This window comes from Mesorhizobium sp. M1A.F.Ca.ET.072.01.1.1, assembly GCF_004023325.1.
GTDB lineage: Bacteria > Pseudomonadota > Alphaproteobacteria > Rhizobiales > Rhizobiaceae > Mesorhizobium.
In genome coordinates, this window is the sequence record NZ_RZSF01000017.1 from 1 (window position 1) to 44,188 (window position 44,188).

General features: G+C 64.0%; 38 protein-coding genes. 11 read left to right on the forward strand and 27 right to left on the reverse strand.

Going from position 1 to position 44,188, the window contains the following annotated elements; genetic code table 11:
• The 5 genes from EOA32_RS04565 to EOA32_RS04585 all read right to left on the reverse strand — a co-directional run.
• The coding region (locus EOA32_RS04565; protein ID WP_145971273.1) for an ABC transporter ATP-binding protein at window positions 1-306 on the reverse strand (306 nt) is incomplete at its 3' end.
• A 33-nt stretch (window positions 307-339) separates the two neighbouring features.
• On the reverse strand, window positions 340-2,004 hold the full coding sequence (locus EOA32_RS04570; RefSeq protein WP_128370992.1) for an alpha-glucosidase: 1,665 nt from the start codon (window positions 2,002-2,004) through the stop codon (window positions 340-342).
• A gap of 4 nt (window positions 2,005-2,008) precedes the next feature.
• Window positions 2,009-3,163, reverse strand: a complete 1,155-nt coding sequence (locus EOA32_RS04575) for a carbohydrate ABC transporter permease (protein ID WP_095776966.1) — start codon at window positions 3,161-3,163, stop codon at window positions 2,009-2,011.
• Between the two features lies 1 nt (window position 3,164).
• Window positions 3,165-4,178 (reverse strand): sugar ABC transporter permease, encoded by a 1,014-nt coding sequence (locus EOA32_RS04580; RefSeq protein ID WP_128370993.1) that lies wholly within the window; start codon window positions 4,176-4,178, stop codon window positions 3,165-3,167.
• A gap of 173 nt (window positions 4,179-4,351) precedes the next feature.
• The gene (locus tag EOA32_RS04585; RefSeq protein WP_128370994.1) at window positions 4,352-5,707 is read right to left on the reverse strand and encodes an ABC transporter substrate-binding protein; all 1,356 of its coding nucleotides are present in this window, start codon (window positions 5,705-5,707) and stop codon (window positions 4,352-4,354) included.
• 358 nt (window positions 5,708-6,065) lie between these two features.
• Here EOA32_RS04585 and EOA32_RS04590 point away from each other — a divergent pair, with 358 nt between their 5' ends.
• Complete coding sequence (locus tag EOA32_RS04590) at window positions 6,066-7,088, forward strand: substrate-binding domain-containing protein (RefSeq protein ID WP_067324096.1); 1,023 nt, start codon at window positions 6,066-6,068, stop codon at window positions 7,086-7,088.
• 41 nt (window positions 7,089-7,129) lie between these two features.
• On the opposite strand, the gene EOA32_RS04595 is transcribed toward EOA32_RS04590, so the two are convergent.
• The 14 genes from EOA32_RS04595 to puuE all read right to left on the reverse strand — a co-directional run bounded on the left by EOA32_RS04595 (window position 7,130) and on the right by puuE (window position 22,331).
• Window positions 7,130-7,669, reverse strand: a complete 540-nt coding sequence (locus EOA32_RS04595; protein WP_128370995.1) for a GNAT family protein — start codon at window positions 7,667-7,669, stop codon at window positions 7,130-7,132.
• 127 nt (window positions 7,670-7,796) lie between these two features.
• On the reverse strand, window positions 7,797-9,236 hold the full coding sequence (locus tag EOA32_RS04600; protein ID WP_128370996.1) for a S8 family serine peptidase: 1,440 nt from the start codon (window positions 9,234-9,236) through the stop codon (window positions 7,797-7,799).
• Window positions 9,226-9,894, reverse strand: coding sequence for an anti-sigma factor (locus EOA32_RS04605; RefSeq protein WP_095828223.1), 669 nt, complete (start codon window positions 9,892-9,894; stop codon window positions 9,226-9,228). Before EOA32_RS04605 ends, EOA32_RS04600 begins: the two co-directional genes overlap by 11 nt.
• Window positions 9,891-10,457, reverse strand: a complete 567-nt coding sequence (locus EOA32_RS04610; RefSeq protein WP_128370997.1) for a sigma-70 family RNA polymerase sigma factor — start codon at window positions 10,455-10,457, stop codon at window positions 9,891-9,893. Before EOA32_RS04610 ends, EOA32_RS04605 begins: the two co-directional genes overlap by 4 nt.
• Window positions 10,458-10,727: 270 nt before the next feature.
• Complete coding sequence (locus EOA32_RS04615) at window positions 10,728-11,567, reverse strand: alkaline phosphatase family protein (RefSeq protein WP_128370998.1); 840 nt, start codon at window positions 11,565-11,567, stop codon at window positions 10,728-10,730.
• 91 nt (window positions 11,568-11,658) lie between these two features.
• Complete coding sequence (locus EOA32_RS04620) at window positions 11,659-13,314, reverse strand: ABC transporter ATP-binding protein (RefSeq protein ID WP_128370999.1); 1,656 nt, start codon at window positions 13,312-13,314, stop codon at window positions 11,659-11,661.
• Entirely contained in the window at window positions 13,314-14,141 is an 828-nt protein-coding gene (locus tag EOA32_RS04625; protein ID WP_066995982.1) for an ABC transporter permease, read from the reverse strand. The genes EOA32_RS04620 and EOA32_RS04625 overlap by 1 nt, the downstream gene beginning before the upstream one ends.
• Before the next feature lie 11 nt (window positions 14,142-14,152).
• Window positions 14,153-15,112 (reverse strand): ABC transporter permease, encoded by a 960-nt coding sequence (locus tag EOA32_RS04630; protein WP_067324105.1) that lies wholly within the window; start codon window positions 15,110-15,112, stop codon window positions 14,153-14,155.
• Between the two features lie 17 nt (window positions 15,113-15,129).
• Window positions 15,130-16,716, reverse strand: a complete 1,587-nt coding sequence (locus EOA32_RS04635) for an ABC transporter substrate-binding protein (protein ID WP_095776969.1) — start codon at window positions 16,714-16,716, stop codon at window positions 15,130-15,132.
• A gap of 149 nt (window positions 16,717-16,865) precedes the next feature.
• On the reverse strand, window positions 16,866-18,851 hold the full coding sequence (locus tag EOA32_RS04640; RefSeq protein WP_128371000.1) for a CocE/NonD family hydrolase: 1,986 nt from the start codon (window positions 18,849-18,851) through the stop codon (window positions 16,866-16,868).
• A gap of 83 nt (window positions 18,852-18,934) precedes the next feature.
• A complete protein-coding gene (locus EOA32_RS04645; protein WP_066995970.1) occupies window positions 18,935-19,528 on the reverse strand; it encodes a nucleoside deaminase in 594 nt (197 codons plus the stop codon).
• Window positions 19,529-19,547: 19 nt separating this feature from the next.
• Window positions 19,548-20,039, reverse strand: a complete 492-nt coding sequence (locus EOA32_RS04650) for an ureidoglycolate lyase (RefSeq protein WP_128371001.1) — start codon at window positions 20,037-20,039, stop codon at window positions 19,548-19,550.
• Window positions 20,036-20,896, reverse strand: coding sequence for a bifunctional allantoicase/(S)-ureidoglycine aminohydrolase (locus EOA32_RS04655; protein WP_128371002.1), 861 nt, complete (start codon window positions 20,894-20,896; stop codon window positions 20,036-20,038). The genes EOA32_RS04650 and EOA32_RS04655 overlap by 4 nt, the downstream gene beginning before the upstream one ends.
• Before the next feature lie 10 nt (window positions 20,897-20,906).
• Window positions 20,907-22,331, reverse strand: a complete 1,425-nt coding sequence (puuE, locus tag EOA32_RS04660; protein ID WP_128371003.1) for an allantoinase PuuE — start codon at window positions 22,329-22,331, stop codon at window positions 20,907-20,909.
• A 176-nt stretch (window positions 22,332-22,507) separates the two neighbouring features.
• Between puuE and uraH the strand changes: the two genes are divergently transcribed.
• From uraH to xdhC, 4 genes are all read left to right on the forward strand, one after another.
• Window positions 22,508-22,882: a hydroxyisourate hydrolase gene (uraH, locus tag EOA32_RS04665; protein WP_066995957.1), complete on the forward strand. Its 375-nt coding sequence runs from the start codon at window positions 22,508-22,510 to the stop codon at window positions 22,880-22,882.
• A 3-nt stretch (window positions 22,883-22,885) separates the two neighbouring features.
• Window positions 22,886-24,364 (forward strand): xanthine dehydrogenase small subunit, encoded by a 1,479-nt coding sequence (xdhA, locus tag EOA32_RS04670; RefSeq protein WP_128371004.1) that lies wholly within the window; start codon window positions 22,886-22,888, stop codon window positions 24,362-24,364.
• On the forward strand, window positions 24,364-26,727 hold the full coding sequence (gene xdhB / locus EOA32_RS04675; RefSeq protein ID WP_128371005.1) for a xanthine dehydrogenase molybdopterin binding subunit: 2,364 nt from the start codon (window positions 24,364-24,366) through the stop codon (window positions 26,725-26,727). Before xdhA ends, xdhB begins: the two co-directional genes overlap by 1 nt.
• Window positions 26,728-26,789: 62 nt before the next feature.
• Window positions 26,790-27,785, forward strand: coding sequence for a xanthine dehydrogenase accessory protein XdhC (xdhC, locus tag EOA32_RS04680; protein WP_128371006.1), 996 nt, complete (start codon window positions 26,790-26,792; stop codon window positions 27,783-27,785).
• A 32-nt stretch (window positions 27,786-27,817) separates the two neighbouring features.
• Here xdhC and dps read toward each other — a convergent pair whose 3' ends face one another.
• Window positions 27,818-28,306 (reverse strand): DNA starvation/stationary phase protection protein Dps, encoded by a 489-nt coding sequence (gene dps / locus EOA32_RS04685; RefSeq protein ID WP_066995949.1) that lies wholly within the window; start codon window positions 28,304-28,306, stop codon window positions 27,818-27,820.
• A 248-nt stretch (window positions 28,307-28,554) separates the two neighbouring features.
• Between dps and EOA32_RS04690 the strand changes: the two genes are divergently transcribed.
• Window positions 28,555-29,391, forward strand: coding sequence for a PhzF family phenazine biosynthesis protein (locus EOA32_RS04690; protein ID WP_128371007.1), 837 nt, complete (start codon window positions 28,555-28,557; stop codon window positions 29,389-29,391).
• 36 nt (window positions 29,392-29,427) lie between these two features.
• On the opposite strand, the gene EOA32_RS04695 is transcribed toward EOA32_RS04690, so the two are convergent.
• Window positions 29,428-30,348, reverse strand: coding sequence for a LysR family transcriptional regulator (locus EOA32_RS04695; RefSeq protein WP_066995946.1), 921 nt, complete (start codon window positions 30,346-30,348; stop codon window positions 29,428-29,430).
• Window positions 30,349-30,499: 151 nt separating this feature from the next.
• Between EOA32_RS04695 and EOA32_RS04700 the strand changes: the two genes are divergently transcribed.
• The 4 genes from EOA32_RS04700 (at window position 30,500) to EOA32_RS04715 (ending at window position 34,877) form a co-directional block, all read left to right on the forward strand.
• A complete protein-coding gene (locus EOA32_RS04700; protein WP_066995941.1) occupies window positions 30,500-31,726 on the forward strand; it encodes a urate hydroxylase PuuD in 1,227 nt (408 codons plus the stop codon).
• 2 nt (window positions 31,727-31,728) lie between these two features.
• Window positions 31,729-33,042 carry a guanine deaminase gene (gene guaD, locus EOA32_RS04705; protein WP_128371008.1) on the forward strand — a complete coding sequence of 438 codons (1,314 nt, stop codon included), beginning with the start codon at window positions 31,729-31,731 and terminating at the stop codon, window positions 33,040-33,042.
• Window positions 33,043-33,117: 75 nt separating this feature from the next.
• On the forward strand, window positions 33,118-33,621 hold the full coding sequence (locus EOA32_RS04710; RefSeq protein ID WP_066995935.1) for a heme-degrading domain-containing protein: 504 nt from the start codon (window positions 33,118-33,120) through the stop codon (window positions 33,619-33,621).
• The gene (locus tag EOA32_RS04715; RefSeq protein WP_128371009.1) at window positions 33,618-34,877 is read left to right on the forward strand and encodes a glycerate kinase; all 1,260 of its coding nucleotides are present in this window, start codon (window positions 33,618-33,620) and stop codon (window positions 34,875-34,877) included. The genes EOA32_RS04710 and EOA32_RS04715 overlap by 4 nt, the downstream gene beginning before the upstream one ends.
• A gap of 291 nt (window positions 34,878-35,168) precedes the next feature.
• On the opposite strand, the gene EOA32_RS04720 is transcribed toward EOA32_RS04715, so the two are convergent.
• The 6 genes from EOA32_RS04720 to EOA32_RS04745 form a co-directional block, all read right to left on the reverse strand.
• Window positions 35,169-36,635, reverse strand: a complete 1,467-nt coding sequence (locus EOA32_RS04720) for a UdgX family uracil-DNA binding protein (RefSeq protein ID WP_095782234.1) — start codon at window positions 36,633-36,635, stop codon at window positions 35,169-35,171.
• A 2-nt stretch (window positions 36,636-36,637) separates the two neighbouring features.
• Window positions 36,638-37,873: a putative DNA modification/repair radical SAM protein gene (locus EOA32_RS04725; RefSeq protein ID WP_128371010.1), complete on the reverse strand. Its 1,236-nt coding sequence runs from the start codon at window positions 37,871-37,873 to the stop codon at window positions 36,638-36,640.
• A gap of 89 nt (window positions 37,874-37,962) precedes the next feature.
• The gene (locus tag EOA32_RS04730) at window positions 37,963-39,369 is read right to left on the reverse strand and encodes a glutamine synthetase family protein (protein WP_128371013.1); all 1,407 of its coding nucleotides are present in this window, start codon (window positions 39,367-39,369) and stop codon (window positions 37,963-37,965) included.
• Between the two features lie 11 nt (window positions 39,370-39,380).
• Entirely contained in the window at window positions 39,381-40,757 is a 1,377-nt protein-coding gene (locus tag EOA32_RS04735; protein WP_128371011.1) for an aspartate aminotransferase family protein, read from the reverse strand.
• Window positions 40,758-40,919: 162 nt separating this feature from the next.
• Window positions 40,920-41,894: a WD40 repeat domain-containing protein gene (locus tag EOA32_RS04740; protein WP_095776983.1), complete on the reverse strand. Its 975-nt coding sequence runs from the start codon at window positions 41,892-41,894 to the stop codon at window positions 40,920-40,922.
• Window positions 41,895-42,128: 234 nt separating this feature from the next.
• Complete coding sequence (locus EOA32_RS04745) at window positions 42,129-43,190, reverse strand: GTP-binding protein (protein ID WP_128371012.1); 1,062 nt, start codon at window positions 43,188-43,190, stop codon at window positions 42,129-42,131.
• 358 nt (window positions 43,191-43,548) lie between these two features.
• Here EOA32_RS04745 and EOA32_RS04750 point away from each other — a divergent pair, with 358 nt between their 5' ends.
• Window positions 43,549-44,019: a MarR family transcriptional regulator gene (locus EOA32_RS04750; protein ID WP_067003705.1), complete on the forward strand. Its 471-nt coding sequence runs from the start codon at window positions 43,549-43,551 to the stop codon at window positions 44,017-44,019.
• The last annotated feature ends 169 nt before the right edge of the window (window positions 44,020-44,188 follow it).

The window sequence follows — 44,188 nt, forward strand, 5'->3', positions numbered from 1 at the left end:
GATCTTCATCGAGAAGGCCATGTTGTCGTAGACGGTCATATGCGGATAGAGCGCATAGGACTGGAACACCATGGCGATGCCCCGCTTCGAAGGCGGCACGTCGTTCACAACTTCGCCGTCGATCTGGAGCACGCCGGAGGTGATTTCCTCGAGACCGGCAATCGACCTCAGCAAGGTCGACTTGCCGCAGCCCGACGGCCCGACGAACACGATGAACTCGCCCGATTTGATGTCGAGGTCGATGCCGTGGAGAATGTTGAGGTTGCCGTATGATTTCTTCACCTGGTTCAGCGTGACATCGGCCATGGTTTCCTCTCCCAGTGATTGTCTGTTCTCAACTCAGTCGATCCGCCCGAACCAGGCGCCATAGCCGCCAAGGCGGATGGGCCCGGTGCCACCTTGTCCCGAAAAGCCGTGTCCCGGCAAGGTCTGCAGCGAGCCCTTGCCGAGATCGACTTCGGCCGGCTTGCTGCCGAGGTTGAAGACGCAGGCGATGCGCTCGTTGCCTTCGCGGCGCGTGAAGGCGACGGTGTCGCCATCGCTTTCGATGAAGTCGATGGCGCCCTTGCCCAGCGCCGGATGCTGACGCCGGAAGGCGAGAAAGCGCCGGTAGTGCTCGAGCAGCGAGCCCGGATCGCCCTGCTGCACATTCACGGCTTGCGCCAGATGCTTGCCCGGCACCGGCAGCCATGGCTTGGCGGTCGAGAAGCCGCCATTCTTGGCCGCTGCATCCCACACCATCGGCGTGCGGCAGCCGTCGCGGCCCTTGAATTCCGGCCAGAAACGGATGCCGTAGGGGTCTTGCAGGTCCTCGAAATTGAGTTCCGCCTCGCCGAGGCCGAGCTCTTCGCCCTGATAGATGCAGACCGAGCCGCGCAGCGACATCAACAGCGCCGAGATCACCTTGAGATAGGCGCTCGGATCGGCTTCGTTGGCGGCCCAGCGCGAGGCCACGCGCATCACGTCATGATTGGAGAACGCCCAGCAGGACCAGCCGTCTCTGGCGACCCGGCCGAAGGCCTCCAGCACCGCCCGCACCTTGGCGGCGCTGATCTTTTCCGGTGCCAGGAAGTCGAAGGAATAGCACATGTGAACGCGCTTGCCGTCGGCGGTGTAGGCGGCCACCACTTCCAGCCCGCGCTGCGAATCCCCGACCTCGCCGACGGCGGCCTGCGCCGGATATTCGTCGAGCAGCGCGCGGAAGCGCTCAAGGAAACCGAGATTCTCCGGCCGGCTCTTGTCGTAGATATGGTCCTGGTAATTGTAGGGGTTCACGGCCGGCGCCGTCTGGTCGTTGCGCTCTTCCGGCGGCAGCGGCGGGTTGTCCTCCAGCCCCAGGCTGTGGAAGTAGAAATTGATGGTGTCGAGGCGAAAGCCGTCGACGCCGCGCTCCAGCCAGAAGCGGGTGATGTTGAGCAGCGCGTCCTGGACCTCGGCGTTGTGGAAGTTGAGATCGGGCTGCTCGGCCAGGAAATTATGCATGTAATATTGCTGGCGGCTTGTATCCCATTGCCAGGCCGAGCCGCCGAAGATCGACAGCCAGTTGTTGGGCGGCGTGCCGTCGGGCTTGGCGTCCGCCCACACATACCAGTCGGCTTTCGGATTGGTCCGGCTGGAGCGGCTTTCCTTGAACCAGGGGTGGATGTCGGCGGTGTGCGACAGCACCTCGTCGATCATCACCTTGAGGCCTAGACGATGGGCTTCCGCCACCAGCGCGTCGAAGTCGGCCAGCGTGCCGAACATCGGATCGACGTCGCAATAGTCCGACACGTCGTAGCCGAAATCCTTCATCGGCGATTTGAAGAAGGGCGAGATCCAGATGGCGTCGACGCCGAGCGAGGCGATGTAGGGCAGCCGCCGGACAATGCCTTGCAGGTCGCCGATGCCGTCGCCGTTCGAGTCCTGATAAGAGCGCGGATAGATCTGGTAGATCACCGCGCCCCGCCACCAGTCGCGGTCGACGGCGGGGTCCGGTCTCGAACTCGTCTTCAAAGCCGATTGCATTGTCTCAACCTCCTTTCACCGAGCCGGCAAGCAGCCCGCGGACGAAATAGCGCTGCAGGGAGAAGAACACGACCAGCGGCACGATGATGGTGATGAAGGCCGATGTCGTGAGGATTTCCCAATTGCCGCCTCTCGAGCCGAGCAGCGCGTTGAGTTGCGCCGTCAGCACGATCTGGTCGGGCGCCGTGCCGAGGAAAACCATCGCCACCAACAGATCGTTCCACACCCACAGGAATTGAAAGATGGCGAAGGAGGCAAGCACCGGGAAGGACAGCGGCAGCACGATCTTGACGAAGATCTCGAAATCGCTGGCGCCGTCGATCCGTGCCGATTCCATGATCTCGCGCGGCAGGCCGGCGATATAGCTTCTGAGCAGGTAGATGGCGAAGGGCAGGCCGAAGCCGGTATGCGCCAGCCAGATGCCGAGATAGGTTTTCGACGGCACGCCGAAGAAGGTCCCGACGCCGTTGTAGAGCTTGAGCAGCGGGATCAGCGACATCTGCAGCGGCACCACGAGCAGGCCGATGATCACCGCAATCAGCAGCGCCCGTCCGGGAAAGCGCATCCAGGCCAACGCATAGGCGGCGAAGGCGGCGATCAGGATCGGGATCACGGTCGCCGGAATGGTCACGGTCAGCGAGTTCATGAAGGAGCGGCCGATACCTTGCGACAGAAGCACGTTCTCGTAGTTTTCCGTGGTGAATTTCGGCGGCGCCGAGGAGGCATAATAGACACGCTGGCCGCGATCGCCTTCGAAGGCCTTCGGCGAGGACAGCACGAACGTGCCGTCGGCGTTGACCTGCAGCGACACCCCGTCGCCGAGATCGGCAGCCGTGCCGGCCTTGTATTGTGTCGGCGCCGCCGCCTTGGTGCCGAAGGCGCTGATCGCGCGCCTGGCGCCGTCGCCGAAGATGTTGCCTTCGATGACGTATTTGCCGTCCTTCTGGGTTTGTGCGGACGCAGCCGGCAGACGCCCAGCCTCGGTCTGGCTGGAGCTTGAGAAGGAGTTCCACCAGCCCGACGCGATGATCTGGTCCTTGTCGCGCAGCGACGACACGAGGATGCCGAGTGTCGGGATGGTCCAGATGACGACGAAGACCAGCACGGCGAGATGAACGCCGAATCGGCCGACGAAGGACTTTCCGCGGGTCGCAGCCATCTCAGTGTCCTCCCGTCTCTTTGTTGGCCTGGCGAATGTTCCAGACCATGATCGGGATGACCGCGATCATGATGATGATGGCGATCGTGGCGCCACGGCCGAAATCGCCGCCGCCGCGGAACATCCAGTCGAACATCAGATTGGCGAGCACCTGGCTGTTCCATTGGCCGTTGGTCATGGTCAGCACGATGTCGAACACTTTCAGCACCAGGATGGTGATGGTGGTCCAGACAACTGCGATCGTCCCCCAGATCTGCGGCACCATGATCTTCCAGAAGATCTGGAACGGGTTGGCGCCGTCGATGACGGCCGCCTCCAGCGTCTCTTCCGGAATGCCGCGCAAGGCCGACGACAGGATCACCATGGCGAACCCTGTCTGGATCCAGATCAGGATCACCATCAGGAAGAAATTGTTCCAGAACGGCAGCGATATCCAGACCTGCGGCTGGCCGCCGAAATACTGGATGATGGCGTTGAGCAGGCCGATCTGCACCTGGCCCTCGCCGCGATACTCGTAAATGAATTTCCAGATCACGCTGGCGCCGACGAAAGAAATCGCCAGCGGCAGGAAGATAAGGCTCTTGGCGATCGTCCCCCACCAGATCTTGTCGGTGAGCACGGCGATGATCAGGCCGAGGAAGGTGCAGGCCGCCGGCACCACCGCCAGCCATAAGATGTTGTTGAAGATCGAGTTGCGGAAATCCTGGTCGCTGAACGCCCATTGGTAGTTGGCGAGGCCGACGAAGTGCTCGCCGCCGCGGTCGAGAAAAGAGAGCCGCAGCGTCTCGATCACCGGATAGATCAGATAGATGGTCAGGATGATCATCGCCGGCGCGACGAACAGCCATGGCCGCACCAGCCCTTGCCGGCGCAGATTGTCGACGGCGGCGCTGCCGGAGACGCCGCGCGACGGAAAGATCAGATCGAGCAGCTTGTTGGCGCCCCAGAAATACGCGACACAGCCGCCGACGCCGATGATGATGACGAATATGGCCGAGAAAATCTGAGCCGCCATGGGTCCCTCTCCCTGGGCATGACCGGCCGGCCAAGGCTCGGCCGCATGCACCGACTTTCAGTTATTCGGAACAGTCGAGACGCGAAGGCTTCCGGCGTGGGCTGCCGGTCGGACCCGGGCCGTAGCCCGGATCCGGTAGGAGGATGAGGAAGTCTCGGGTCGCGCGCGGCGGCCTACTTGATGGCATCCCAGCTCTTCTGGATATCGGCGGCGACGTCCTGGGCGGACTTGCCGCCGACCAGGTCGATCATGCCGGTCCAGAAGGAGCCTGCGCCGACCTTGCCGGGCATCAGGTCCGAGCCGTCGAAACGCACCGTGGTGGCCCCGACCAGGATCTCGCCCTGCTTCTTCAGCGCATCGCTGCCATAGGCGTCCTTGTTGGCTCCCTTGAAGGGCGTGACGAAGCTCTTCTGCGCCATCCACAATTCATGCGCGAGCGGCATCTCGAGGAACTTGATGAACTCACGCGAAGCCTTGGAATCCTTTGTGATCATCACCAGCGTTCCGGCCACTTCCAGCGGCGTGCCCAGTTCCGGCTTCGAGGCGTAGGGCGGGTAGGGGAAGAAGTCCGCATCCTGGCCGAGCTTCACATTCTCCGGGAAGAAGGAAGGAATGAACGATGCCTGATGGTGCATGTAGCACTTCGGCGGCACCGTAAAGAGGCCCTTTGGGCTGTCGCGGAAGTCGGTTGCCGCGACTGCCTTGGCACCGCCGTCGACCATCTTGTCGTCGGTTGCGATCTTGCCGAAGATATCGAGGGCGTTGACCACGGCCGGATCGGTGAAGGGAATCTCGTTCTTCACCCATTTGTCGTAGACTTCCGGCGGCTGGGTGCGCAGCATGATGTCCTCGACCCAGTCGGTCGCCGGCCAACCGGTGGCGCCGCCCGAACCCAGCCCGATGCACCAGGGCTTGCCGCCGTCGGCAATGATCTTCTTTTCGAGATCGGCCAGTTCCTCCTGGGTCTTCGGAACTTTGTAGCCGGCCTCCTCGAAATTATCTGGCGAGTACCAGACCAGACCTTTCACGTCGATCTTGTAGGGAAAGGCATAGAAGCCCGGCTTGCCGTCCTTGCCCGTATAGGTGCCGAGCTTGGCCCAGGAGTCGCCGGCGGCATAATTTTCCTTGATCCAGGCGGCGACGTCGTCGCCCAGCGGGGTCAGCACACCCTTGGAAGCGAGATCCTGGATCAGTCCCGGCTGTGGCAGGATGGCGATGTTGGGCGGGCTGCCGGCCTGTGTGTCGATAACGATCTGCTGCTCATAATTCTCCGACGAGGAGTATTTGACCTCTGCTCCCGTCGCCTCGGAGAAATAGTCGAGCACCGAACGCACGAGCGTCTCGTCCTCGCCGCGCCACGGACCGAAGATGGTCAGCGTTTCGCGCTTGAGGTCGACCTTCTTGAGATCGTCGTAATTCGCCCAATGAAACTTCGAATCCTCGCCCGGCTTGAATTTCAGTTCGGCATGTGCCGGCAGGCCAAGGGTGAGCGCAGCGAACGCAGCACCCAAGAGAAGCATTTTCTTCATGGCAGTCCTCCCAGTGTTGAGACAGTTCGGACGAAACCTCCATCTCGTCCGCCGACGCCCACGGAACTGTGACTCAGCGAGAAGGCAACCGCAACCTTTCGAAGAGTCTTCCAAAGCGCTTTGGCTACTCTGATCTCGCCATTGAATTGGGCGGAAGTCAAGAGGGCCGCCGTGCTAATCGATTTAAATCCGCCTGCGAGAAAGGAAAAAGTGCAATGCAGCAAGCTTTTTTGGCGCTGCAGCAGCAATTTGGGCTTCAAACTGCCTGTGGCCGCCCCTAAGGTCATAACGCTGGGCCATGGCGCCAGCGATCCTCGGATCGATTCAAATTGAAAGCGCTTTGAGGCTGGAGGCCTCGATGAACCTCAAGCAACTCTCGCACATGCTGTCGCTTTCGCAAACCACGGTAAGCCGGGCGCTGAACGGCTACCCGGAGGTCAGCGAGGAGACGCGGCGTCGCGTGATGGATGCCGCTAAGCGCCACGGCTACCGGCCGAACCCCAGCGCGCGGCGGCTGGCCACCGGCAAATCGGGAATGATCGGCTATGTGCTGCCGACCGGCAACGCCGTCGACATCGATCCGCATTTCGTCGAGTTTCTTTCGGGTCTCGGCGATTATGCCCGCTCGCACGAGCTCGATCTGGTGCTCTCGCCGGCCGATGCCGACGACCAGGAGACGACCTATCGGCGTATCGTCGCCAACCGGCAGGTCGACGCCGTCTACATTTCCTCGCCACGCCCCGCCGACCGGCGGCTGGCGCTGGTCAACACGCTGGGCATTCCCTTCATCGTCCATGGCCGCAGCGAGGGTTTTGAATTCGACTATCCCTATCTCGATATCGACAACGAGGGCGCCTTCCACGAAGCGGCCAGGCTTCTCGTCCAGCTCGGCCACAAGCGGCTGGCGCTGATCAACGGCGACGACCGCGAGACCTTCGCCATCCATCGCGAGCGCGGCGTGCGCCGGGCGCTTGCCGCCAGCGGACTGACACTGGGCGAGCGCCACATCTGTTCCACGACCATGACCGAGGAAAACGGCTATCGCGCCGCCCGCCGCCTGCTCGAAGAAAGCGGAGCCCCGACGGCGATCGTCTGCTCCAGTCTCATCATGGCGCTCGGTGTCGTCCGCGCCGTGCGCGATCTCGGCCTGACCATTCCGGGCGATCTGTCGCTGGTCGCCCATGACGACGTCTTCCCCTGGCTGCGGCCGGAGAATTTCCCGGTGCCGCTGTCGACGACGCGCTCCTCGATCCGCCTTGCCGGCGCGCGTGTTGCCGAGCGGTTGGCGGCGCGCATATCAGGGCTGGAAGAGGGCGCGCGCGGCGAGGTCTGGCCGGTCGATCTGGTCGTGCGGGGATCGGTGGCCGGCGCTCCGGTGTAGGTCAAACCTCAATTCTTCTGAAGCGACCGGGGGGTCGACCTTCAGAACGGACTGAATTCTCTGTCCAGCAGCCCCATAATGATGTCATCCTGCCAAGCCCCGCCGACGAATGCGGCTTCGCGCTCGCGCCCCTCCTCCACAAATCCGCACTTGCGATAGCAGGCGATCGCGCGGAAATTGCTCGATAAGACCCTTAGCGAAACTCGATGCAGGCCACGACCGAACGCATATTCGAGCACAAGCCTGATCGCTTCGGTACCATACCCCTTGCCTAGATATGCTTGGTCGTCGATGCCGATGGCCAAGGCTGCCCTCTTGTCCTGCCAATCTATGCTGTGCAGGCGGACATGGCCGACAAAGGAACCGGCATCAATGACCCAGGCACAGTTCTGTTGCTCGATGAAGCGAATGGCAGCCTCGGCTTCTCCTCGGGTAAAGGTTGTGTTTGGGCCGAATGTCCGACCATAGGCTTCAACGATCTCGCGATGCCGACCAAGCGCTAGCCGCGTTTCCACATCTTGGGGAATTGGTCTGCGAAGGATGAGGCGAGCGCCCCGAAGTTCGGGAAGATCGGCTATCATTTGTAGAAGCTAAGATGTTCGTGCCTATTTGTCGAACGGCCGACTCCGCTCATCGCGGTCATTTGCGATAGCCAATTGATTGAGTTGCAACAGAAAAGCATCGGGGCATGAGCCTCAAACACGAGACTCACTCCTTCGCCGCTGCGGCCGCCTTGATATCCAACAGCCCATAGCCGAAGTCATTGTCCCGCCCCTTCGGGCCGAGATCCTTGGCCGTGGCCGCCAGCGCCTTCTCGATCTCATCGGCCGAGCGGTCGGGCGCGGCATGGATCAGGTTGGCGATCGCGCCTGAGACGATCGCGGCGGCGAAGGAGGTGCCGGTCACCACGTCCGAGCCGGTGCCGCTCGACGCAACCATCTCAACGCCCGGCGCCGAGAGGAAGACATAGGCGCCGCGATTGGCTTGCGGCATCAGCCCGTCCTTGGCGTCGGTCGCGGTGACCGCGATGACCCCGTCGAAGGCTGCCGGATAGCCGTAAGGCGCTTTCGGCCCGTTGTTGCCGGCCGCTGCGACCAGCACCATGCCGAGCGCGCGCGCATTGCGGCAGGCGGTGCCGAGGAGGTCGTTCTTCGGCCCGACGAAGCTCATATTGATGATGCGCACGTCCTGTTCCGCCGCCCAGTCGAGCGCCGACAGGATGACATCCATACTCGACTTGCCGCCCTCGAAGGCCCGTGCGTGATAGATCTTGGCGCCCGGCGCGATGCCTTCCAGCGCGCCGACGCCGGCGATCAGCCCGTCGACGGAGGTGCCGTGGTCGCGCTTCTTGATCGGCACGTTCGGCATGGCGTCGAACTGGCCGGCGATCACGCCTTTCAGTGCTGGGTTGGTATCGTCGATGCCGGTGTCGATGACGGCAATGCGCACGTTCTCGCCGCTCGCCTGTTTCGAATCGAGCGCGATGCGCTCGAAGGCATAGTTCACGATGCCGGCGGCCTGCTGCAGCGAATAGATGTGGTTGGGCTCACGCCGCTGCGTACGCCCGTCGGCGGCAAGCTGCGCCAGCACGACGCCGACCGGCCGTCCGTCCGGAATGCCGTAGCGCACCAGCGTTGTGCCGAGCAGCCGCGACTGGCGCTGCGAGCGCACCTGCAGGCCCAAGGTGGTGGCGATCTGCTGCACCGCGCCGGCATCGCCGGCGACCGTCACCAGCACCTCGTCTGGCACGAACTCGCCACTGACCGCACGCGGCGGCGCGGCGAGATTGAGCCCGGTAGGCGGTGTGATGGGGCCGCTTGGCGGCGGGGCGGGCGCCGCTGTGCTTGTTGGACTCTTTGGAGGCGCCGGCTGCGTTGGCGCAGGCGTCGGCCGTGCAGGCGGATTCGGGAACAGGTCGACGATCAGCGCCGGCAGGAACACAGCGCCGCCGGCGGCATTGCCCGCGCCGGATTTCCCGCCCCCATTCTTGGCGCCGTCCTCGCAGTCAGCGCCGGCCGCCGTCGTGCGGTTGAGGCAGTCGATCTGCTTTTGCGAGAGGTTCGGATCGTTGGTCTGCGCAACGGCGGGAGCGCCTACAAATGTCGCCGCGAGGATTGCCGCATGAAGAACGACCGCCTTAGCCGCCATCGACCGGTTTCCTTCCCTGCGCCACAGCTTCCGCGAAAGGCTGGGCGGCAATAAGGCCGACCAGCTTGTCGTAGTCGGCCGCCGTGCTGGCCGGGATCGTCACGTGAAACACATCGTCGGCGGTCGGCCCGCCGGCGATCTTCAGCCCGTTCTGCCCAAGGAAGGCGGCGATGTCCGACATCTTGGCATCCGGCTTGAACTTGACCAGGGCAAAGGGCAGGTTTGCCAGATCATCCTGAGCGCCGGCGATTTCAAAGTCGTTGCCCTTGCCGCCCGGCCGCTCGAAAGACTGCGCCACGACCAGCGCAAGCAGCGCCGCGGCCGCCGTCCAGGCGACGCCCGAGGGGATCGCCGTGACCCGGCCGAAGACCTTCGCCAGCCATGACTGGCCGGCGGGCGCGCGCGCCGGACCGGCCTCGGCGTCGAGCGCCCTTGCAAAGCGGGAGAGCGCGTCGGCCGGCGGTCGGATCGCTTCGTTGGCGGCGGCGGTGCCGGAGAATTCGGCTTCCGCCTCGCCGAGCGCGGCCATCGCCGCAGGATCGGAGGCCAGCCATTCCTCGACGGCTTCGAGTTCTGCGCCTTCCAGCGAACCGTTGAGGTAGAACGGCAGCAGCGTCTCCATCTCGTCGCGGCGCGACATCTTTTCAGCGGCGCTCATGGCCACCCCCTGTCGTAACCGGCCGCCTTGAGGGCTTCGCCGAGTTTCTTGCGGGCGTAGAACATCCTGGTCTTGACGGTGGCAACCGGGATGTTGAGCACCTCGCCGATCTCGGTCACCGACTGGCCATGGTAATAGGCAAGGTCGACCACCGTGCGGTGTTCCTCCGGCAAGGCATCGACAAAGCGGCGCAAGGCGGCGGCCTTGTCTTCCTTCATGGTGACCACTTCCGGCGTGTCGGCGCTGTCGGGAACCTGCGCCGCGGCATCGTCGTCGATCCAGTCTTCCTTCTTCTTGCGCAGCAAGGACAGTGCCTTGAAGCGGGCGATGCCGAGCAGCCAGGTCGAGACTTCGGAGCGGCCTTCGAAGCTCGGCGCCTGGCGCCACAATTCGAGAAAGACCTCGTTGGTTATATCGTCGGCCATCATTTCCGATCCCGTCTGGCGCGCCACGAAACGGTAGATCCGCGCGTGGTGACGCATGAACAGGAGCCGCACGGCGGCCCGGTCGCCCTTCGCGACCCGGTCTACAAGCGCGCGATCGGTTTCGGTCGCCGCGTTCATGGCCGGTCGAGCCGCCTGGCTCCTCGTGGCTCTGTCGCTGGTCGGTCCAAAAAGGTTCATCCTCCGCCAAGGAATTTTCGGAAGCTAACCGAAGAAGATGAGCGTTGCCAGAGGTGGCGCCCCCTTCTCCCCTTGTGGGAGAAGGTGGATCGGCGCGGAGCGCCGAGACGGTTGAGGGGTGTTCCAGCGGAGTGAGACGTTGGCGTTCACTGGAACACCCGTCATCCGTCGCCTTTGGCGACACCTTCTCCCACAAGGGGAGAAGGGGAGCTAAATCAAGAACACCTTCCCCTTCATCGTCGCCGGTATGTCCACGCCGAGCCGGCTCAGCACCGTCGGCGCGAGCTGCAGCTGGTCGAGCAGCGCGTCGGCTTCGGGACCCTTCGCCGGCCCGAAATAGTAGAGCGCGAAATCCTGCATCTCGTCGTCATGCCCGCCGTGATGCCCGCGGTCCGTCTGGCCGTGATCGGCGGTGACGATAACTTCATAGCCGGCTTCGCGCCAACCGGGCAGGAAGGCGGCGAGCATACCGTCCATCGCGTAGCAGGCATGATCCATCTCGTGGCAGTCGTGGCCGAAGCGATGGCCCATCGAGTCCAGCGTGCAGCTGTGCAGGATGCCGTAGTCGATGCCGTGGCGGCGGGTAAGCATGGTCAATGTCGCGAAAAGGTCGACATCGCTCGGCGTCATCTGGTTCTTGAGATTGTAGCCGGTCATGGTGTGGAAGCGGCCATGCGTGATCGGCCCGCCAGGCTCGTCGAATTCCATGTCCTCGACCAGATCGAACGGATGGGAGCGGAAGAATTCCGACCAGTAGGAATGCGTCACCGCCCCGGTCCTGCCGCCGGCCTTGCTGACCTCCGAGAAGATATCGGGCTGCCTGACCCGGAACCGGTTCTCGTTGGAGAGGATGCCATGAACTTGCGGCGTGACCCCGGTATGGATCGAGGCGTAGCAGCAGGCCGAGGTTGACGGCAGCACGGAGCGCATTCTCCACACTTGCGCCTCACTCGATTGTACCCAGCCTTCGAGATTGCCCATGAGCCGGCGCCAGTTCCGGTAAGGCACGCCGTCAAGGATGATGAGCAGCAATTTGGATTTAAGCGCCAAGGGGAATTCCATGCGGTCTTGCGGGAGGATCAGCATCGAGGGCTTGACCGACCCGGCCAAGTCCCAGAAGCACAGAGAAGAGCAAGCCAGCTTAGTTGCCGGCGCTTTCCATGCGCCGGCCGGCGATCGCCTTCTCCAGCCAGCCGATCTCCATTTCGGGGACGGAGGACAATAGAAGGTCGGTATAGGCATCGAAGGGCGGCGCCAGCACCTTGCTCTTGGAGCCGTAGCGAACGACCTCGCCGCGATACATGACCGCGATCGAATCGGCGATCGACTTCACTGTCGCGAGGTCGTGGGTGATGAAGAGATAGGCCACTTTCTCGATCTGCTGCAGGTTGAGCAGCAGCTTGAGGATGCCGTGGGCGACCAGCGGATCGAGCGCCGAGGTCACCTCGTCGCAGATGATCAGCTTCGGCTTGGCGGCCAGCGAACGGGCGATGCAGACGCGCTGCTTCTGGCCGCCGGAAAGCTCGGCCGGATAGCGGTCGATGAAGCCCTTTCCCATCTCGATCTGGTCGAGCAGCTCGGCGACGCGCTTGTCGCGCTCGCGACCTCTTATGCCGAAATAGAACTCGAGCGGCCGGCCGATGATCGTGCCCACGGTCTGGCGCGGGTTCATCGCCACATCGGCCATCTGGTAGATCATCTGCAGCTGGCGCAGATCCTCCTTCGGCCTATCGGAGAGCCTGTTGCCAAGCGTGCGGCCGTCGAAGAAGACGCTGCCCTGCTCGGGCGGCAGGAGGCCGGTGATGGCGCGCGCCAGCGTCGATTTGCCGGAACCGCTCTCGCCGACGACGGCCAGCGTCTGGCCCGGGTAGATGTCGACCGAGACGTTCTTCAGCACCTTGATGTGGCCGCCGCCATAGGCGGCCGTCACGTTCTTCACCGACAGCATCGGTGCGGTGCCCGGCTGCTGTTCCTGGTGTTCGATCTCATGCACCGAGACCAGGGCGTTCGTGTATTCCTGGCGCGGCTCCTTGATGATCTGGCGGGTGCCGCCCCATTCGACCAGCCGGCCGTGACGCAGCACCATGATCTCGTCGGATACCTGTGCCACGACGGCTAGGTCATGGGTGATGTAAAGGGCCGCGACATGGGTGTCGCGGATGGCATCCTTGATCGCTGACAGCACGTCGATCTGTGTCGTCACGTCGAGCGCCGTGGTCGGCTCGTCGAAGACGATCAGGTCCGGTTCCGAGCAAAGCGCCATCGCCGTCATGACGCGCTGCAACTGGCCGCCGGAGACCTGGTGCGGGAAGCGCTCACCGATCGTTTCCGGATTGGGCAGGCTGAGCTTCTTGAACAGCGCGACGGCTCGCTTCTCGGCCTCGGCCCGGGTTGCCGTGCCGTGCAGAAGCGTCGCCTCCACCACCTGGTCCATCAGCCGGTGCGCCGGATTGAAGGCCGCCGCCGCCGACTGGGCGACATAGCACACTTCGCGGCCGCGCAGCTTGCGCAAGCCCTCCTTGCCGCCCTTCAGTATATCGCGGCCGTTGAGGATCACCTCGCCGCCCGTAATGCGCACGCCGCCCCGGCCATAACCCATGGAGGACAGGCCGATCGTCGACTTGCCGGCGCCGGATTCGCCGATCAAGCCGAGCACCTTGCCCTTCTCCAGCGTCAGCGAGACATCATGGACAAGGGTGATGGTCTTCGGCGCCTCGCCGGGCGGGTAGACGGTCGCCTCGATGCGCAGATTGCGGATGTCGAGGAGTCGGCCGGAGTTTGCTTTGCTGTCAGCCATCACCCGCGCCCTCCCTTCAGGCTGGTCGTGCGGTTGAGTACCCAGTCGGCGACAAGGTTGACCGAGATCGCCAGAGCCGCGATCGCCGCCGCCGGGATGAGCGCCGCCGGGATGCCGAAGACGATGCCGTCCTTGTTCTCCTTCACCATGCCGCCCCAGTCGGCGTCCGGCGGCTGCACGCCGAGGCCGAGGAAGGAGAGCGTCGACAGGAAAAGCACCGCATAGATGAAGCGCAGGCCGAGTTCCGAGACCAGGGGCGACAGCGCGTTCGGCAGAATCTCGCGGAAAATGATCCAGCCGCTGCCTTCGCCGCGCAGTTTCGCGGCCTCGACATAGTCCATGACGTTGATGTCGACTGCCACCGCGCGCGACAAGCGGTAGACACGGGTCGAATCGAGGATGCCCATCACCAGGATCAGCGTCACCAGGTTGGACGGCAGCACCGACAGGACGACCAGGCCCATGATCAGCGTCGGGATCGACATCAGCAGGTCGACGAGGCGCGACAGCATCGTGTCGAACCAGCCGCCGAACACCGCCGCCGAGAAGCCCAGAATGGCGCCGAGCGAAAAGGACAGCGCGGTGGCCAGCACGGCGATAAACAGCGTGATGCGGGCGCCATAGATCATGCGGGACAAGAGATCGCGGCCAAGATTGTCGGTGCCCAACAGGTGCACCGATGACATCGGTTCCCAAGGGACGTCGCTGACGATCTCGGCATTGCCGTGCGGGGCGATCCATGGCGCCAAGACCGCCGCCAGCACGAACAGCGTCGTCAGCACAATGCCGATCAGCGCCGCGACAGGAGTGCGTCTGATATCGAGCATACCCGCGCCCCCTACTTCGGATGCCTGAGCCGCGGATTGGCGACGATCGCCGCAATGTCCGCGATGATGTTGAGGGCGATATAGACGGCCGCAAAGATCAGGCCGACCGCTTGGACGACGGGAACGTCGCGCTTGGTGACGTGGTCGACGAGATATTGCCCCATGCCCGGATAGACGAAAATCACCTCGACCACGACGACGCCGACCACGAGATAGGCGAGGTTCAGCATGACGACATTGATGATCGGCGCGATCGCGTTCGGGAAGGCATGCTTGCGGATGACCGCGAAAGCCGAGAGCCCCTTGAGCTCCGCCGTCTCGACATAGGCCGATTGCATGACGTTGAGGATCGCCGCTCGCGTCATGCGCATCATGTGGGCCAGCACCACCAGCGTCAGCGCCGCCGCCGGCAGCGCGATCGCCTGCAAGCGCTCGCCTAACGACATTCCGTCATAGACGGTCGAGATGGCGGGAAACCATTGATGCTCGACCGCGAAGTAGAAGACCAGCAGGTAACCGATGAAGAATTCCGGGAACGAGGTCGAGGCGAGCGCCACGCCGGAGATCATCTTGTCGACCCAGCCATTGCGGTAGCGCACCGCGATCAGGCCAAGCGTGATCGCCAGCGGAATGGCAACGATTGCCGCCCAGAACGCCAGGAACAAGGTGTTCCACAGCCGTTCCTTGATCGATGTCGCTATGTCCTGGCCGCTCGACATCGCCGTGCCGAGATCGCCGGTGAGCACGCCGCCCAGCCAGTGGAAGTAGCGGATATAGGCAGGCTGATTGAGTCCGAGCTGTTCGCGCAGATTGGCGAGCGACTCCGGCGTCGCCGATTGTCCGAGGATGGCTTGGGCGACGTCGCCGGGCAGGATCTGCGTGCCGGCGAAGATCAGGACCGAAACGGCCAGCAGAAGGAGGATGCCCAGCGCAACGCGCTGGGCCACCAGTTTCACGACGGGTGAGGACATCTCCGCAAGGCCGGACCTTAGGCTTCCATCCAGCACTTCGCCAAGGCGTAGCCGTTCATCAGCTCCTGATGCGGATCGTCCACCCAGCCACCGACCTTGGGACCAGTTGCGTCGATGAACTGGTTGAACATCGGCAGGATCAAGCCGCCCTCGTCACGCACCATCACAGCCATGTCATGGTACATCTGCTTGCGCTTGGCCTCGTCGAGCTCGGCGCGCGCCGCCAGCACCATCTTGTCGAAGTCCGGCCGCTTGAACCGCGTGTCGTTCCAGTCGGCGCTCGACAGGTAGGCGGTCGAGTACATTTGGTCCTGCGTCGAGCGGCCGCCCCAATAGGAAGCGCAGAAGGGCTGCTTGTTCCAGACTTCGTTCCAGTAGCCGTCGCCGGGTTCGCGTTTGATTTCCAGCTTGATGCCGGCCTTGGCCGCGCTCTGCTGATAGAGCTGCGCGGCATCAACCGCGCCGGGGAAGGCGACGTCCGACGTCCTGAGCAGCACGGCGCCGTCGTGACCCGACTTCTTGTAGTGGAACTTGGCCTTGTCGGGATCGTATTTGCGCTGCTCGATCTCGGTGAACAGCGGATAGGAGGCGTTGATCGGGAAGTCGTTGCCGAGCGAGCCGTAGCCGCGCAGCACCTTGTTCAGCATCTCTTCGCGGTTGATCGCCAGCTTCAGCGCCATCCTGAGGTCGTTGTTGTCGAACGGCGCCGTGTTGCAATGCATGATGAACACGTAGTGGCCGGGACCGGAGTGGTTGCGGATGGTGACGCCCCGCACGCGCTTGATCAGGTCGACGATCTTCGGCTCGACGCGGTTGATCATGTTGACCTGACCGCCCTGCAGGGCCGCCGTGCGCGCCGTCGCGTCGTTGATGACGACGACTTCGACCTGGTCGGCATGGCCCATCTTGTCGCCCTGCCAGTAGTTGGCGAAGCGTTCGCCGACATGGCGCACGCCGGGCTCGTTGACCTTGACCTTGTAAGGGCCGGCGCTGATGCCGGCATCGGGTTTGTCCTTGCCGCCATTCGGCTGGACGATCAGGTGATAGTCGCTGAGCAGATAGGGAAGGTCGGCGTTGGCTTCCTTCAGGGTCAGCACCACTTCCTTGCCGTTGGCCTTGATGGTCTCGATGCCCTTCATGTAGCCGAGCGCGCCGGACTTCGACTTCTCGTCCGAATGGCGCTCGAGCGTGGCTGCCACGTCCTGGGCGGTCACCGTCTTGCCGTTGTGGAATTCGATGCCGTCGCGGATCTTCAGCGTCCAGACCTTGGCGTCGTCGGAAGAGCCGATTTCCTCGGCGATGCGGTTCTCGAGCTTGCCGTCGGGCGACAGCTCGACGATCATTTCGCCCCAGCACTTGCCGAAGGCGAAGGGCACCTGGGTCATCATCAGCGCGGGGTCGAGGCTGTTGGTGGATTCACCGCCGACCAGGCCGGCCTTCAACGTGCCGCCCTTGACGGGGCCGGCAGCCCGGGCAGCGCTCGAAAGCAGCGAGTTGGCGAAGGGCGCGGTGACGCCGAGCGCGGCGGCGCGGCCAAGGAAGTCGCGGCGGCTGAGCTTTCCGGCAGCGACGCGCCGGCTGAGATAGTCGAGTTCGTTTGTCATTACGGGTTCCTCACTCTGATGGTACGACCATGTGGTCGGTTCTTGTTCTTGTGAGGGATAATGAGCGCAACGGAAAGCTGTAAGCAAGACCGAATGCGACATGCCGTGGCGTAAATGGCGCGTCGCATTTGGACCAATCTTGTCAGCGCTCACACGAGAGCGCGGGGAATCGTCTGTTTGAAATCGCGCTCGAACACCAGTTTTTCGCCCTCATAGGCCTCGATTCTGGCGCTGAGGATGAAGTCTTGCGCGTCCGAGCGCATCTCGGCGAAGGTCTCGGTCCGCACCGACCATTCATTTCGCGACAATGTCTGCGTCCAATGCGTGCTGCCCGTCGCCGACAGCGGATCGTCGGGTTGGATCGCCCATGTCTCCCCGACCATGCTGCCGTGGACCAGCCCGTGCTCCAGGTCGCGCACCTCGCCGAAATCGTCCGTTACGGCAAGCGTGACGACGCCGGTCTTTTCGTTGCGGTGGATATGCCGTTCGGAATTGGTCGGCCTGATCGTCTCGGTCGCCCAGGGCGTAGCCCCTTCCGGTTCGGGAAACGAGAGCTCGTCGGCCGTCGCCGGCGGACGCAGCGGCAGCTTGAGCGTCGCTGCCGACAGTTCGAGCGTCGCCGGCTCCGGCGAAGGCCAGATCATCGGCCAGTAGGCGGTCGAGACGGCGACCCGCAGGCGGTGCCCGGCCGGCACCCGGTAGGCGCACTGATCGAGCACGACGCGTGCCGAGACCGTCTCGCCTGGCACCAGCGCTTCCGGGAACTCGTGCGAGTTGCGGTGGGTGAGGTTGAGCACGCCATAGGAGATCAGCTCCGAGGCGCCGTCCGGATGCACGTCACAGAGACGCACCGCGATGTTGGCCTGGCGGCGGTCCGAGGCAACCCGTACTTCGACTTCCGGCGCGCCGACGATGTCGATCGCCTCCTCGAGTTCGACCTGGTCGAAGCATACCGAAAGCGCGTCGTCGGGGCGCTGGTCGCCCGGCAGTTCCGGACCGAAGGTGAAGGGAAAATACTCGCCGCCCGCAAGCCCGCAACTTTGCGGCGAGGCGACGATTGCCGGTCCGGCGCCTTCGGCAATGAGCTCGGTTGCCTTGACCTTGATGTCGGGCGAGGGCCATTGCTGTTCCGCAACCCAGCGGCCTGACCGTTCGGGATGCCAGCGGGCCGGACGCACGCTGTCCATCACATAGGCGCGGTAGTCCGGGTCGGCCTCGACGCCGGTCGCCGCGCCCTTCAGCCAGCGGTCCCACCAGCGCAGCGCCTCCTGCAGGAAGCCGATGGCCGGATTGGGTGCCGCGTAATGCGGATATTTGTGGATCCAGGGGCCGACGATGCCCTTCACCGGCGCCTGGATGTTGGTGACCAGATTGGAGATCGTGTTGCGGTAGCCGTCATGCCAACCGCCGATCGACAGCACTGCCGCCGTAACGGCTGAAAAGTCCTCGCAGATCGAGCCGCGTTTCCAGTAAGCATCGCGATGCTGGTGGCTGAGCCACAGCGGCGCGAGAAAGGGCTGGTTCTCCAGCCGGCTCAGCCACAGATCGCGCCAGCGGTTGCCGCCGGCGATTTCCGGATCCGGCGGCCGCGACGAGTAGGAGAGCATCGTCGAGGCCCAGCCGAAATTCTCGAGCAGCAGGCAGCCGCCCTTGTAGTGGATGTCGTCGGCATAGCGGTCGACAGTCGGGCACAGGCTGATCACCGCCTTCAGCGCCGGCGGCTGCTTTGCCGCGACCTGCAGGCAGTTGAAGCCGCCCCAGGATATGCCCATCATGCCGACATTGCCGTTGCACCAGGGCTGCGCGGCCGCCCAGGCGATGACGTCGCAGGCATCCTGCAATTCCTGCTCGGAATATTCGTCGTCCATCAGCCCTTCGGAATCGCCGTTGCCGCGCATGTCGACGCGGATCGAGGCATAGCCGTGTCCGGCGAAATAGGGATGCGTCAGCTGATCGCGGAAGATGGTGCCGTCGCGCTTGCGGTAGGGCAAATGCTCGAGGACCGCCGGCACCGGGTTGTCGCCGGCATCCTCAGGCATCCATATGCGCGCCGACAGCCGGCAGCCATCCGGCATGACGATGCCCATATCGGGAAATTCGACGACCTTGCGAGGGAATTCTGTGACGGTTTTCATGAAAGGCACATGATGGAACCGTCGCCGAGGCGTCGTGGGCCAGCCGGCGAAATCGGCTGGTCAATAAGCGTCAGTTCAAAGCGTCAGTTCAGCGGAATGTCGTTGTCGGCCTTGCTCGCCTGGTATGTGCCGGACAGCGCGTCATAGCGTGCGGAGATCTTGGCAATGCGCGCCTCCAGCCGCCTGCGTTCCGCCTCGGGCAAAGCGCGCACCAGCCGGCGTATGGAAAAGCTCTTCCAATAGGCGTTCTCGGCGTTGTAGCCGCCGGGATCGAGTGTGAAGACCTCCTTCAGGATCTTCAGGTCATGCGGGATGGCGAAGCTGTCGCGCGAGTCCTCGTGGCTGAAGAGGTAGTAGAAATTGTCGAAGCCGGTCCAGGTGATTGCCGACAGGCACAGGGAGCAGGGCTCGTGCGTGGCCAGGAACAGCGCATCCCTGGTGTCGACGCGCTGGGCCCTGGGCATTTCGTAAAATCGCTTCAGGCAGTGCATCTCGCCATGCCAGAGCGGATTTTCGATTTCGTTGTTGGTTTCGGCGAGCACCAGCGAGCGGTCGTCTTTCCGCAGGATGGCGGCGCCGAAGAGTTTGTTGCCATGGGCAACGCCTTCAGCGGTCTTCGGCACGATATCGTGCTCGATAACGTCGAGCAGGCGGTCGATCAGCGAAATGTCTGTCATCGGGAAAAACTGGCAGCTTTCAGGGAAGATGGATCTCGTAAGGGTGCGAGAAATGGCACTCTTCGAGGTTGGCGCCGTCGCCGCCACGGTCGACGATGAGGAAGTCCTGTTCCTCGCCGATCGGCGTTAGCACGCCGTGCCAGAGGTTGCGCCGGTAGTTGATGCCCTGCCCGGGCGCGGTGATGAAGGCGTGCGGCTCGCCTGGGCCGTCCAGAGTGTCATGGCAGACGACAACCAGAAAGGGCCGCGGCGACAGCGGAATGAAAGCCTGGCTGCCGAGCGGATGGCGCTCGACCATGGTCAGTTTCAGCGGCATCTCGTAGGGGGTGCCGCGCACCATCGAGATCAGCACCTTGGCATTCGGGCCGGTGGCCTCGGCGGTGGCGAGATCGTGGTAGCGCATCGCCTTGCCGCCATTGATCGGGTAGCGGTTCTCGCCGCCCATATCGATCACGTCGCCAAACGGCGCGAAGTTTTCGCGTGTCAGCGGCTGGGCCACGATTTGGGTCACCGCGCGCGAGCCCCAAGGGCGCCGCCAAGCTTGGCGTGCCGGTTGACGTCCTTGTAGAGCAGGTAGCGGAAATTCCCGGGACCGCCGGCGTAGCAGGCTTGCGGGCAGAAGGCGCGCAGCCACATGAAGTCGCCGGCCTCGACCTCGACCCAATCCTGATTGAGGCGATAGACTGCCTTGCCTTCGAGTACATAGAGCCCATGCTCCATGACATGGGTCTCGGCGAAGGGAATGACCGCGCCGGGCTTGAGCGTGACGATGGTGACATGCATATCGTGGCGCATGTCGGCCGGGTCGACGAAGCGCGTCGTCGCCCAGTGGCCTCCCGTGCCGGGCATCGGGCTCGGCTCGACCTCCTTGTCGCTGCTGAAGAAGGCTTCCGGAACGTCGAGGCCGTCGACCCCCTCATAGGCCTTGCGGACCCAGTGGAAGCGGACCGCACCGCTGCTCTCATTGCGCACCGTCCAGCCGCTGCCCGGCGGCAGGAAGGCGAAGCCGCCTGGGCGAAGCACATGGTTCTTGCCGGCAAGCGAGACCGTAAGCTCGCCCTCGACCACGAACAGCACGCCCTCGGCTTCGGGGTCGAGCTCAGGCCGGTCGCTGCCGCCGCCGGGCAGGACCTCGACGATGTACTGCGAAAAGGTCTCGGCGAAGCCCGAAAGCGGTCTTGCGATGATCCAGGCCCTTGTCTTGTCCCAGAACGGCAGCGGGCTGGTGACGATGTCCTGCATCACGCCCTTGGGGATCACCGCATAAGCTTCGGTGAAGACGGCGCGGCCGGTCAACAGCTCGTGCTGACCGGGATGGCCGCCATGCGGCGCGTAATAGGTTCGCTCGGCCATGTTCATCTTGTCCATGTGTTGAAGCCTATTTTGGAAGCATGTCTTTGAGCCGAAGCAGCGCGATGCGCTCGACTTGTTTGCACGCGGTGTCGAATTCATTGCTGCGGCTGTTGCCGATGCGAGCCTCGAACTCCGCCAGGATCTGGTCCTTCGTCTTGCCCTTGACCGCGATGATGAAGGGAAAGCCGAAGGTCGTGACATAGGCGGCGTTGAGCTTCGAAAACAGCTCGCGCTCCTTGTCGGTCAGCGCGTCGAGCCCGGCGGAGGCCTGTTCTTTGGCTGATTCCGCCGTCAGCCGCTTGGCCGCCGCCAGCTTGCCGGCAAGGTCGGGATGGGCGTTGAGCACGGAAAGCCGCTCGGCCTCGGTCGCCGCGCGGAAGACGCGGCAGAGCGCGTTGTGCAGGCCGCCGGCGCTGTCATGGGCCGGGCCGAGCTCCAGTTCGTAGGCCCGCTCGGCGATCCACGGCGAATGCTCGAACACCCCGCCGAAGGCATGCACGAATTCCTCGAATTCCATCCGGGACGGGCGCAGCGCCGGCGCCTGGTAGGGGTGCGTCTCGCGCCAGTGTTTTGCGATATCGATGCGCCGGGTCAACCACACCCTGTCATGCGACTTCACATAGTCGACGAAGCGCGTCAGCGCCGCCACGCGGCCCGGACGGCCGATCAGCCGGCAATGCAGGCCGATGTTCATCATGCGCGGCCGCCCCGCCTTGCCCTCCGCATAGAGCGTGTCGAAACTGTCCTTCAGATAGGCGAAGAACTGGTCGCCCGAATTGAAGCCCTGCGGCGTGGCGAAGCGCATGTCGTTGGCGTCGAGCGTATAGGGGATGATGAGCTGCGGCTTCTCCAAACCATCCCGGTCGAACCAGTAGGGCAATTCGTCGTCATAGGTGTCGGAGACGTAATCGAAGCCGCCTTCCTCGGCGACGAGTCGCACCGTGTTGACGGAAGTGCGGCCGGTGTACCAGCCGGTCGGCCGCGCGCCGGTCACTTCGTAATGCAGACGGATCGTCTCTTCGAGGTCGCGTCGCTCGTCCTCCGCGCTATGGTCGCGGTAGTCGATCCATTTCAGCCCGTGCGAGGCGATCTCCCAGCCGGCCTCCTGCATCGCCGCGACCTGATCGGGGGAGCGTGCCAGCGCCGTGGCGACGCCGTAGCAGGTCACCGGCACCTCAGCTTGCGTGAACAGCCGGTAGAGCCGCCAGAAGCCGGCGCGGGCGCCGTATTCATAGATCGATTCCATGTTCCAATGGCGCTGGCCGAGCCAGGGGGCGGCGCCGACAATCTCGGATAGGAAGGCTTCGGAAGCCTTGTCGCCGTGCAGCACGCAGTTCTCGCCGCCTTCCTCGTAATTGACGACGAACTGCACCGCGACATAGGCGCCGCCGGGCCATTTCGGGTCCGGCGGATTGGCTCCGTAACCGCGCATGTCCCGTTCGTAACGCATGATCGCTCCTGCCCGAATGTTGAGATGAAGATATCGAAAGGAGTGCTCGTGCATTCCCCCGAAAATTTTTGAAAGTGCTTTTTGCCGCACTCCGCTCGACCGGGGCTTATGCATCGCCTTTAATTGGCGCACAATTGACCTGAAAACGTTCGACTACTTGGGATGGGAGGCGGCCAGTGGCAGAAACGTCGAAAGCCGATGGCGGGCGTCTGACGACCCATGTCCTCGATACCGCGACCGGCAGGCCGGCAAAGGGCCTTTCGATCGGGCTTTTCCGCCTCGAAGGCCAGGCCCGCACGCATTTGAAGACCGTCACCACCAATGATGACGGCCGCTGCGACGCGCCGTTGCTTGCCGGCGCCGACTTCCGCACCGGCGAGTACGAGCTGGTCTTCGCTGCCGGCGATTATCTGCGCGGGCAGGGCGCCAGCCTGCCGGAGCCGGCTTTCCTCGACACCGTGCCGATCCGCTTCGGCATGGCGGAGGAGCGGCATTATCATGTGCCGCTCTTGATCTCGCCGTACGGCTACTCGACCTATCGCGGGAGCTGAGACATGGCCGACAAGACCCGTAACCAGATACGCTTCATCCTGAACGGCGCCGATGTCGCGCTGAACGACATCGCCCCCGACGCGACCCTGCTCGACTGGCTGCGGTTGAACCGCTCGCTGCGCGGCACCAAGGAAGGCTGTGCCGAGGGCGATTGCGGCGCCTGCACGGTGCTGGTCGGCAAGCTCTCGGTCGAGGGCCTGGTCTATGAAAGCGTCAATGCCTGCATCCGCTTCATGGGCTCGCTCGACGGCACCCATGTCGTCACCGTCGAGCATCTGCGCGGCAATGGCGAACATCTTCACCCCGTGCAGCAGGCGATGGTCGATTTCCATGGCTCGCAATGCGGTTTCTGCACGCCTGGCTTCGTCATGTCGCTCTATGCGCTGTGGATGAAGACGCCCAACCCGTCCGACACGGCGATCGAAAAGGCGCTGCAGGGCAATCTCTGCCGCTGTACCGGCTACGAGGCGATCATGCGCGCCGCGCGCGCCATATCAAGCTACGGCAAGGCGGCGAAGGACCCGCTGGCAGTGGAGCGCAAGGATATCACTGCACGGCTGGGAGCGCTGCGCGACGGCGCCAGGGTCGAGGTCGGTTCGGGTAAGGAGCGGCTGATCGTGCCGGCTGACGTCGACGATTTCGCCATGGCGCTCGAGAAGGAGCCTGGCGCCACCATCGTTGCCGGCTCGACCGATGTCGGGCTGTGGGTCACCAAGCATATGCGCGACATTTCGCCGGCTATCTTCATCGGTGGCCTCGACGGCTTGCGCACGATCTCGGAGACCGATGGCGTGATTACGTTTGGCGCCGGCGTGACTTACAGCGAAGCCTTCGCAACGCTTTCCAGGCGTATCCCGGCCTTGGGACCGCTGGTCGACCGCATCGGCGGCGAGCAGGTGCGCAACATGGGCACCATCGGCGGCAACATCGCCAATGGCTCGCCGATCGGCGACACGCCGCCGCCGCTGATCGCGCTCGGCGCGCGGCTAACGCTCCGCAAGGGCAATGCCCGACGTACGATCCCGCTCGAAACCTTCTTCATTGCCTATGGCAAGCAGGATCGGCAGCCCGGCGAATTCGTCGAGGCCGTCCATGTGCCCGTGCCGGCAGAGGGCACGAAATTTGCCGTCTACAAGGTCACCAAGCGCCGCGACGAGGACATTACCGCTACCCTCGGCGCCTTCTATCTGACCGAGGCCAAGAACGGCACCGTGGCGGATATCCGTATCGCCTATGGCGGCATGGCGCCGACGCCGAAGCGGGCGACTGCGGTTGAAACCGCCCTTATCGGCAAAGTCTGGAGCGAAGCGAGTGTCGAGTCCGCGATGGCCGAATACGCCAGCGACTTCACGCCAATTACCGATATGCGTGCAACCGCCGAGTATCGGGCGCTGGCGGCGAAGAATCTTTTGCTGCGCTTTTATGTCGAAACCACCGGCACCAGGGCGCCGTTCCAAGTGACCCGCAACGAGGCGGCCTGATGAACAAGCACGCCACTCCCAACCTCAAGGCCGAAAAAATCGTCGGCGGCGTCGCCACCGAGCAGCGGCACGATTCCGCGCACAAGCATGTCAGCGGCGCCGCCGTCTATATCGACGACATGCCTGAGCCTGCCGGCACGCTGCATGTCGGCCTTGGCCTCGCCAAGGTCGCGCACGGCACGCTGAAGAGTATCGATCTGTCGGCGGTGCGCGCAGCGCCAGGCGTCGTCGATGTGCTGACATGTGCCGACGTGCCCGGCGAGAACGACGTGTCGCCGAGCAACATGCATGACGATCCGGTGCTCGCCGAGCACAAGGTGCAATTCTACGGCCAGCCGATCTTTGCGGTGGTAGCCGAGACACGCGAGGCGGCGCGCCGCGCGGCACGCCTGGCTAGGATCGAATATGACGAGCTTCCGGCTGTGATCGACATCTGGGACCTCGACCCGGTCAAGGACAAGCAGGTCACCACGCCGCTGATCCTGAAGCGCGGCGATGCGGCCGCGGCGATTGCGGCGGCACCCCGCCGCATCAAGAACCGCATGTGGCTTGGCGGCCAGGACCATTTCTACCTCGAGGGCCAGGTCTCGCTGGCGATCCCCGGTGAGGACGACGAGGTGATCGTCTATTGCTCGACGCAGGGGCCGAGCGAGACGCAGCATCTGGTTGCGCATGCGCTCGGCGTGCCGAGCCATGCGGTGACGGTGGAAGTGCGCCGCATGGGCGGCGGCTTCGGCGGCAAGGAGACGCAGGCCAACCAATGCGCGGCCATAGCCGCCATCGCGGCCAAGAAGCTGGGGCGCGCGGTGAAGATCAGGCTCGACCGCGACGAGGACATGACCGCCACAGGCAAGCGGCATGATTTCGCCATCGACTACGAGGTCGGCTTCGACGACGAGGGCAACATCCTCGGCGTCGATTTCACCTATGCCCTGCGCTGCGGCTTCTCCGCCGACCTGTCCGGTCCGGTCGGCGACCGGGCGCTCTTCCATTGCGACAACGCTTATTTCTATCCGGCGGTGCACGCGAAATCGGCGCCGCTTTTCACCAACACGGTCTCGAACACCGCTTTCCGCGGCTTTGGCGGCCCGCAAGGCATGGTCGGCGCGGAGCGCGTCATCGACGAAGTGGCCTTCGCGGTCGGCAAGGATCCGCTCGCAATCCGCAAGCTCAATTTCTATGACCCGATGGATGCGATCGGCGAACGCTGCCTCACGCCCTATCACCAGAAGGTCGAGGACAACATCATCCACCGCATCGTCGCGGAGCTGGAGGACAGCGCCAATTACGCGCGGCGGCGGCGCGAGATCAGCGCCTTCAACAACAACAGCCGCTTCATCAAGCGCGGCCTGGCGCTGACGCCGGTCAAGTTCGGCATTTCCTTCACAAAGACCGAGGCCAACCAGGCCGGCGCCCTGGTGCATGTCTATGCCGACGGCTCGGTGCATATGAACCATGGCGGCACCGAAATGGGCCAGGGCCTGCATCTCAAGGTGGCGCAGGTCGTCGCCGAGGAATTCCAGATCGATCTCGACCGGGTCAAGATCACCGCCACCACCACAGCCAAGGTGCCGAACACCTCGCCGACGGCGGCATCTTCCGGCGCCGACCTCAACGGCATGGCGGCGCAGGATGCCGCTCGGCAGATCCGCAAGCGGCTGACCGATTTCGCGGCCGAAAAATACCAGGTGCCGCTCGACCAGGTCGTGTTCCTGCCCAACCGGGTGCGCATCGGCAACCAGGAAATCGCCTTCAACGATCTGGTCAAGCAAGCCTACATGAACCGCGTCCAGCTCTCGGCGGCTGGCTTCTACAAGACGCCGAAGATCCATTGGGACCGCAGCAAGGGCCGCGGCCATGCCTTCTACTACTACGCCTATGGCGCGGCCTGCTCGGAAGTCTCGGTCGATACGCTGACCGGCGAATATGTCGTCGAGCGTACCGACATTCTGCACGATGCCGGCCGCTCGCTGAACCGCGCGATCGACCTCGGCCAGGTCGAGGGCGGCTTCATCCAGGGCATGGGCTGGCTGACGACGGAAGAGCTTTGGTGGGACAACGGCGGCCGGCTGCGCACGCATGCACCGTCGACCTACAAGATCCCGCTCGCTTCCGACCGGCCAAAAATCTTCAACGTCAAGCTGACCGACTGGTCGTCGGCCTACGAGCCGACCATCCATCGCTCCAAGGCGGTCGGCGAGCCGCCGCTGCCACACGGCATGTCGGTGCTGCATGCGCTCTCCGACGCGGTGGCGAGTGTCGCCGATCACAGGATCTGCCCGCGCCTCGACGCCCCGGCGACGCCGGAACGGGTGCTGTTGGCGATCGAAAGGCTGAAGCGGGAAGCCGCAAAGCCGGCCTGAACGGGCCAAAACGTGCAATTCGAGGCGCGAAACGCTATATTTCCTGGGTGGAAATGCAGACGATGAACTCGAAAGTGCAAAGCCTGAAGGCGTTTCTCGGCCAGGCAGGCCGGGCCGCGCTCGTCGAGGTCGCGGCCACCAAGGGCTCGACCCCGCGCGAAGCCGGCGCCTTCATGCTCGTCTCACCATCGGCGATTTTCGGCACCATCGGCGGCGGCCAGCTTGAATTCATGGCGATCGACAAGGCGCGACAGATGCTTTTCTCCCCCCTTGAGGGGGCGATGGCCGCGAAGCGGCCAGAGGGGGTGCTCTCAGAAGGCGAGAGAGCGCCGAGCACTGCGCCGGCGACCCCACCCGATGGCTTGGCCGCCACCCTCCCCTCGAGGGGGAGGGAAGCCCGCATCGAGGTCGACGAAACCTGCGCGACCCTGGATGTTCCACTGGGTCCTGAAATCGGCCAATGCTGCGGCGGCCGCGTCGAGGTGCTGATCCGCTTGGTTGACGCTAGGATCGAACAGGAACTGATCGTCAAGGCCGAGGCCGAGGAGGCGCATCTGCCGCATGTCTATGTCTTTGGCGGCGGCCATGTCGGCCAGGCGCTGGCCGCGTCGTTGGCGCTGCTGCCCATTCATGTGGAGGTCGTCGAGACGCGGGCCGATGCGCTGGAAGGCATGCCGGAAACGGTTGAGACGCGGCTGACGCCGATGCCCGAAGCGGTGGTGCGCGAAGCCCGGGCGGGATCGGCCTTCGCCATCCTCACCCATGACCATGCGCTCGATTTCCTGATCGTCGCCGAGGCGCTCAAGCGCGACGACGCCGCCTATGTGGGCATGATCGGCTCGAAGACCAAGAAGGCGACGTTCAAGAACTGGTTCCTGAAGTCCGACGAGGGCAGCGAGGCGCAGTTCAACCGTCTCGTCTCGCCGATCGGCGGCAATACCGTGAAGGACAAGCGCCCGCCGGTGATCGCCGCGCTCGCCGCCGCCGAAATCATGACGGCGCTGGTGTCGCATGCGGCCCAGGCTTCGGCCGCGCCCGAAAAGGCGATGGCCGGCTGATTTACCCGGCCATCGGAGGAACGCTGAGCCGGCTATTCTTTTTCCTGCGTATGCGCTTCGAGGAACCACAGCAATTTGTCGAGCGAACGCGAGTAGGCGGTAAAGATGTCGGCGGTGTCGGCATCGCCGGCGTCGTCCGCCTCGTCGATCGCCTCACGCGCCAGCCTGGCAGCCGTGGCATAACGGTCGATCAGCGCCGCCAGATGATCCTTGGTCTTGTGGATGTCGGTTGGATAGGGCTGGAGCTTCGTTGCCCTCGACACGTCCTGCGAGGTGCCGTGCGCGGTGCCGCCGAGCTGCACGGCGCGTTCTGCGATGATGTCGACATGGCCGTCGATCTCCTCGCGGAATTCGTCGAGCATCTCATGGATGGCGATGAACTGCGGTCCCTTGACGTTCCAGTGCGCCTGCTTGGTGACCAGCGCTAGGTCGATGGCATCGGCAAGCCTGGCATTGAGAAGATCGATCGATTCCTTCTTGGCGTCGGATTTGAGGTCGTTCTTGGTGACGATGGCGTCCATGGTCGGCTCCTGTGGCGCTGGGTCGCTGCGAAAGCTGGGGACTGGTCTCGAAGGGCGGCCGTGCAGCCGCCAATCGCCAGAACGGGGACGGAGCGGGTTTCGTTCCGCATCGGATCGAGGGGCGCACAGCTGGCGAAGGTATGACTGATGCTCACAGCTGCTCGTCGCTTTCTTCGTTTCCCAAACCGGATTGAACCGTGTTTTCTGCACGCCTGACGAACACGAATGACGAACACGGGACGAGCGACATGGATGTTTTGCCCATAGCGGCGTTTTCGGACGGCAACAGCGGCGGCAACCCGGCCGGCGTGGTGATTGGCGAGGTTCTGCCCGACGCCGCAGACATGCAGCGCGTCGCTGCAGAGGTCGGCTTTTCCGAGACCGCCTTTGCCGCACGTGAAGGGGAAGGCTGGCGTGTCCGCTACTTTTCGCCCGAATCGGAAGTGCCGTTCTGCGGCCACGCCACCATCGCGCTCGGCGCGGCCCTCGTTAGAAAGTTCGGCGACGGAATTTTCAAGCTGCTCCTGAACCAGGCCGCCATCACCGTCGAAGGGTTTCGCGACGCCGCCAACTTTGCCGCCGCCCTGCAGTCGCCGCCGACGCGCAGCCGGCCGGCCCCGTCGGAGCTGGCCGGCGAGACACTTGATCTGTTCGGTTACGAGCCGGGCGATCTCGATCCCGCTATTCCGCCCGCGCTGATTCATGGCGGGGCCGACCATCTGGTGCTGGCCTTGAAGTCGCGCAAGGCGCTCGCCGCCATGGCCTATGACCTGAAACAGGGCCAGGCCCTGATGCGGCGCGAGGGACTGGTGACGATCCTGCTCGCCTATGCCGAAGCGCCGCGTCTCTTCCACACGCGCAATCCCTTCGCTTCCGGCGGCGTCTATGAGGATCCGGCGACCGGCGCCGCCGCCGCCGCCTTTGCCGGCTATCTGCGCGACATTGGCTGGCCGCATGGCGGCGCGATCGACATCGTTCAGGGCGAGGATATGGGCATGCGCTCGCGGCTGCATGCCGATATTCCGCCCACCCCCGGCACCTCGATCCGGGTATCCGGCACGGCCCGCCTGATGGACGAAGACTGAGTGTGGTCACCCACGCGAAGGCGCGTGCCCGCCAGCCTACTTGCCGGCAAGAATGTCCTTGATCAGCCGCTGGCAGCGATCGGCCATGAAGTCGAGCAGCAGGCGGACCTTCGGATCCTGCAGCTTCTTGTGCGGATAGACGGCGGCGAACTGGACCGGCGTCGGCGGCGTCTTTGCCAGGATCACTCTCAGCCGCTGGTCGCGGATGAACGGCTCGACCTCGAAGCGCGGCTTGTTGATGATGCCGCGCCCCGACAGCGCCCAGCCTGTCAGCACATCGCCATCGTCCGTATCGTAGGGTCCATGCACCTCGAATTTCTGCGGACCGTTCGGCGTCTGCAGCGTCCAGACATATTCGCGCGTGCCGGAATAGCGCAGCATCAGGCAATCATGTTTCTTGCCGATCAGTTCCTGCGGCTCGACCGGCTCGCCGCGCGCCTCGAGGTATTTCGGCGCCGCGACCAGCACGCGCTCGCATTCCATGATGCCGCGCATCCGAAGGCTGGAATCCTCGATGATGCCAAGCCGGAAGGCGACGTCGATGCCTTCCTTCATGATGTCGACATTGTGGTCGGAGAGTCTCAGCCGCACCTCGATATCGGGGTATTTGTCGTGGAAATCCGGAATGCCCGAGGCGATCAGCCGCCGGCCGAGGCCGAGCGGCGCCGTCACCTTGATCGTGCCGCGCGGCTGGCCGGAAAGTGCTGCGACCGCGGCCTCCGCCTCGGTGATCGCGTCCAGCACCTGCTTGGCGCCGGTGTAGAACACCGTGCCGTGCTCGGTCGGCATCAGCTGCCTCGTGGTGCGGTTGAACAGCCGCACGCCGAGGTGCTTCTCCAACTCCTTGATGCGGTTGGAGGCGACCGCCGGCGAGATGCGCATGTCGCGCCCGGCCGCCGACAGATTGCCGAGCTCGACGACGCGGACGAAGACGGCGATATTGTCGAGATAGGCCATGCGACGGTCGTGGCTCTCAAATGGCTGCGTGGGACGACCCTAGTATTTTCCATTTTTTTTTGAAAGTCATCGCGCGCCCCGCCTCTTTTCGTTTGCGCTCCAGACCGTAAAGTCGCCTGATCGGCAGGGACGATTTCCCAGGGGCGACTCGATGATGGATTTTGCGATTTTCTGGGACTGGCTGAGCTTCGCCGTCCGCTGGCTGCATGTCATCACCGGCATCGCCTGGATCGGCTCGTCCTTCTATTTCGTCGCCCTCGATCTCGGGCTGCGCCAGCGTCCCGGCCTGCCCGCCGGCGCCTTCGGCGAGGAGTGGCAGGTGCATGGCGGCGGCTTCTACCACATCCAGAAATATCTCGTGGCGCCGGCCGAAATGCCGGAGCACCTGACCTGGTTCAAATGGGAATCCTACGCCACCTGGCTGTCGGGCTTCGCCATGCTTTGCGTGGTCTACTATGCCGGCGCCGACCTCTTCCTGATCGACCCCAACGTGCTCAACATCTCGGTGCCCGTCGGCATCCTCTTGTCGCTGGCAACGATCGGCGTCGGCTGGATCGTCTACGACCTGCTCTGCCGCTCGCCGCTCGGCAAAAGCGATACCGGCCTGATGCTGGTGCTCTACTGCGTGCTCGTCTTCATCGCCTGGGGGCTGACCCACCTCTTCACCGGCCGCGCCGCTTTCCTGCATCTCGGCGCCATCACCGCCACGATCATGTCGGCCAATGTCTTCATGGTCATCATCCCCAACCAGAAGATCGTCGTCGCCGACCTGATCGCCGGCCGCAAGCCGGACCCGAAATACGGCAAGATTGCCAAGCAGCGCTCGCTGCACAACAACTACCTGACCTTGCCGGTGCTGTTTCTGATGCTGTCGAACCACTACCCGCTGGCCTTCGGCACGCAGTTCAACTGGGTCATCGCCTCGCTGGTCTTCATCATCGGCGTGCTGATCCGGCACTATTTCAACACCGTGCACGCGAGGAAGGGCAACCCGACCTGGACCTGGCTGGGTGCCGCCGTGCTGTTCATGATCGTCATCTGGCTGTCGACCGTGCCCAAGGTGCTGACAGCGGAGCCCAAGACCTCCGCCGCATCCGCTGCTGCCCAGGTCTACATCGCCTCGGCGCATTTTCCGGCCGTGCGCGACACCGTGCTCGGCCGTTGTTCGATGTGCCATACCGAAGAGCCGGCCTATGAAGGCATCTACCATGCGCCGAAGGGCGTGTTGCTCGACACCGACGCGCGCATCGCCGAGCATGCCCGGGAGATCTACCTCCAGGCCGGCCGCGCGCATGCCATGCCGCCCGCCAACGTCACTCAGATAACCGACCAGGAACGGGCCCTTTTGGTGGCCTGGTTCGAAGGCGCCGGAAAGTAAGCATGACCTCGAAACTCCTGCGCGGCCGCACGCTCTCCTTCCTGCGCTGGCCCGAAGCAATCGACGACCATTCCGCCTGGCGCTACGAGGAGGATGGCGGGCTGCTGATCGACGACGGCAAGATCATTGCCGCCGGTCCGTATGCCGAGATCGCCAAGCGCGCCGGCGCCGGCGTCGAGACGATCGATCATCGCCCGCATCTCATCCTGCCGGGCTTCATCGACGCACATGTGCATGTTCCGCAGATGCAGATCATCGCGTCCTACGGCGCCGAGCTGCTCGACTGGCTGAACAAATACACCTTTCCGGAGGAGTCGAAATTCGCGAACGCGCAGCATGGCCGCCGCATCGCCAGGCTCTTCCTCGACGAGATGCTGCGCCAGGGCACGACGACGGTCGTCGCCTATTGCTCGGTGCACAAATCTTCGGCCGAAGCCTTCTTCGCCGAATCGCACGACCGCAATATGCTCAACATCGCCGGCAAGGTGATGATGGACCGCAATGCGCCGGAGGGCGTGCTGGACACGCCCCAGACCGGCTATGACGACAGCAAGGCGCTGATTGCCGAATGGCACGGCAAGGGCCGCCAGCTCTATGCCATCACCCCGCGCTTCGCCATCACCTCCTCGCCCGAGCAGATGGAGATGGCCGGCGCGCTCTGCCGTGAGCATCCCGATCTGCACATGCAGACGCATCTGTCGGAAAACCACGCCGAGATCGCCTTCACCCAGGAGCTCTACCCCTGGTCGCGCGACTACACCGACGTCTATGAGCATTACGGCCTGCTGGGCAAAAAGAGCCTTTTCGGCCACTGCATCCATCTATCCGAGCGCGAAGCCGATGCGCTGTCGCAATCGGGTTCGATTGCGGTGTTCTGCCCGACCTCCAATCTCTTCCTCGGTTCCGGCCTGTTCGACTACCAGCGCTACCGCCGTCGCGAAAAGCCGCTCAGGATCGCTGCCGCCAGCGATGTCGGCGGCGGCACCAACTATTCGATGCTGCGGACCATGGACGAGGGCTACAAAGTCATCGCGCTGAATGGCGAGAAGCTGAACCCCTTCCAGTCCTTCTGGCAGCTGACGCGCGGCAATGCCGAGGCGCTGTCTGTCGCCGAAAAAGTCGGCACGCTGGAAGAAGGCACGGATGCCGACATCGTCGTGCTGGACGCCAACGCCACGCCGGCGATGCGGCTGAGGATGGAGACGGTGGAGACCCTGGCGGAGGAGCTCTTCCTGCTGCAGACGCTGGGCGACGACCGCGCCGTGAGCGAGGTCTATGTGGCGGGCCGGCCGGCCAAGAGCGCGATTGTCGCATAGATTAAACGTGCTCGTCGCTTGACCCCGCGTCAGCCATCGGCCAAAGCGTGCGTCGACATTGACAGGGGAAACGCCATGGCTGCCGCCGACGACATCGCTCTGATCAAGAAACAGGAAGCCACGCTGGTCTTTCCGGCCTTCGACGAGGCCGTGGCCTTCCAGATAGGCGCGGCGATCAGGGAGCGGGCGCTCAACGAAAACTTGCCGATCATCGTCGACATCAGGACCTTCGACCGTCCCCTATTCTACGCCGCCATGCCGGGCTCCAACGCCTCCAACCCCGATTGGGCGCGGCGCAAGATCAATGTCGTCAAGCGCTATCTCACAAGCACCTATCGCATGGTGCTGGAGCAGCAGCGACCCGACCGCACCTTCAAGGTCGGCGAAGCGCTCGACATCGCCGACTATGTGCTGGCCGGCGGCGGCTTTCCCGTCGCGGTGAAGGGTGCAGGCGTGATCGGTGTCATCGCCGTCTCCGGTCTGCCCGAACGAGAAGACCACGGTGTCGTTGTCGATGCGCTCTGCGCCCATCTCGGAGTCGATGCGAGCAAGCTCAAGTTGCCGCCGGAAGAGCAATGACCGATCCAAAAACTTTCCTTACGTCGATCTTCAACGCCGCCGTCGCCGCCGCCGATCCGGAAAAGACGATCCGCAATCATTTGCCGGCAAAGCCGAAGGGCCGCACCATCGTTATCGGCGCCGGCAAGGGCTCGGCGCAGATGGCGGCGGCCTTCGAGAAGGTCTGGGATGGTCCGATCGATGGGCTGGTCGTGACCCGCTACGGCTATGGCGCAAAATGCGAGCGCATCGAGATCATCGAGGCGGCGCATCCGGTGCCGGACGCCGCCGGCCTCGAAGCCTCGCGTCGGCTGCTGGAGAAAGTGCGGGGATTGACCGCGGACGATCTGGTCGTGGCGCTGATTTCGGGCGGCGGCTCGGCGCTGCTGCCGTCGCCCGCTCCCGGCCTGACTCTTGCCGACGAGATCGCCGTCAACGAGGCGCTGCTCGCTTCCGGCGCGCCGATCGCGGCGATGAACACCATCCGCAAGCACGTCTCGACCATAAAGGGCGGACGGCTGGCCGGCGCCGCTCATCCGGCCCGGGTCGTATCGCTGGTCGTCTCCGACATTCCCGGCGACAATCCGGCGCTGGTGGCCTCGGGGCCGACCGTCCCCGACACCGGCAGCCGCGCGGATGCGCTGGCGTCGATCGCCGCCTACGGCATGTGCCTGCCGGATGCGATCATGGCGCATATTCAGTCTCCCGCAGCCGATGCGCCACACTCCAACGATCCAGTCTTTGCCGGCAATGAAGTGCATCTCATCGCCTCGGCCGGCGTCTCGCTGGAAGCCGCGGCCGCCGCAGCGAAGCGGCAGGGCATCGAGGCCGTCATCCTGTCGGATTCGATCGAGGGCGAGGCGCGCGAGGTAGGCGGCGTGCATGCCGCGGTTGCCCGCGAGGTGGCGACCCGTAACCGGCCTTTCGAGAAGCCGATGCTGATTCTCTCCGGCGGCGAGACGACGGTAACGCTGCGGGCGAAAGGCAAGGGCGGCCGCAATTCCGAATTCCTGCTTGCCTTCGCCATCGGCATCGATGGGGTCAGCGGCATCCATGCTTTAGCCGCGGACACCGACGGCATCGACGGCTCCGAGGACAATGCCGGCGCCTTCGCCGACGGCACGACCGTGGCGCGCATGCGTGCCGCAGGCGTCGATGCCAAGGCTATGCTTGCCGGCAACAATGCCTGGACCGCCTTCAACGCGGTCGGCGATCTGTTCGTGCCCGGTCCGACCGGGACCAACGTCAATGATCTAAGGGCGATACTCGTCCGGTAGCGCAATAAACGCTGAAGTCGTCATTCCAGGGCGAAGCAGGAGCGAACCTCCGTCGCGGAGACCCTGGAATCCATTCCGTGACCTCGGGCATGGAATGCAGCGGAGCAGAATTGTGCATCGTTGCGACGCCTGCAGGTAACGGAATGATCCTCGGGTCTGCGCGCGCGTCGCTCCGCTCCTTGCTTCGCCCGTGGATGACGAGGCGACGGGCATCTCGCCCAATTCTCCCCAGTCGCACGACTCGTACAACAGCATCCGTCCGCGCAAGTCCCGTTCAGGCGCGCAGATCGGTCAAGCAGCCATCAACTGCTTCACCTTCTTCATATCGGTGAGAAACCGCTCCCTCTCGGCCTCCTTGTCCTCGTGCTCGCGGATGCGCAGGATGAAGGAGGGATGGATGGTGACAAAGACGCGCAAGCCGTCCTCGCGCTGGATGACATCGCCGCGCATCCTGGTGATCGGCACCGCCTTGCCGAGCAGCGACTGCGCTGCTGTCGCGCCGAGCGCCACCGCAAGATTTGGCTTGATGATGTCAAGTTCCTTGTCGAGCCACCAGCGGCAGGCACGAATTTCGCCGGCATTGGGCTTTGAATGGATCCGCCTCTTGCCGCGCGGCTCGAACTTGAAATGCTTCACCGCATTGGTCACATAGACCTTGCGGCGGTCGATCTCGGCCTGGTCCAAAATGCTGTCGAACACCTTGCCCGCGGGCCCGACGAACGGCTTGCCGGCAAGGTCCTCTTGGTCGCCGGGCTGCTCTCCAACAAACACCACGTCGGCATTCTCCGGTCCCTCGCCGAACACGGTTTGCGTAGCATCGCGCCAGAGCGGGCAACGCCGGCAACCGCTCGCCTCTTCGCGCAATGCCGGAATATCCGTACTTTCGGGCGCCACCACATCCGCCGGCTCCGGCGAAGGCCAGTGTTTTGCCTTCACTTTGGCGTGGTGCGGCGCTGGGGAGGTTGGCATCCGGGCGATCATGGCTGTCGCGGCTCTGTCCGCTCCTGCTATCAGGTCTGGAATGAGCGAGGCCTCGGGAAGGTTCCGCCAATATTTCTTCGGCATCTCCTTCTGCATCGCCTTCACCTTGAGGCGGGCCGGGTTGAAGATATTCTCGAAATAGGTCCGCCACAGCGTCTCGGCGTCGTCTTCTGCCGGCGCGTCGCGCTTGCCGGCGCCTGGGCCGATCGACAGCCGCTCGCCGTCCCAGTCGGCCGAGGCGTGCGGCGTTAGAATCGTCCAGCGCATGCCGGCGAAGCGGCGCACGAAGAAATCGGCATTGCGCTCGACGATGAAATGGTCGGGCTCGAACCAGGCGACATAACGTTCCTCCGCGCCGTCGCCGATCTTCCGGAAGCGCACGAAGGCGCGCATCTTGTGAATGTCGCGCCGAACCGCCTTTTCCATGAACTCGAGCCTGCGGATATCCGGGTCGGAAGCGATCGACAGCAGCTTCGGTTCGACGCGCAACCGCCAGAGCAGCCGATAGAGGAAGTTGAAACGCTCGGGGTCCGAATGACAGATGACCGTCTCTGCGCGTTCGATGAAGTCGCGCGGCACGACAAGCCGCGCATCTTGTCGGCAAGCCGGCAAATCGTTGGCGCGATCATCATCGTCGTGGCCAACCTGCCAAGCCACGTCTTCCGGCGGAATATCATTCGTGGCCAGCCGGCGCGCCGCATCGCGCCAACCGGCGAAATCGGTCTCGCCTTCAAGCCGGACGAGATGAGATGCGAGGCTGAGCTGGGTCCGTGCCATGGTCAAAACAGCGAAAGCTGCTCGCAAGAGCGGCTGATGATCTGGCGCAGGCCCGACTTGTCGGTGAGCGCGCCCGGCGACCAGCCTTCCGCAGTGATGAAGGGGCGTACCTTGGCGACCGAATGGCAGAGCCGTCCGACATCTTCGAGACGCAGCCGGCGATGGCGGCGCGTCTGCAGAATCCTGTCGACGACCTTCGTGCCCAACCCCGGGACACGCAGCAGCGCCTCCCGATCGGCGCGGTTGACGTCGACCGGGAACCGGCCGCGGTTGCGCAGCGCCCAGGCAAGTTTGGGATCGATGGCAAGGTCGAGCATGCCGTCATTGCTGCCGGCCAGGATTTCAGGCTGCGAGAAGCCGTAGAAGCGCATCAGCCAGTCCGCCTGGTAAAGCCGGTGCTCGCGCATCAAGGGCGGCTTCTGCAACGGCAGCGCCGCAGACGAATCCGGGATCGGACTGAAGGCGGAATAATAGACGCGGCGCAGATGGTAGCTGCCATAAAGCCGGGCGCTGGCGCGCAGGATGCCGTCGTCGGACGTTTTGTCGGCGCCGACAATCATCTGCGTCGACTGGCCGCCCGGCGCAAAGCGCTCGCGTTTGCGGCTCTGCAACGTTGGTTCGGCCTTCTCTTCGATCTTGCGGCGCAGCTTGGCCATGGAAAGCCGGATCGTTTCCGGCTTCTTTTCCGGGGCCAACTTCTTCACCCCTTCGTCGGTCGGCAGCTCGACATTGATCGACAGGCGATCGGCATAACGGCCTGCTTTTTCGATCAGTTCGGCTGACGCTTCGGGAATGGTCTTGAGGTGAATATAGCCGCCGAATTTTTCCTCGATCCTGAGCCGTCGCGCCACCTCGACCATCTCGCCCATCGTCGCGTCCGGCGAGTGGATGACGCCGGAGGACAGGAACAGACCCTCAATGTAGTTGCGGCGATAAAAATCCATGGTGAGCCGCACCACCTCGTCGACGCTGAAGCGGGCTCGCCGCACATTAGAGGAGGAGCGGTTGATGCAATAGCTGCAGTCGTAAATGCAGAAATTGGTGAGCAGGATCTTCAGCAGCGAAATGCAGCGCCCGTCCGGCGCGTAGGAATGGCAGATGCCCGAGCCCTCGGTCGAACCGATGCCGCCCGATTTCAGCGAATCGCGTTTCGCCGAACCGGACGATGCGCAGGAGGCGTCGTATTTAGCGGCGTCGGACAGGATCGCCAGTTTCTCGCGGACGGAAAGCACAGCCATGCGTTCATGATATGTTCCAGAAAGTCGCCTGGCTATAACTTTTGAGTGTCGCGGCGAAACGTGATCACTCCGTCTGCGAGGCCAAGTCCTCAGACCTCGTGGAGGTAGAGGTGGTAGTCGAGTTCGCTGACGGTGCGTGCGACGCGCAGATATTCCGCCTGCTTGATCGCCACGAAGGTCCGGTGCAGGTCGGGACCGAGCGCCGATTTCAGGAATTCGGAGCCACGTGCGGCCTCGATCGCGGCGCGCCAATCGGTCGGCATGGTGGAGGCTTCCGTTGTCTGCTCGTAACCGTTGCCGGTCGTTTCCGGTCCGGGGTCAAGGGCCTCGTCGAGGCCCTTGACGATGCCCGCCAGCACCGTCGCCGCCACAAGATAAGGGTTGGCGTCGACGCCGGACGGCCGGTGCTCGATACGCCGGTTCATCGCATCGCCCGCCGGCACGCGCAACGCCACGGAGCGGTTGTTGACGCCCCAGGTCGGCGCCACCGGCGCATAGGATTGCGCCACGAAACGCCGCCATGAATTGGCATGCGGCGCAAACACCAGCATCGATTCCGCCATGGTGTGGATCAGGCCGCCAAGCGCGTTGAGCAGGCTGGGCGACCATTTCTCGCCGGCAGATTCTGTGAAGACGTTGCGGCCGGCATCGTCCTGCAGCGAGACGTGGAAATGCATGCCCGAACCGGCATAGGCCTCGATCGGCTTGGCCATGAAGCAGGCGGTGATGCCGTGCCGGCGCGCCTGCGCCCTCACCAGCCGCTTCAGCATGACCAGGTCGTCGGCCGCCCGCATCACGTCCTTGCGGTAGTTGAGCGTCAGCTCGTACTGTCCGGGCGCATATTCGGAAATCACCGTCTCGGCCGGAATGCCTTGCGCCCTGGCGGCGGCGTAGATGTCGGAAAACAGCGGCTCCATGCCGTGCAGGTGGTCGACCGAATAGACTTCCGTTTTGCCCGAGCGGCGGCCGTCGAGCACCGCGCGCGCCGCCTGCACCTTGCCGTCGGCGTCGCGCTCATTGGCGAGCAGAAAAAATTCCAGCTCGAAGGCGCCGGCCGGATGCAGGCCGCGCGCCGCCAGGAGCTCGACTTGCCTTGCCAGCACCAGCCGCGGATCGGAGGTCATCGGCTGGCCGTCGAGACGATACATCGCCATCAGCACCTGGCCGCGCGGCGGCTTGGTGCCGTGCAGCGGCACCAGCGTGCCTGGGACCGGCCATGCCCTGAGGTCGCCGTCGCCGGTGTCCCAGATCAGCCCGGTCTCGTGGACATCCTCACCGGTGATGTCGAGGCCGAGGATCGAGATCGGCATATGCCTTCCGCCCTCGAAAATGCTCATTAGCTCGTGCCGGCGCACGATCTTGCCGCGGCCGATGCCGTTGGCGTCGGTGAGCACGATGTCGAAGGCCTCGATGTCGGGATGGGCGGCGAGAAACGCTTTCGCCTCGGCCGGCGTCGAGCCCGAAGGGGAGGTCACAACTGTGCTCGGATTGTCCATAGCCGCTTGTCTCATGCCGTAAGCCTGGCGGCAACCGCGGCGAAAGCCGCGATCAGGCGGCTTACCTGCGCCGCGGTCGTCGCCGGCGAGATCAGCATCATATTGTGGAACGGCGCGATCAGCACGCCGCGATTGACCAGCGCGACATGGACGGCGGCTTCGAGTTCCGGCGCATGTGCCGTCTCCGCCTCGCCGCCGTTCTTGAGCGGCCCGGGCGCGCAGATGAACTCGACGCGGGCGCCGACGCGCGCGACATGCCAAGGCAGCTTGTTTCGCTCGATGACGTCGGAGAGCCCCGCGTCGAGGCGGCGCGCCAGCCGGTCCATATGCGCATAGGCTTCCTCGGTCATTACCTCTTCGAGCGTCGCCCGCATCGCCGCGAATTGCAGCGGGTTGGCCGACAGCGTGGTGCCCATGCCGGAATAGCCGGGCTCCTTGCTGCGATTGTAGGCGCCGTAGCGCGTCGCCATCTCCTCGCTCATGCCCCAGATGCTGGCCGGCACGCCTCCGGCCACCGGCTTGCCGAGCACGAACAGGTCCGGCTCCAGCCCGTGCCGTCGCGTGTAACCGCCGGGCCCGGTTGAAATGGTGTGCGTCTCGTCGATCAAAAGCAGCGTGCCGGCGGCCCGGGTGAGGCGCCGCAGCGCGTCGTGGAAGCCGGGTTGTGGCAGCACCATGCAGGAATTGGTCAGCACCGGTTCGGTGATCACGCAGGCCACATCACGGTCGCCAAGTGCCGCTTTCAATGCTGCAATATCGTTGAATTCGATAACCTTGGTTGCCCGTGTGAGATCGCGGAACTCGCCTGCCAGCCCAGGCCGGTTGACCGGCTTGCCGTCGATCAGTCGCACCATCGTCTCGTCGACCGAGCCGTGATAGCAGCCGTTGAAGACAAGAATCTTTTCGCGCCCCGTCACCGCGCGGGCGACCCGCAAGGCGAAGCGGTTGGCATCGGTGGCGGTTGTGGCGATCTGCCAATCCGGCAGGCCGAAGCGCTGCTGCAAGAGCGGACCGATCGCCAACGCATCCTCGCTGGGCAGCATATAGGTCAAGCCGCGTGCTGCTTGCCGGCGGATGGCGCGGGCGACCGCCGGCGGCGAATGGCCGAGCATCGAGCCGGTGTCGCCGAGGCAGAAATCGTCGAGCTTGTTGCCGTCGACATCGATAATCGTGGCGCCCTTGGCGCTGTCGACCAGGATCGGGAAAGGCGTCGGCCAGTCGGCCATCCAATGCATCGGCACGCCGCCGAGGAAGCCGGCCATGCCGTTGCCAACCTTGGCCTCGGACTTTGGCCGCGCCTTGCGGAAGGCGGCCGCCTCCGTTTCGCGCAGTTCCGCGATGCGGGCGGCGGCGATGCCGCCGATGGAAGTCCGGTCGATTGAATGCATGAAGCCCCTCTTTCTCGCGCGGCACTCTGCCAACCGGTCGGCAAAACCGCAATTGGCCGCGCAGGTGGCGGGCGTTGGCTCAGGGAGTAGGGGAGTACGGAGTAAGGCGGTACAGGAGGAAAGTGCAGGAAGTGTCTCTCCTTTCCCTATTCCCCTAATCCCTTAGGCAGTGATGTCGATCACGCCGCAATCGCCGGCCGCGCTGCCGAAGACGATGCGGCGCTCTTCCTTGTCCCACATCATCGAGGTGATGGCGCCTTTGCCGGGACGACGCAGCAGCACTTCCTTGGCGTCGGCGAAGCGGGCCGCGATCACCATGCCGTCCTCATAGCCGATCGCGGTGACCTCCTGGCTGGGATGGCAGGCAACGCACGTCACCATGGTATTGCCGCGCGTGCCGAGCTCCAGCGGCGCCTTGCCCATCGGCCCGTCCTTGCTGGCGAAAGGCCACACGATCGCCGCCGGCGCGCCGGAGCTCGCCAGCCATTTGCCCTTCACGCTCCAGGACAGGCTTTTGACCTTGCCCGGATAGCCGCTCATGCGCATGTGCTTGCCGTCCGCCAGCTTCCAGCCATGCAACGCGTTTTCCTGCATGGTGGTGATCAGGAAAGCGCTGTCCGGCGAAAAGCTGATCCCGGTATGGGCGCCGGCCCATTCGAGCTCGACCGGCTTGCCCTCAGCCGCAGGGAAATGCAGCGTCGCGCCATTGTAGCGGGCAACGCCGAAGCGCATGCCCTTGGGCGAGAAGGCGAGCCCTTCCACCGAGCGCGGATGGGCGAATTCCTTGATCTTGCCGTCGGCGAAACGGACGAACGCCGTCTTGCCCGAGGCATAGGCGACCGCACCCTGAGGGCCGGCGGCAACGCTGGTGATCCATTTTCTGCCGGCGCTGGCAAGTTCGCTCGCTTCGCCGCCGGCCTTGACCGCAAAAACCTTGCCGTCCTCGCCGCCGGTGATCAGGCGGTCGTTCGCCGCATCGTGGAAGGCGGCGAGCAGCCCGTCATTCGCCTGTACGGTCTTATGCCCATTGTCGAGCCGATGGATCGCGCCGTCGGCCAAAGCGAAATGCGGCACATCGTTGAGGAAGACGGCGGCGACGCAATGGCCTTCGAGATCAAGCGGGGCGACTGTCGGCATGGGGATGGTCCATTCGATTTCACTAAGCCGGCGCGGCTAGGTGTGACTCCCCCTTCTCCCCTTGTGGGAGAAGGTGGATTGGCGCGTAGCGCCAAGACGGATGAGGGGTGTTCGACGGAGTGCCGTCATCGCCAAGCTGGAACACCCCTCATCCGACCGAGCTTCGCTCGGCCACCTTCTCCCACAAGGGGAGAAGGAGAGAAGGGGCAGCGCTAGCGCCTGAAAGTCCGGAAATCAAGCCGCCTGGCAGGCTTCAAAACTCTTCCTGAGGCGCTCGGCGTCGAGATCGCGGCCGATGAAGACCAGCCGGCTTTCATGCTTCTCGCCGTCCTTCCAGGCGCGCTGGTGGTCGCCTTCGAGGATCATGTGCACGCCTTGCAGGACATAGCGGTCCTCGTCGCCCTTCAGCGCGATGATGCCCTTAAGCCTGAGGATGTTCGGCCCTTCCATCTGGGTCACCTTCTCGATCCAGGGGAAGAACTTCTTCGGATCCATCTCGCCGCCGCGCAGCGAGACCGACTTCACCGTGACATCGTGGATGTCGGAAGGATGGCCGTGGTGATGGTGATCGTGCCCGTCGTGATGATGGTGGTGGTCGTGATCGCAATCCGGACCGCATTCATGGTCGTGATCGTGGTCGTGCGCCTCGAGGAAATGCCGATCGTTCTCCAGCGCGCGTGAGAGGTCGAAGGCGCCGCGGTCGAGCACTTCGCCGAGCGCCACCCCGGCGCGCTGGGTGCGATGGATCCTGGCCGCCGGGTTGATGGCGCGGATCGTCGCCTCGACCTTTTCGAGCTCTTCCGGGGTGACGAGATCGGTCTTGTTCAGCACCACCACATCGGCGAAGGCGATCTGGTCCTCGGCCTCCTTCGAGTCCTTCAGGCGCAGCGGCAGGTGCTTGGCGTCAACCAGCGCCACCACCGCGTCGAGCTTGGTTTTGGAGCGCACATCGTCGTCCATGAAGAAGGTCTGCGCCACCGGCACCGGGTCGGCCAAGCCAGTGGTCTCGACCACGATGGCATCGAAACGGCCGGGCCGCCGCATCAGGCCCTCTACGACGCGGATCAGGTCGCCGCGCACCGTGCAGCACACGCAGCCATTGTTCATCTCATAGATTTCCTCGTCGGATTCGACGATCAGATCGTTGTCGATGCCGATCTCGCCGAACTCGTTGACTATGACCGCGTAACGCTTGCCGTGGTTCTCCGACAGGATGCGGTTGAGCAGCGTCGTCTTGCCCGCGCCGAGATAGCCGGTGAGAACGGTTACGGGGATCTGCGTCTGTGCATCGCTCATGGCCTGCCTCGAAAAATCTGTGCCTCGAAGGATTTGTCGGCCTCATATAGGATGCGAGCCGCGCTTTTGCACGCGCCAAACCGATGGGCCAGCCGGTCCCGATCGGGGCAGCCGCAGTGGGTTAAAGTAACAGGGCAGCCGCACGGCATCAGAGCCCCTCCGGGATGTTACGCTGTGAATGCCGGCGGGCCAAAAGTCGTTTGTCATCTAACTGAAATAAACATCTGGCATCACCTGCGCGGGCACCGCAATGCTTGCCGGCAAAGTGTTTGCAGGCCGGACTCGTTAAATCGTCATTTGCCAGCCGCCGGACAGCCTCTATGCTGCCCGCGCCGGTTCGGCCGAAGAGGGAATGACCATGGCCAAGGCGGACAGGACAGCGACTATGAGCCGGCTGCATTCGGCAGCGCGGCTGGCGCGCACGGCGCTTGCTGCGCGGCTTCTGGCACATGGCTTCTACGCCGGCCAGGACCAGATCATGCTGGCGCTCGACCGCGAAGACGGCCAGACACCCGGCAATCTCGCCGACAAGCTCGGCGTACGTCCGCCGACGATCACAAAAACCATCAACAGGCTGCAGGCGCAGGGTTTTCTCGAAAAGCGCGCCTCCAACGCCGATGCCCGCCAGGCCCATATTTTCCTCACCGGCTCCGGCCGCGAAACCATCCGCGCCATCGAGAAATCGGTCAAGAAGACCGAGAAGCAGGCGCTGAGGGGTCTCGACAAGAAAGACCAGAAGGCGCTGTTCAAGCTGCTCGCCCGCATCGAGGCCAACCTGTCGAACGAGGACCTGATCCTCATCGACGACGACGCCGAGCTGGATGATTAACGAGCGACGCGCAGCGTCGTCTCGAGCGACGCGTGAGCGCGATGCGCAGCATCGTCGCTTAGTCGCTGGGCGTTGGTGACCCACGAGCGACGCGCAGCGTCGTCTCGAGCGACGCGCAGCGTCGTCTCGAGCGACGCGTGAGCGCAGCATCGTCGCTTAGCCGCTGGGC

What these genes read in the sequence shown, in the direction of transcription:
- EOA32_RS04570 (WP_128370992.1), bottom strand. Translation starts at nt 2,004, where the DNA reads ATGCAATCGGCTTTGAAGACGAGTTCGAGACCGGACCCCGCCGTCGAC.
- EOA32_RS04575 (WP_095776966.1), bottom strand. Translation starts at nt 3,163, where the DNA reads ATGGCTGCGACCCGCGGAAAGTCCTTCGTCGGCCGATTCGGCGTTCAT.
- EOA32_RS04580 (WP_128370993.1), bottom strand. Translation starts at nt 4,178, where the DNA reads ATGGCGGCTCAGATTTTCTCGGCCATATTCGTCATCATCATCGGCGTC.
- EOA32_RS04585 (WP_128370994.1), bottom strand. Translation starts at nt 5,707, where the DNA reads ATGAAGAAAATGCTTCTCTTGGGTGCTGCGTTCGCTGCGCTCACCCTT.
- EOA32_RS04590 (WP_067324096.1), top strand. Translation starts at nt 6,066, where the DNA reads ATGAACCTCAAGCAACTCTCGCACATGCTGTCGCTTTCGCAAACCACG.
- EOA32_RS04595 (WP_128370995.1), bottom strand. Translation starts at nt 7,669, where the DNA reads ATGATAGCCGATCTTCCCGAACTTCGGGGCGCTCGCCTCATCCTTCGC.
- EOA32_RS04600 (WP_128370996.1), bottom strand. Translation starts at nt 9,236, where the DNA reads ATGGCGGCTAAGGCGGTCGTTCTTCATGCGGCAATCCTCGCGGCGACA.
- EOA32_RS04605 (WP_095828223.1), bottom strand. Translation starts at nt 9,894, where the DNA reads ATGAGCGCCGCTGAAAAGATGTCGCGCCGCGACGAGATGGAGACGCTG.
- EOA32_RS04610 (WP_128370997.1), bottom strand. Translation starts at nt 10,457, where the DNA reads ATGAACGCGGCGACCGAAACCGATCGCGCGCTTGTAGACCGGGTCGCG.
- EOA32_RS04620 (WP_128370999.1), bottom strand. Translation starts at nt 13,314, where the DNA reads ATGGCTGACAGCAAAGCAAACTCCGGCCGACTCCTCGACATCCGCAAT.
- EOA32_RS04625 (WP_066995982.1), bottom strand. Translation starts at nt 14,141, where the DNA reads ATGCTCGATATCAGACGCACTCCTGTCGCGGCGCTGATCGGCATTGTG.
- EOA32_RS04630 (WP_067324105.1), bottom strand. Translation starts at nt 15,112, where the DNA reads ATGTCCTCACCCGTCGTGAAACTGGTGGCCCAGCGCGTTGCGCTGGGC.
- EOA32_RS04635 (WP_095776969.1), bottom strand. Translation starts at nt 16,716, where the DNA reads ATGACAAACGAACTCGACTATCTCAGCCGGCGCGTCGCTGCCGGAAAG.
- EOA32_RS04640 (WP_128371000.1), bottom strand. Translation starts at nt 18,851, where the DNA reads ATGAAAACCGTCACAGAATTCCCTCGCAAGGTCGTCGAATTTCCCGAT.
- EOA32_RS04645 (WP_066995970.1), bottom strand. Translation starts at nt 19,528, where the DNA reads ATGACAGACATTTCGCTGATCGACCGCCTGCTCGACGTTATCGAGCAC.
- EOA32_RS04655 (WP_128371002.1), bottom strand. Translation starts at nt 20,896, where the DNA reads ATGGACAAGATGAACATGGCCGAGCGAACCTATTACGCGCCGCATGGC.
- puuE (WP_128371003.1), bottom strand. Translation starts at nt 22,331, where the DNA reads ATGCGTTACGAACGGGACATGCGCGGTTACGGAGCCAATCCGCCGGAC.
- xdhA (WP_128371004.1), top strand. Translation starts at nt 22,886, where the DNA reads ATGGCCGACAAGACCCGTAACCAGATACGCTTCATCCTGAACGGCGCC.
- xdhB (WP_128371005.1), top strand. Translation starts at nt 24,364, where the DNA reads ATGAACAAGCACGCCACTCCCAACCTCAAGGCCGAAAAAATCGTCGGC.
- xdhC (WP_128371006.1), top strand. Translation starts at nt 26,790, where the DNA reads ATGAACTCGAAAGTGCAAAGCCTGAAGGCGTTTCTCGGCCAGGCAGGC.
- dps (WP_066995949.1), bottom strand. Translation starts at nt 28,306, where the DNA reads ATGGACGCCATCGTCACCAAGAACGACCTCAAATCCGACGCCAAGAAG.
- EOA32_RS04690 (WP_128371007.1), top strand. Translation starts at nt 28,555, where the DNA reads ATGGATGTTTTGCCCATAGCGGCGTTTTCGGACGGCAACAGCGGCGGC.
- EOA32_RS04695 (WP_066995946.1), bottom strand. Translation starts at nt 30,348, where the DNA reads ATGGCCTATCTCGACAATATCGCCGTCTTCGTCCGCGTCGTCGAGCTC.
- EOA32_RS04700 (WP_066995941.1), top strand. Translation starts at nt 30,500, where the DNA reads ATGATGGATTTTGCGATTTTCTGGGACTGGCTGAGCTTCGCCGTCCGC.
- guaD (WP_128371008.1), top strand. Translation starts at nt 31,729, where the DNA reads ATGACCTCGAAACTCCTGCGCGGCCGCACGCTCTCCTTCCTGCGCTGG.
- EOA32_RS04710 (WP_066995935.1), top strand. Translation starts at nt 33,118, where the DNA reads ATGGCTGCCGCCGACGACATCGCTCTGATCAAGAAACAGGAAGCCACG.
- EOA32_RS04715 (WP_128371009.1), top strand. Translation starts at nt 33,618, where the DNA reads ATGACCGATCCAAAAACTTTCCTTACGTCGATCTTCAACGCCGCCGTC.
- EOA32_RS04720 (WP_095782234.1), bottom strand. Translation starts at nt 36,635, where the DNA reads ATGGCACGGACCCAGCTCAGCCTCGCATCTCATCTCGTCCGGCTTGAA.
- EOA32_RS04725 (WP_128371010.1), bottom strand. Translation starts at nt 37,873, where the DNA reads ATGGCTGTGCTTTCCGTCCGCGAGAAACTGGCGATCCTGTCCGACGCC.
- EOA32_RS04730 (WP_128371013.1), bottom strand. Translation starts at nt 39,369, where the DNA reads ATGGACAATCCGAGCACAGTTGTGACCTCCCCTTCGGGCTCGACGCCG.
- EOA32_RS04735 (WP_128371011.1), bottom strand. Translation starts at nt 40,757, where the DNA reads ATGCATTCAATCGACCGGACTTCCATCGGCGGCATCGCCGCCGCCCGC.
- EOA32_RS04740 (WP_095776983.1), bottom strand. Translation starts at nt 41,894, where the DNA reads ATGCCGACAGTCGCCCCGCTTGATCTCGAAGGCCATTGCGTCGCCGCC.
- EOA32_RS04745 (WP_128371012.1), bottom strand. Translation starts at nt 43,190, where the DNA reads ATGAGCGATGCACAGACGCAGATCCCCGTAACCGTTCTCACCGGCTAT.
- EOA32_RS04750 (WP_067003705.1), top strand. Translation starts at nt 43,549, where the DNA reads ATGGCCAAGGCGGACAGGACAGCGACTATGAGCCGGCTGCATTCGGCA.